This is a genomic window from Microbacterium sp. NPDC056569, assembly GCF_042793475.1.
In the GTDB taxonomy this organism is placed as follows: domain Bacteria; phylum Actinomycetota; class Actinomycetes; order Actinomycetales; family Microbacteriaceae; genus Microbacterium.
The window spans coordinates 68,099-123,469 of the sequence record NZ_JBHTUV010000011.1; the positions used below are offsets into that span (position 1 = coordinate 68,099).

Genomic DNA, 55,371 nt, shown 5'->3' on the forward strand with positions numbered 1-55,371 from the left:
AAGACGTACCGCGACCTCGAGCCCGCCTTCCTCGGCCGCGTCGAGGAGCTCATCGACTTCGTGACCGCTCCCTCCTGACCTCGCGCCGTCCCGCGCGCCAGGGTCCTCCGTCCGCGAGAGTGCACCTCGTGGACGAGAGGGAGGGAAGCACCCCGCATCTCGTCCACCAGCTGCACTCTCGCGGGAATCGAGCGGCGCCCTGGGTAGCCTGGAGGGGTGACGAACCCTGCCACGCCCGCGCACGAGCCCCGCACCTTCCGTGAGAAGCCGGTGTCGTTCGTCCGGCGCAGCGGCAGGATGTCGGACGCCCAGGAGCGCGCCTGGAGCGAGCTCGCCCCGCGGTACGTGATCGACGTGCCGCGCGATCGTGCGGCCACGAGCATCCTCCCCGACTCCGAGATCGACCCCGCGGCGGTGTGGGGGCGCGACGCGCCGCTCGTCGTCGAGATCGGCTCCGGACAAGGGCACGCGATCGTGCACGCCGCGACCTCGCGGCCAGACACGGACTTCCTGGCGATCGAGGTCTTCCGTGCCGGGCTCGCGCGCACCATGCTCGACGCCGACCGGGCGGGCGCGCGCAACCTGCGCCTCGTCGAGGCGAACGCGCCGGAGGTGCTGCAGCATCTGCTGCCCGCAGCATCCGTCGATGAGCTGTGGGTGTTCTTCCCCGACCCGTGGCACAAGAAGAAGCACACCAAGCGGCGCCTCGTCGCCGAGGGCTTCGGTGCGATCGCCGCCAGGGCGTTGAAGGACGGTGGGATGCTGCGGCTCGCGACCGACTGGGAGGACTACGCGCTGCAGATGCGCGAGGTCATGTCGTCGGCGCCGGACTTCGAGGCGACCTTCGAGGGGGAGTGGGCGCCGCGCTTCGACGGCCGCGTGCTGACCGCCTTCGAGCGCAAGGGCGCGCGTGTGGGACGCGACATCCGCGATCTGTCGTACCGCCGCGTCGCGAGGTCATGAGCGGACCCACCGGCCCCCTCACCGGTCCGGTCCCGGTGCCGGGACCGACGCCCGACTCCGCGCGCGAGCCGGAGCCGAGGTCCGCTCCCGGTGAGGTGCCGAGGTCGAGCCGCGACCCGTGGCGGTTCGTGCGGCCGCTCGGCCACCGCGACTTCCGGATGCTGTTCGGCGCGGTCGTGCTGTCGATCTTCGGCGCCGGCATGTGGGCCGTCGTCATGGTGTACACCGTCATCGGGGCGGGCGGCGGACCCGTCGAGCTCTCGGCCGTGGCGGCGGCGAACGCGGTCGGCCTGCTGGCGTGCGCGATCCCGGGCGGCATCGCCGCCGACCGTGTGCCGCGACGGCTCCTGCTGCGCCTCGTGGAGCTCGTGAACCTGCTCGCGATCACGTCGGTCGCCGTCGCGGGCGTGTTCGGCGCCGTGACGATCCCGCACCTCGCGGTCGTCGCGTTCGTGATGGGCGCCGGCGCGGGATTCTTCTTCCCGGCGTACAGCGCGATCCTCCCGCGCATCCTTCCGCCCGCGCAGCTGCTCGCGGCCAACGGGCTCGAGGGCGCGATCCGGCCCGCCCTCCAGCAGGCCGCGGGCCCGGCGGCAGCGGGTGTCATCGTCGCCGCGGTGCTCGCGCCCGCGCATGCCGCCTGGGGGGTCGTCGCCGCGCACGCGCTCGCGTTCGTGCTGCTGCTGTTCGTGCGGCCGGAGCCGCTCGCCGCGCCGGGGGAGCAGCACGAGGCGCCCGAGGGCGTGCGCGGCGTGCTCCACGACCTTCGCGAGGCCGTGGGCTTCACCGTCCGCACGCCGTGGCTGCTGTGGACGCTCCTGTTCGCGACCGGGTGGGTGCTCGTGTTCGTCGGCCCCGAAGAGGTGCTGCTGCCCTTCGTCACCCGCGAGCGCGTCGGCGAGGATCCGCGCTTGTTCGGGTTCCTCCTCGCGATCTACGGCATCGGCGGCGTGCTCGGCTCGATCGTGGTCTCGTCCATGAAGCTGCCCCGCCGCTATCTCAGCGTGATGATGGGCGTGTGGGGCGTCAGCACGCTGCCCTTCGCGATCGTCGGCGTCACCCACCAGTACTGGCTGATGGCGCTGTGCCTGTTCGTGGTGGGCTTCGGCTTCAGCTACGGCAACGTGATCTGGGGCACGCTCCTGCAGCGCCGCGTGCCGCGTCACATGCTCGGACGCATCTCGAGCCTCGACTTCTTCGTGTCGCTCGCCCTCATGCCGCTGTCGATGGCGCTTGCCGGACCGCTCGCCGAGGTCGTGCCGATCGAGGCGATCTTCATCGCGGCAGGTGTGATCCCGCTCATCCTCGGCGCGCTCGCCTACGTCGTCGCGCGCATGGCGAAGGATGAGATCGACCACCCCCTCGACCACTGACCCGACCCCGACCGGAGCCGCCCCGCATGCCCGCACATCCCGACGCCCCGCCCGTGCCGGTCGTCCGCACCTGGTCGTGGGGGCTCGCGCCCGCGCTGCTCGTGTGCCTCGCTGCCCCAGCGTTCTTCGTCGTGCGGGTGCCGTGGCTCGGCTGGGTGCTGCTGGCGGCGGGCCTCGCGATGGCGCTCGTGACGGAGCGGACGGATGCTGCCGCCCGGCCCTCGTCGCCGGTCACGCCGGCCGTGGGTGAGGTGCGGGCGCGCACCAGGCTCGAGACGGCGGCGGCCGTCGGCATCCGTCCCCCGTCGCTCCTGCGCGATCTCACGCTGATCGCCGCAGGGCTCCTCATCGTGAGCGCGATCCCGCTGAAGGCCGAACTCGACGACCTCGCGATCCTGCGCTTCGCGATCGCCCTGGGCGGGGCGGTCGCCGTGCCCTACGCGATCTCGCGGTGGGTCTACCGGGATCGGGCGATCCGGTTCCCGTGGCGCGGCGGCGGCCGGTGGACGAGGTTCCAGTGGACGTGGCTCATCGCCGTGCTGCTGCTGGGATGGCTGATCCTGCCGTTCTACTTCATCACGTCGGGTGTCTACCTCAACTGGCCCGTCGTCGACACGCCCGAGCTCATCGCGCGGCTGTTCGTCGGCGTCGGCGCGGTCGGCATCTGGGACGAGCTCTTCTTCATCTGCACGTGCTTCGCGCTGCTGCGGCGGCACTTCCCGTTCTGGCAGGCGAACATCCTGCAGTCGGTGGTGTTCGTGTCGTTCCTGTGGGAGCTCGGGTACCAGGCATGGGGACCGCTGCTCACCATCCCGTTCGCGCTGCTGCAGGGTTTCATCTTCATGAAGACGCGCTCGCTCGCCTACGTCGTCACGGTGCATCTGCTGTTCGACGCGGTCGTCTTCCTCGTGCTCGTCCACGCGCACAACCCGGGCATGCTCGACTGGCTCTTCTTCGTCTGACCCCCGCTGCCCAGGGGGTGCCCAGGGGGTGCCCAGGGGGAGCGGCTAGAGTGGCCAGCGGATCCCCGACCGGATCCCCGGACGACGGATCAGTACCCGGTACGCGACAAGACTGGCCAGGAGCACAGCCATGTCGTGGGTCATCCTCATCGTTTCCGGCATCCTCGAGGCCGTCTGGGCCACCGCGCTCGGCAAGACCGAGGGCTTCACCAAGCTCTGGCCGTCGGTCGTCTTCGGCGTCGCGCTCGTGGCCAGCATGGGCGGACTCGCCTGGGCGATGCGCGACATCTCCACCGGCACCGCGTACGCGGTGTGGGTCGGCATCGGCGCGTCGCTGACCGTCGCCTACGCGATGATCACCGGCGACGAGGCGTTCTCGTTCGTCAAGATGCTCCTCATCCTCGGCCTCGTCGGCTGCGTCGTGGGGCTGAAGCTCGTCGGCCACGAGTGATTCTCGGGACGGATCCCGCGACCCGGCGCAGTCGCCGGGGCGCAGCATCCGTCCCTGCCGGCCGTTTATGAGAGCTCGATGAAAATCCCGGGTCACGGTATGGAAGGCGCGGCGGGTGTATGTGAGCATCCCCGCAGGAAGCCGGCGCCAGAGGGGTCGCCGGCGGAGAGGCACGACCATGCCCATGAGAACCAGGCGCGCCTGGGCCATCGCCACCGCGGTCGCCCTGACGTCCACCGTCGCACTGGCCGGTCCCGCATACGCGGCGCCGAACAACAACTCGGTCAAGAAGATCGAGAAGGCCGTGACGCTCGAGGGGGTGATGTCACACCTCGAGGCGTTCCAGGCCATCGCCGACCAGTACGGCGATCGGGCGGCCGGACGGCCCGGATACCGGGCCTCGGTCGACTACGTCGTCGGCGAGCTCACCGCCGCCGGGTACACGCCCACCGTGCAGGAGTTCACGTTCCCGTACTTCGAGGAGAACTCGGAGCTCGCGCGGCTCAGTCCCAACGCGCACACTTTCGTCGAAGGCACCGACTTCCTGAGGTCTGCCTGGGACATCGGCGCCATTCCCGAGGGCACGGCGACCGGACAGCTCGTGCTCGTCGACCTCGTCCTTCCGCCGACGCCGGCTCCCAGTTCGACGAGCGGGTGCGAGCCCGCCGACTTCGCCGGGTTCCCGGCAGGTGGGATCGCCCTCATGCAGCGCGGCACCTGCGGGTTCAACGTGAAGGTGCTCAACGCACAGAATGCGGGGGCCTCCGCGGCCGTCATCATGAATGAGGGACAGCCGGGGCGCACCGGCCTGCTCAACATGATCGGCGACAGCGCGGGGATCACGATCCCCTCGGTGTTCACCACCTTCGATGCCGGCGTCGACCTGGCATCGACGCCCGGCGCCACCGTCACCGTCACCGTGGACTTCACCTCCGAGCCGCGGCTCGCGTGGAATGTGCTCGCCGAGACGGCCACGGGAAATGACGACAACACCGTCATGGCCGGCGCGCACCTCGACAGCGTGCAGGACGGCGCGGGCATCAACGACAACGGCTCGGGCAGCGCAGCGCTGCTGGAGACCGCGATCCAGATGCAGAAGACCAAGCCGAACAACACCGTGCGCTTCGCGTGGTGGGGCGCCGAGGAGGAGGGCCTGCTCGGCTCCGAGCACTACGTCGAGAACCTGTCGGACGAGGAGGTCGCGGACATCGCGCTCTACCTGAACTTCGACATGATCGCATCGCCGAACTACACCTTCGGCATCTACGACGGTGACGAGTCCGACTTCGTTGCCCCCGTGGATGTGCCCGAGGGGTCGGCGCAGATCGAGGACGTCTTCGAGGCGTTCTACGACGGCCGGGGCGAGCCGTACAAGGGCACCGAGTTCTCGGGACGTTCGGACTACGGCCCGTTCATCGCGGTCGGAATCCCGGCCGGCGGCCTGTTCACCGGCGCCGAGGTGCCGAAGACGGCGGACGAGGCTGCCCTGTGGGGCGGTGTCCCGGGAGCGCAGCTGGACCCGTGCTACCACGAGTTCTGCGACAACCTGGCAGGCGAAGGTCAGGACGCGGCGCTCTACGCCGCGCTCAGCGAGGACTACGACCTCGTCGGCAACATCAACACGTTCGCGCTCGACGTGAACGCGGATGCCGTCGCCGCGGCCGTGATGACGTTCGCGTTCGACACGTCGACCGTGAACGCCGTCAGCTCCCCGGGCAAGTCGCACGGCGCGGGCAAGAGCATGGACGCGTTCAAGGAGCGCTTCGCGCAGTGATCGGACGGATGCTGCGCCCCGGCGATCGCGCAGGGGCGCAGCATCCCTCATCCTCAACCTCACGTCGAGATGACTTCCTCGTGAGCTCTTGACGACGGGGCTTCTGAGGAGGACATTCGATCTTGCGAAGAGAAAACAGAGACGTAGGACCCGAAAGGGACCCGGAACACGGAAACCACTTCGCATTGACGATCCCCCCGGCGCTTCGGCACCGAGGGGATCATCCTGTTGCGCCCGGCGTCGCCGGGGCTCTCGTCCGAAGCCGGAGCCCCGGCGAGGCGTGCTCCACGCCGGCGCTCGGGCGTGGTCGCCGCCTTACGTCGGGCCTCGCGCGGCGCGGGTGGCCGGCGACGGTCACGAGCGAGGCGGTCGTCCCGCCGCTCGTGCCCGTCGATCCCGTCTGACGCCGCATAATCGTGCCAAGGTGGAGACGACTGTGTCCCCACGCATCCAGGAGCAGGAATGCAGCGACCCCTCGCAGGCCTGACCAGGCGCAACCTCGCCACGGAGCTCACGGCCGGCGTCACGCTCCTCGCCATCGCCATCCCGCTCAACATCGGATACGCCCAGATCGCCGGGCTGCCCGCCGCCGCAGGGCTCTACGCGCTCATCGTGCCGACGATCGTGTACGCGCTCGTGGTGTCGTCCCGCCAGGTCGTGGCGTCGCCGGATGCCGCGGCCGCCGCCCTCGTCGCCTCCTCGATCGGCGGGCTCGCGGCCGCCGGCAGCGCGGACTACTCGACACTGGCGCTCGCGCAGGCGATCATCTGCGGGGTCATGTTCGTCCTGATGGCGGTGTTCAAACTCGGCTTCCTCGCGAACTTCCTCTCCAAGCCGATCCTGATCGGGTTCGTCGGCGGACTGGCCCTCGACATCCTGGTCAGCCAGATCGCGAAGATGCTCGGGATCACGATCGACTCGGGCGGCGAATTCGTCGACAAGGTCTTCGGGCTCGTGTCGAACCTGGAGACGACCAACGCGTGGTCGCTGGCCATCGCGGCGGTCTCGGTCGCGATCCTGCTGCTCGGCAAGAGATTCCTGAGGGCCGTGCCGTGGGCGCTCGTGGTGCTCATCCTGTCCACGCTGCTCGTGGTGCTCACCGGGCTCGACCAGCGCGGCGTCGACGTGCTCGGGGAAGTGCCGGCGGGGCCGCCCACGCTGACGTGGCCCGTCATCGACTGGCAGATGTGGATGGCGCTGATCCCGTCGGCGATCGCGCTCACCCTCGTCACGACGGCCGAAGGCCTCCTCGTCTCGCGGTCGTACGGGGAGAAGCACGGCTACCCGTTCCACGCGAACCGAGACCTGCTCGCCTTCGGCCTCGGCAACATCGCCGCCGGCGCGCAGGGGAGCTTCTCGATGGGCTCGTCGACGTCGCGCACCGCCGCGATGGACCAGGCGGGCTCGCGCACCCAGCTTCCGTCGCTCGTGCTCGCGGTCGGGACGCTGCTGCTCCTGCTGTTCGGCACGGCCCTGCTCGCCGACATTCCGTCGCCCGCGATCGGCGCCGTCGTCGGCGTGGCGATCCTGCCTCTGCTCGGCATCCGCGAGTTCCGCCGGCTGTGGCGACAGGACCGCTTCGAGTTCGCCATCGGCGCGGTGTGCTTCCTCGTGACGCTGTTCGTGGGCGCGATCCCCGGCATCGTCGTGGCGTTCGTGCTCGCCCTCATCAACCTCGCCAAGCGCGCGGCGAACCCCGCCATCGACGTGCTCGCTGCGGACGACGACGCGAAGCAGTCGCTGCTCGAGGAGGCCGCCGCCGGCACGACCACCGCGCCGGGCGTCGTGGTGGTGCGGATGGCGGCGCCGCTCTTCTTCGCGAACGGCACCGTCTTCGCCGCGGCGGTGAAGCGAGCGGTGACCGGCGCCGATGAGCCCGTGAAGCACGTGGTCATCGACATGGAGGCGGTGACCGACATCGACGTGACGGGCGCCGAGGCGTTCGCGGCGCTCGAGGAGTGGCTCGACAGTCAGGACGTGAGCCTCGCATTCAGCCGCGTCCGGATCCCGACCAGGGCCCGGCTGGAGGAACTCGGCCTGTTGTCCGGTCAGGCGTTCTTCGCCACGAACCGCGACGCCGTCGCGGCACTGGTCACCGGAGGCTCCGCACCGCAAGACTGAGCATTCCGGCCGCCGGGGCCGGATCGGAAGGGAAGATCACCATGCGACAGCGCGATCCAGAGGCGTCGATCCGCGAAGCCCATGCGAAGGCACTCGCCTCGCTCCCGTTCGCCGACACCGACGACTTCGCCGCGGCGGATCGCGGGTTCATCGGCACGGTCGACGATCCGAAGATCCGCAACGAAAAGGGCGACGTGGTGTGGGATGCCTCGAGCTACGACTTCGTGCAGGGCGACGCGCCCGATTCGGTGAACCCGAGCCTGTGGCGGCAGTCGCAGCTCGCGGCGAAGCACGGGCTCTACGAGGTCGTGCCGGGTCTCTACCAGGTGCGCGGGCTCGACCTCTCGGTGATGTCGGTGATCGAGGGCGACACCGGCGTGATCGTCGTCGACCCGTTGATCTCGGTGGAGACGGCCGCGGCGGCGATGGCGCTGTACCGCACGCACCGCGGGGACCGCCCCGTTCACGCGGTGATCCACTCGCACAGCCACATCGATCACTTCGGCGGCGTCCTGGGCATCGTCAGTCAGGACGACGTCGACTCCGGACGGGTGCAGATCGTGGCGCCCGAGGGATTCCTCGAGCACTCGGTCGCAGAGAACGTGTATGCCGGCACCGCCATGGCACGCAGGGCCGGCTACATGTACGGCGCGGCGCTCGAGCGCGGCCCGCGGGGCCAGGTCGGCGCAGGGCTCGGCCAGACCACGTCCACCGGCAACCCGACGATCCTTCCCCCCACCCTCGAGGTCACGACGACGGGCGAGACGCACACCATCGACGGCGTCGAGTTCGAGTTCCAGATGGCGCCGGGCACCGAGGCGCCCTCCGAGATGCATTTCTACCTGCCGCGCTACCGCGCGCTGTGCATGGCCGAGAACGCGACCCACACGCTCCACAACCTCCTGACGCTCCGTGGTGCGCTGGTGCGCGACCCGCACGTCTGGTCGCAGTACCTCACCGAGGCCCTCGAACGATACGGCGACGAGGTCGAGGTCGTCTTCGCCTCGCACCATTGGCCGACGTGGGGCAACACGGAGATCCGCGAGTTCCTCGCGATCCAGCGCGACCTCTACGGCTACCTGCACGACCAGACGCTGCGGCTGCTCAACCAGGGCTACAACGGCGCCGAGATCGCCGAGCTGATCGAGCTGCCGCCGGCGCTGGAAGCGTCGTGGAGCACCCACGGCTACTACGGCTCGGTCAGCCACAACGTGAAGGCGATCTACCAGCGCTATATGGGCTGGTTCGACGGCAATCCCGCGCGGCTCTGGCCGCACCCGCCGCAGGCGATCGCCGAGCGCTACGTCGCGGCGATCGGCGGCATCGACCGGGTGGTCGAGCTCGCGCAGGGGGCGTTCGACGGGGGCGACTACCGCTGGGCCGCGACGCTGCTGGATCACGCGATCTTCACCGATGCCGACCACCGGGGGGCGCGCGTCCTGTACGCCGACACGCTCGAGCAGCTGGCCTACGGGGCCGAGAACGGCACATGGCGCAACTTCTTCCTGTCCGGTGCCACCGAGTTGCGCGAGGGCAGCTTCGGCACGCCCACGCAGACGGCGGCGCCGCTGATCATCGCCCAGCTCACGCCGGAACAGCTCCTCGACGCCGTGGCCATCCGGGTGAACGGACCGAAGGCCTGGGACCTGGACCTCGCCCTCGACGTCACCCTCACCGACCTCGGCCGCAGCTTCCACGTGACGCTGCGCCACGGGGTGCTCATCTACATCGAGCGCGAGCCCGACCCCGCGACGCCGCTGCAGCTCACGCTCTCGAAGCCGCGCCTGATCCGGCTCGCCGGCGGCGACACGGATTCCGAGGGCATCGAGGTGCGCGGCGACGCCGGGGTGCTGCGGCAGATCCTCGGTGTGCTCGACCAGGGCGACCCGGACTTCGAGATCGTCCTGCCGTAATCGCGTCCCGGCCCTCGCCGGCGCCGCCACCCGCGGCGCCGGCGAACGGCCGGGAGGGGCGCATGCGCTAGCAGTCGGATCCGGGAGGGTCAAGGCGGTCCCGACCACCGTCTCCCGGCCTGAGACTCGGGGCATGAGCCGGTGGCGACGCGTGTGGAGCGTCCCCCTGCTGGCGCTGACGCTGTGCGCCGCGGGTTGCGGCATCACGGTGCCGAGCGATCCGCAGGGCACGCTCGACCGAGTGCGCGGCGGTGAGCTGAGAGCCGGCGCGTCGGCCTCCGGCGAGCTCGTGACCATCGATGGGCCCGAGGTGGGCGGGTCGCTCGCCGGGATCGTGGAGGGGTTCGCCGACTCAATCGACGCGAGAGTGACGTGGACCGTCGGCAGCGAGGAGGACCTCGTCGACGGGCTCGAGGCAGGGGAACTCGACCTCGCGATCGGGGGCATGACCGACGCGACGCCGTGGTCCGACCGGGTGGCGGTCACCCGGCCTTACGAGGCGATCCCGGGCGCCCGCGGCCCGGTCGTGCTGCTCGTGCCCCTGGGCGAGAACGCCTGGCAGGCCGCCCTCGAGGGCTACCTCGACGAGGAGGTGGCGCGATGAAGACGATGGGGCGCACCGACCTGCCGGCCGCCCAGCAGAAGGCCCTTCGCAGCGCCATCCGCTGGGAGTGGTTCACGATCGGCTACACGGTGGTGACGATCGGGCTTCTCGCGCTCGTCGTCGGCGGCTCGCAGGCGATGAGGACCGCGTGGATCGAGGACATGCTGTCGCTGATCCCGCAGATCTCCTTCCTGATCGCGCTGCTGTTCATCCGGCGCCCGCCGACGCGCGCCTTTCCTTTCGGGCACCACCGCGTGATGGGCGTGGGCCATCTCGTGGCCGGTGTCGCGCTGCTCGCGGTGGGGGGAAACCTCGCGTACGAGGCGGTCAGCGGACTGGTGCGGGCGGAGCACCCGTCGATCGGCACGGTGTACCTGTTCGGCCAGACCATCTGGCTCGGCTGGTTCATGGTCGCGGTGATGAGCGTGATCGTGATCGGGCCGTTCTTCTACGGGCATGCCAAGGCGAAGCTGGCCCCGAAGCTGCACAACAAGGTGCTGTACGCGGATGCCGACATGGCCAAGGCCGACTGGACCTCGACGGCGGCCGCGATCGTCGGCGTGCTCGGCGTCGGGGTCGGGCTGTGGTGGCTCGACGGCGCCGCCGCGCTGTTCATCTCGGGCGGGATCGTGTGGGACGGCTGGCGCAACAGCCGTGCGGCCATCCGTGACCTCATCGACCAGCGGGCCCGGACCGAGGACGACGCTCGACCTCATCCCCTCATCACCCGGATCGCGAACCGGGTGGAGGAGTTCCCCTGGGTGCGCGAGGCCGCCGTGCGGATGCGCGACATGGGTCAGGTGTTCCACGTCGAGGTGTTCGTCGTGCCGGTTCACGGCGACGTCCGCCTCGACGAGATCGAAAGGGCGCGGGCCGCGGTCGCCTCGCTCGACTGGAAGGTGCAGGACGTCGTCGTCATCCCGACCCCGACGCTGCCCGACGAGGCGGAACCCGCGGGCGCTCGCCGATCGCACCGCGACGCCTGAACGGCCGGTTCGTGCGGGCCGCAGCATCCGTTCCGGTGATCAGCCGACGAACGGCGGGCCTCCGCCGGACCAGATCACCTCCGGACTGGGCACGGGCAGCTCGTCGGGGATCGGGATGATCGCGAGAGGAACGCCCGGCATCAGCAGCAGATGGGCGACGCGCATCTCGCCCTCGCCGTCATTGACCTCGAGCCAGTACGGGCCTCCGGCGAGGCCGGTCTCGATCTCGTCGCGAAGATCCTCGAAGCGGCGCCCTCCGATGCTGTAGTGGTCCCCGCCGTAGTAGATGTCGATCCTCTTCATCACCGCTCCCATCCGCCTGTCAGCCTGCGAGGTCGTGCTCCTCGGTGTCTTGGGCATGCGGCATCGCCGGTTCGGGCACCAGATACAGCCCCGTGGGGGAGTTCGCCGTGTATGCCAGCGCGTCGATCCATGCCGGATTCAACTGGGGTTTGCGGCTGCCGTAGAACTTGTACACCAGCGAGCATCTCGGATGGATCCATACTGTCGTCCGGCCGTCGCCGATGCTGGCGTCGTCGCGCCAGGTGAAGTGGAAGGGCTCGCCGCGCCGCAGCTTCGTGCCGATCACCAGTTGAAGATGTGCCAGGGTCCTGTCATCGAAATCGACCTTCACGGTCCCTTCGTAGATCAACTTGCCCATGATGGGCCTCCGTGGGGAGATGTCGACGTCCGAAGCGCTGGGGGCCGCAAAAAGGAGGACATCGATCCGCTCCCGCTACCCATGGTCCTCTGCTCGGAGGACGCCGGCCAGCCCTTGACAGTCTCCGCGCATCCCGTATGGTGTCCGGATCTGCGACGTCACTCGCCAGACACCGAAGACTCATGGTGTGGCGCTCCGACCGGCTTGGACTCGCTCGATCCGCGCTGCCGCAGGAAGATCGACAGCGCGATCATCGCGCCGACTGCGAGGAACTCGGACTGCCAGTTCTGAAGTGTCCGGTTCCAGAAGTCGGGGGTGACCAGGTACGCGGCCCAAGTGATCGCGGGTTGGCCGTGTTCGGCGTTCTCGGCGTTCATCACGACGGTGCCGGCGAGCGACTGCGCGAGCCACGAGAGCACGAAGACGCCTCCCATCACCAGCAGCAGCGAGTTCGAGAAGACCGTCAGACGGATGCCGCGCACCCGCGCCCATGCGGGGGAGTCGGGTCGGGCGTGCTCGGCGACGAGCTGGTCCTCGTCGCTGCCAGGGCCCTCATCGCCCGGCTTCTTCGACTCGGGGGAGCCGCGCTGCACCAGCCAGATCGTCGCAGCGATGAAAAGGGTGAACTGCAGGAACTCGGACTGCCAGTTCTCGGCGACGTCGACGACGAAGTCCGACGACGTCAGGAACGCGCCGAATCCCAGCGCCGGAAGGCCGTGCTCCTGGAGCCGCTCGTTGTTCTCGAAGAAGCCGGCGATCGACTGGCCGGCGAGAGCGAGGATGAAGAGCAGGCCGAACGCCAGGCTCAGGGCGTTGTCGCGGATCGAGCGCATGATCATCGACCCATCAGTGGAACGGCGATCATGTACCCGAGACCGCCGGCCAGCACAGCGATCCAGCACCAGAACACGACGGCCTCGCCTCGACGGGGACCCTCTTCCTCGGGCGTGGAATCCACCATCTCCTGCTCCTCTCGTGCGGACGAGCATCACGTGATGGGTCACAGACTGCGCCGGTGTCCCATGCGGGGGAACGGGGTTGACAGCCGGGCCACCCGTACGCGTGAGTGTCGGGCGACGTGAACGGCGACATGGTCGGGGTTCCGTCGTCCCAGCTCGCGGTGTTCCCTGGCACGAGCCACTTCTTCGGGCTCGCGCGCACCGACCTGGTGCGTGATGTGGTCATCGGGTTCCTCGACGCGGCCTCGCCCCGCGGATTCGGCGCGACAGCGACGTGATCCGCGTCAGCGCGCCACCCGGGTCATGACGCGAGCTGGTCGCGGCGGCGGGTGAGATACGCCCGCTCGGCGGGGTTGCCGGCGAGGTGGATGGCTCGGTCGTACGCCGTCCGCGATTCGTCGCTTCTTCCGACCCGCCGGAGGAGCTCCGCGCGCGCGGCGTGGTACGCGTGGTAGCCGTCGAGCGTCCCGCCGAGGCGGTCGATCTCGGCCAGCGCCACGTCGGGACCGTCCAGCTCGGCGACCGCGATCGCGCGGTTGAGTCGCACGATCGGGGAGGGATCGACCCCCACCAGGCGGTCGTAGAGGGCGACGATCTGGGACCAGTCGGTGTCGCGTGAGGACGAGGCATCCGTGTGCACCGCGTTGATCGCGGCAAGAAGCTGATACCGCCCGGGAGGCTCCGCGCCGGCGGCGACCGCGGCGATCCGCTCGCGCACCAGGGCGTGACCCTCGATGATCAGCGTCCGGTTCCACGCGCCCCGGTCCTGCTCATCGAGCGTCACCAGTTCACCGGTGCGGGACACGCGCGCGGTTCGTCGCGCATCGGTGAGGAGCATCAGGGCGAGGAGGCCGGCCACCTCGCCCTCATCGGGAAGGAGCGCTCTCAGGAGGCGCCCCAGGCGGATCGCCTCGTCGGTCAGGTCGGCGCGCAGCGGGTCGTCGCCGGCGGTGGCCAGATAGCCCTCGTTGAAGATCAGGTAGATCACCGCGAGCACACCGGCGAGTCGTTCGTGGATGTCGGTCGCCGACGGCACCCGGTACGGAACGTGCGTGGCCTTGATCTTCGCTTTCGCTCGAGTGATCCGTCGCGCCATCGCGGTCTCGGGCACCAGGAACGCGCGGGCGATCTCTGCGACGGTCAGCCCGCCGAGCATGCGCAATGTCAGCGCGACCCGGGCCTCCATCGCGAGAGCAGGATGGCAGCACGTGAAGACCAGCCGGAGCCGGTCGTCCTCCACCGGCCCGGTCGGATCGGGCGGAGTGTCGTCGGACAGCATCTGGGCCGCCAGGTGTTTCTCGTCACGCCGGGACTCGCGACGCAGCCGGTCGATCGCCTTGCGCGTCGCGGTCGTGGTGAGCCACGCGCCGGGGTTCGGTGGTACGCCGTCGCGCGGCCAGCGCTCCACCGCGGCCACGTACGCCTCGGCTGCGGCGTCCTCGGCGAGGTCGAGATCACCGAAGCGCCGGGTGAGACCGGCCACCACCCGCGCCCACTCGTGTCGGTGGGCGCGGGCGATCGCCTTCTGGAGGGGCGATTCGGTCACGACTCCAGCGGAGCCCCGCCGGATGTCGACCCGAACGCGGACATCAGGGAGCGAACCACGTCACACGGTCTCGGACGCGTGCCGATCGACGATCTCGGCGAGATCCGAGGGGAATCGGTGCACTTCCTGGGGCCAGTCCAGTGCGACGGCCAGTCGTCCGGCCCAATAGCGAGCGGCAGCATCGTCCGCCACGTCCACGACGGTGAACCCGCCGAGGTGTTCCTTCGTCTCGACGAACGGTCCATCGGTGAAGACCGGCTGGCCGTCCCTGCTCACCACGCTGCAGATCGCGGTCGAGGCATCGATGCCCCCATCCGCGTAGAGGAAGACGCCGGCCGCCCTCATGTCGTCGAGCACGGCCTGCGAGGCCTCGCTCTTGCTGCGCAGTTCGTCGGCGGTGTGCTCCGGCACCCATTCGTCGTTGAACGCGATCAGATATTTCGGCATTGTCGTCTCCTCTCGTCAGGACGAGGGCCATGTCGTGGCTCCTCAGCGACCCGATGGGGTCGCTCACCTCATCCACGAACGGCGACGCTCGAATACGACACTATCTCCGAGATCCTTTCACAGCACCGGCGCGCGCTCGGTGGCGCGCCGACCGCCGGATCATGGCTTGCCGCCGCCGGCAACCCCCTTCACGGATCCCGGGCAGCGGACGGACGCTCGCTGTATGAGCCATCCAGACGACATCAAGCAGCCCCTGGACCACCTCCCGCCGCTGGAGGATCGCGACAAGGCGATCGAGATCGAAGAACCGCACTATCCCGGCACGGATGGACCCGACCGTTCCTCCGCGGTCGGTCCCGCGACGGCAGCGGAGCCCGAGCGACCCGGGCGACACGGCCTCGACAAGCCGCCGACAAGCGGGGCCTGACCCGCCACCGGCACTACGGCCTCGACGCCGGACGGTCGACGACGACGTCGCGCTGCGGGCCGTAGCTCAATGGCGAGGCAACGAACGAGGGTGCCGGCGAAGCAGAGGACCGCGAGTCGGGATGACTCGCGGTCCTCTACACGGATGGTGCCCCCGACAGGAATCGAACCTGCGACCTTTGGTACCGGAAACCTCATTCGGGCCGCGCGAGCCGCATCGCACTCGCCGAAATCCGCGGAATTCCGGGGAAGTTGGACCTGGCTCGATCAGCCGAATCCACCCCGTTCTTCGCCAGATGTTGTCAGAATGTTGTCACGGTGCGGCGCCACTCGGGTGTGCTTGCCCCTGAGGCTGCTCGACGCGATGGATCGGGTCGATCGCCTGCTTCCGTCTTCGTGCAGATTCGGACGGGACCCTGGGTGTACCTTGCGGACGTGATGTCCATCCGAGTGGGTATCGTGGCCGATCCGGCCGCCCCGACGGAAGTCGCGCGGCGGATGACCGACCTCGTCGCGCCCGACGGCGAGGATCGGATCGCGTGGGACATCGAGCTGTTGAGCGAGCCCTTCACCGTCGGTTCAGAGGACGTCGACGTCGCGCTGGCGCGACTGCAGGCTCATGCCGCCGTTCACGAGTGGGACCTCGTCGTCGGGGTGACCGAGCTCCCGCTGCGCGACGATGACGGCCGCTACCTGATGGCCGCTTTTGACCCGCAGCGGCACGCGGCAGTGCTCTCGCTCCCCGCTCTCGGCGGGTTCCGTGTTCGCTCGCGTGCCCGTCGCGCCGTGAGCGGGCTCGTCAGCGGCATGGCGGAACCCGCCTCGCCCGAGGAACAGCGCCTGCCGATGCCCGGTCTCATCGCCCGCTGGCGGGTGCTCGTTGGCATGGTTCTCGCGAATCGGCCGTGGCTCCTCGCGACCGGGCTCAAGTCCGCACTCGTCGCGGCACTGGCGACCGGCGCGGTGGCCACGGTCGACTCGACGGTCTGGCTGCTCGCCGCCTCCCTCTCAGGGTGGCGACTCGGCGTCGCGACCATCGCCTCCATCGCGATCGTCGTCGCCTGGATCGTCATCGACGGCGAACTGTGGGACCGTCCCGAAGACGGTTCCTCGCGGGCTCGCGAGAGGTCCCGGCTCTACAACACCTCCACTCTGCTGACGCTGGCGATCGGGGTGGTCATCGGCTACGTGACACTGTTCGTCGTGAACCTGGCGTGGGCACTGTTCGTCCTCGACCCCGCGCTGATGGGCGAGTCGGTCGGCATCCCGCTCGACTACGGCGATCTGTTCGTGCTCACGTGGTTCGTGGCGTCGGCAGCGACGATCGGGGGTGCGCTCGGCACGGGACTGGAGTCGGACGAGGCGATTCGCGCGGCCGCGTACTCGAAGCGGGAAGAGGAGCGCCGCGCCCGGCTGGCGAGAGAGCGGGACGAGACCTAGAGCGCCTGGGCGCGTCGTCAGCGCCCGCATCCGCGCGACCTACTCCTCCACCCCGCACAAGGCAACCCCCGTGACCAGCGTGGTGCAACGCCCGCAGGCTCAGCGCATGGCGCGACTCGCGGCAGTGCCCGATGAGTGATCTGCTCATGGGGATCCCCGGCATCGGCGAGGTCTACCCCGGGGTGCATGTCTGCGCCCTCTTCTCGGGACCCATCGAGCGGGACCGCCTGCTGGTGAGGTTCCTGCAAGAGGGCCTCCGGCACGGCGACCACTGCGTCTGCTTCATCGACGAGATCGAACCCGCCGGCGTGCGGCAACGGGTGTACCGAGGAGCGGGTGTCGCGGACGACCGCCGGCCGGGCGGGCTCGACATGCACTCAGCGCCCGACGCCTATCTTCACTCCGGAGGCCTGGCGCCGCAGCAGCGCATCGTGAACCTCGTCTCGCACCCGGTGTCATCCGAGGACGAGCGACGTCCGCTGCTGCGCGCTGCCGGCCAGACACCCGCACACGCCTCGGGGGAGACGGGAGCGAGCGAGATCTTCGACTATGAGTCGGCCGTCATCCGGATCCTGGCCGAGTTGCCCACCATCTTCCTGTGCCTCTACGACGTGCGACTTTTCGGGATGGGGGTGATCGCGGACGTGCTGAGGGTCCACTCCAGGACCGTGCTCGATGGAATGGTGCTTTACAACCCGCATGGCGTCGCCCCGATCGCCCCGACGGGTCGCGCGCACGACCCGGATCCCTGGCGGTCGCTCACCGGCACCGAGGTTCGAGTCGCCGGGCTCATAGGTACAGGGATGACGAACCGAGCGACGGCGGAGGAGCTGATCGTGTCGCCCCACACCGTGGACGCGCACCTCAAGCACATCTACCTGAAGCTCGGCATCCACTCCCGGGCCGAGCTCGCCGTCCTCTCATTCCGCCACGGCCCGCCGGACGTGCACCGCCCGCCGGGGGAGGGTGGTCGCTGAGAGCCCCGCGTTCCGCAAGCTCCCCCGTTCACGGGATGCCCCGGGTCAGGTGCCGGAGCGACCATGGCCAGGGAAGCCCCCCGAGCGAACGGAGCATCTCATGGGCAGGAGTGTCGGTATCGACCTGGGAACGACGAACTCGGTGATCGCGGTGATGGAGGGCGGCCAGCCGCAGATCATCCCCAACACCGAGGGAAACAGGACGACGCCCTCCGTCGTCGCGTTCCTCGAGAACGGTGAACGTCTCGTGGGCCAGATGGCCCGGCGACAGGCGATCATGAATCCCAAGGGGACGATCTACTCGGCGAAGCGATTCGTCGGGCGAAAGTACGACGAGGTGCAGTCCGAGATCCATACCGTCTCGTACGACGTGGTGTCCGGGCCGGACGGCGCGGTGAGGTTCTCGGTGCACGGCAAGCTCTACGCCCCGGAGGAGATCTCGGCGCAGGTCCTGCGGAAACTGGCGGAGGACGCGGGCAAAGCGCTCGGCGAGCGGGTCACCGAAGCAGTGATCACCGTGCCTGCGCACTTCAATGACGCCCAGCGACAGGCCACGAAGGACGCAGGCAAGATCGCCGGCCTCGAGGTGCTCCGCATCATCAACGAACCGACTGCTGCGGCCTTGGCATACGGAATGCAGAAGCTCGAGAACGAGACCATCCTCGTGTTCGATCTCGGCGGCGGAACGTTCGATGTCAGCCTGCTCACCGTCGGAGAAGGGGTGGTCGAGGTGCGGTCCACGGCCGGAGACACCCACCTCGGTGGGGACGACTTCGACCGGCGCATCGTCGACTACCTCGCAGAGCAGTTCAAGAAGGATGTCGGCGTCGATCTGCGGGAGGATCCGCAAGCTCTGCAGCGCCTGTTCGAAGCGGCCGAGAAGGCCAAAGTCGAGCTGTCGGCGGTGACGCAGACGGCGGTCAACCTTCCTTTCGTGACGGCGGATGCTTCGGGACCGAAGCATCTGAACGTCAACCTCATGCGCTCGACCTTCGAGCAGCTCACCGCGGACCTCGTCGAGCGCTGCATGGGCCCGGTGAAGCAGGCTCTGGATGACGCGAAAGTCACCGCCGATGACATCGATGAGGTGATCCTCGTCGGCGGTTCCACTCGCATCCCCGCGGTGCAGGCGCTGGTTCGTCGGATGACGGGCGGCAAAGAGCCCAACATGACCGTCAACCCCGACGAGGTCGTCGCGCTGGGCGCGGCGGTCCAGGCCGCGATCATCAAGGGCGATGTCGAGGATGTCCTGCTGCTCGACGTCACGCCGCTTTCGCTGGGGCTCGAGACGCAGGGTGGCGTGATGACCAAGGTCATCGAACGCAACACCACGATCCCGGCACGTCGAACCGAGCTGTTCAGCACCGCCGAAGACAACCAGCAGGCGGTCGACGTGGTCGTCCTTCAGGGGGAGCGTGAGCGCGCCAGCGACAACCGGGTGCTCGCGCGGTTCCGCCTGGAGAACATCCGGCCGGCCCCGCGAGGCGAGCCTCAGATCGAGGTCACCTTCGACATCGACGCCAACGGCATCCTGCACGTCTCCGCGAAAGACAAAGACACCGGAGCCGAGCAGCAGGTCACCATCAGCGAGACGTCGACGCTGACTCCCGAGGATGTCGAGCGCATGCTCTCGGACGCCGAGGCGCACCGCAGCGAGGACGCGCAGCTGCGCGAGTTCGTGGACGCTCGAAACGAGCTCGACTCCGTGACCTATCAGGTGGAGCGGGCACTGAAGGAAGCGGGCGACGATGTCGCAGAGCACGACCGTGCCCGGGCAGAGATGCTGGTGAGTGATGCGCGTGCGGCTCTGGACGCGGAGACGCCGATCGATCGCCTGCGCTCGCTGGCGGGAGAGCTGCACCAGATGGCGCAGGCGCTGCGTACATCCGTCGGCAGCCAGCCCGGCGCCGGTCCCGCGGGTGCATCGCCCGGCGAGGCCGGGGCGGGCGACGACGCCGACGACGTGATCGACGCAGAGTTCACCGCGCACTGAGAGTCGCCATCATGTCCGAACGCGAGGAGCCCGAGGATGAGGTCGTCGGGGCGGCGGAGGCCGGCGGTGAGGATGAGGCCGCCCAGCAGATCGCCGAACTGCAGGACTCGTGGCGTCGCACAGCTGCAGAGCTCGACAACTTCCGCAAACGCAGCGTGAGAGACGTGGTCCGTGCGCGCGAACAGGAGCGGGCGTCGGTGGCGTCCCGCTGGCTCCCGGTTGTCGACAACCTCGAGCGCGCCCTGGACCACGCCTCCTCCGACTCCGATGTGATCGCCGAAGGGGTGCGCGCCGTGCACCAGCAGGCTCTCGCCGTGCTCGCCGACCTCGGGTTCCCTCGGCGCGACGATGAGACCGGGAAGCCGTTCAACCCCGCTCACCACGATGCCGTCGGCACCGTCGCGGATCCGGACCTCATCCCCGGCACCGTCGCGCACGTCATCCTGCCCGGCTACGGTGCCGATGCCGAGATCCTCCGGCCGGCGTCGGTCATCGTTGCGACCAGGAGCGAGTAATGGCTCGAGACGCCTATGAGGTCCTCGGCGTCTCCCGCGATGCCGATCAGTCCGAGATCCAACGGGCCTATCGCAGCCGCGCCCGCAAGCTCCATCCCGATATCAACAAGGATCCCGGGGCGGAAGACGAGTTCAAGGAGCTCTCCGAGGCGTATGACGTGCTCTCCGACCCCGATCAGCGCAAGCGATACGACGCGTTCGGACCGGACTTCCGCCGCGTCGGCGCAGATGTCGACCCCGACGCCTACCGGCGGTCACGCGCCTATGCGGGCGCGGGCTTCGGCGGAGAGAGTGCGAGGGGGCGCCCCGGTAACGGTGCCCCAGGCGGATTCGGGTATTCCGGATCGGTCGGCGATATCGACCTGGAGGACCTGCTGGGCGGCATGTTCGGCTCACGGGGACGCGGCCGGGGCGGGTGGGGTCGAGTCGACGGCTCCGATCAGGAGACGGAGGTCGAGGTGACTGTCGAAGAGGCGTACACCGGAACCCGGCGCACCCTGTCGATCAGTGGTGCCGATGGCCAGCGCACCATCGACGTCGACATCCCCGCCGGTGTCGTGGACGGTCAGAGGATCCGGCTGCGCGGGCAGGGCGGCCAGGGGGCGGGGGGCGGAGCGCCGGGCGACTTGTACCTCATCGTGCGCATCGCGCCCCACCCCCGGTACCGGACGGACGGCCGGGATGTGCATGTGATGCTGCCCATCGCGCCGTGGGAGGCGGCGCTGGGCGCCTCAATGCCGATCGAGACGCCGGGAGGTCGGGCCACCGTCAAAGTACCCGCCGGCACCTCCAGTCACCGGCGACTGCGTCTGAAGGGCCGTGGGCTGCCGAACAGTCGCGGAGAGCCGGGCGACCTCTACGCCGAAGCGCAGATCAAACTCCCCAAGGCGCTGTCACAACAGGAACGCCGACTGTTCGAGCAGCTCGGCAGGGAGTCGACGTTCGACCCGCGGAGCGCACCATGACCGACCTGACCGCAGGCACGCAGTGGCCCCTGGCACGTCCTTACCGGCTGAGCCTCGACAGCTATGCCCGGATCACCGGGGTGCACCCCGACCTCATCCGCAGGCTGATCGCGCTGGGCCTGCTCGAGATCACGCGGGACGCCGAGGGGAACCTCTGGTTCGACCCTTCCCAGGTTCGGGAGATGGCCAAGATCCAGCGGCTGCACCTGCGCCTGAACATCACCTACGCGTCGCTCGGCCTCGTGATGGATCTGCTTGACCGGATCTCCGATCTCGAGAGAACTCAACGGCGCCCGCACCCAGAGAGGGGACGTCGATGGACCTGAACAGACTCACGCAGAAGTCGCAGGAGGCACTGCACGACGCGCAGACGAAGGCGTTGCGGTTCGGACATCAGGAAGTGGATGGCGAGCACCTCCTGCTCGCCCTGTTGGAGCAGAGCGACGGACTGGTGCTGCCTCTGCTCGCTCGGGCCGGTGCCGACGTCGACCGGTTGAGGGAGGATCTGACGGCGGAGCTCGAGAAGCGACCGCGGGTCACGGGGTCGGGTGTCGAGCCCGGCAAGGTGTTCGTCACCCAGAGGCTCAACCGCATCCTCGATGCTGCCGATCGGGAGGCCCGCCGGCTCAAGGACGATTACGTCTCCGTCGAGCACTTGGTCGTCGCGCTCCTCGACGAAGGGTCCAGCTCGGCTGCAGGGCGGGTGCTCGCGCAGCACGGCGTGACGCGCGACTCGTTTCTCGAGACCCTGACCGAAGTGAGGGGGTCGCAGCGGGTCACATCCGCGACTCCGGAGGGAACCTACGAGGCCCTCGGGAAGTATGGCCGCGACCTCGTCGCCGATGCCGCCGCAGGGCGGCTGGAGCCCGTGATCGGCAGGGATGCGGAGATCCGCCGCACCGTCCAGATCCTCTCCCGCAAGAGCAAGAACAACCCGGTGCTGATCGGTGAGCCCGGGGTGGGCAAGACGGCCATCGTCGAGGGACTGGCCCAACGCATCCACCACGGCGACGTGCCCGAGGGTCTGCGCGGGAAGAGCGTGTTCGCACTGGATCTCGCCTCCCTCGTCGCCGGTGCGAAGTACCGCGGCGAGTTCGAGGAGCGACTCAAGGCCGTCCTCAACGAGGTGCTGGCAGGCGAGGGGAACATCCTGCTGTTCATCGATGAGCTTCACACGGTGGTCGGGGCCGGCGCGACGGAAGGCGCGATGGACGCGGGCCAGATCCTCAAGCCCATGCTCGCCCGCGGTGAGCTGCACATGATCGGGGCGACGACGCTCGATGAGTACCGCACCCACATCGAGAAGGATGCGGCGCTCGAGCGTCGGTTCCAGCCCGTGCTGGTCGACGAGCCGAGTGTCGAGGACGCGCTCTCGATCCTGCGGGGGCTGCGCGAGCGGTTCGAAGTGTTCCACGGCGTCAAGATCCACGACGGTGCATTGGTGGCGGCCGTGAGCTTGAGCCACCGCTACATCTCGGAGCGATTCCTGCCCGACAAGGCCATAGACCTCGTCGATGAGGCCTGCGCGATGCTGCGCACCGAGATCGACTCGATGCCGTCGGAACTGGACGAGCTCACCCGTCGTGTGACCCGCCTCGAGATCGAGGAGGCCGCGCTCGCTCAAGAGACGGATGCCGCGAGCCTGCGTCGCCTCGAGGAGTTGCGCAAAGAACTGGCCGATCTCAGGGCTGAATCCGACGCAATGCGCGCGCAGTGGGAAGCGGAGCGTCAGGCGCTGCGTGAAGTGCAGGCGCTGCGGCGTGAGATCGAGCAAGTGCGACTGGAGAGCGAACGAGCCGAACGCGAGTACGACCTCAACAGGGCCGCGAGCCTGCGGCATGGCAAGCTCCCCGAACTCGAACGTCGCCTCAAGGCAAGCGAAGAGCGACTCGAGGCCAAGCAGGGCATGAGACGTCTGCTGCGCGAGGTCGTCACCGCCGACGAGATCGCCTCGATCGTCGCCCAGTGGACGGGTATCCCGGTGAGTCGACTCCAGGAGGGCGAGCGCGCGAAGATCCTCCGCCTCGACGAGCTGCTCCACGAGCGGGTGATCGGCCAGGACGAGGCCGTGCAGCTGGTGACGGATGCTGTCATCCGGGCGCGCTCCGGCATCAAGAGCCCGACCCGCCCGATCGGCTCCTTCGTCTTCCTCGGTCCGACGGGCGTCGGCAAGACGGAGTTGGCGAAAGCGCTCGCGGAGGCGCTGTTCGACAGCGAGGAGAACATCATCCGCATCGACATGAGCGAGTACCAGGAACGGCACACCGTGAGCCGGCTCGTGGGGGCGCCGCCGGGATACGTGGGATTCGAGGAGGGCGGTCAGCTCACCGAGGCGGTTCGCCGCAAGCACTATTCCGTGCTGCTGCTCGACGAGATCGAGAAGGCACACGTCGACGTCTTCAACATCCTGCTGCAGGTGCTCGACGACGGTCGGCTCACCGACTCCCACGGGCGCACCGTCGACTTCCGCAACACCGTCATCATCATGACCTCGAACCTCGGCTCGGAGTTCCTGCTCGAGGGGGTCACACGAGACGGCGAGGTGCAGCCGGAGGCCCGCACGCGGGTGATGAGCGCGCTCCGATCGCACTTCCGGCCGGAGTTCCTGAACCGGATCGACGAGATCGTGCTGTTCAAGCCGCTCACGTTCGCTGAGATCGAGCGCATCGTCGACCTCCAGCTCGACGAGCTGCGGCAACGGCTGGCGGAGCAGCGGATCACCATCGAGGCCACCGAGCGGGCGCGGCGGTTCTTGGCGGAGGAGGGATTCGACCCGGCGTACGGGGCACGCCCGTTGCGGCGTTTCATCTCCCGTGAAGTCGAGACGCGCGTTGCACGTGCGCTCGTGCGAGGCGATCTGTCGGATGACTCCACCATCGTGATCGACGTGGTCGACGGCGAACTCACCGTCGCGCCGGGGCGACCTCAAGATCATGCGGCAGCAGCATGAGCACTCAGCAGAAGGGGTCGACCAGGATCGTCGTCTGCCCGCATTGCAGCACGAAGAACCGGGTGCCCGCCGTCGCGGCAGGGGCACCCCGATGCGGAAACTGCCACCGGCCGCTGCCCTGGGTGGTCGACACGTCCGGCCCAGACTTCACTGCTGTGGTCGACGAGTCCACGTTGCCCGTGCTCGTCGATGTATGGGCACCCTGGTGCGGGCCCTGCCGGATGGTCAGCCCGGCGCTGGAGCAGTTGGCGACCGAGCTGGCAGGACGGCTGAAGCTCGTGAAGGTCAACGCGGACGAGGCGCCGGAGGTGAGTCGCCGCTTCGATATCCAGGCGATCCCGACGCTGCTGCTCATGCGCGGGGGACAGGTGGTCGCCAAGCAGGTCGGCGCCGCACCCGCACACGTCCTGCGTACCTGGCTGACGCAGCACCTGCCCGGTGGTGGAGCGGAGCCGGCGGCGACGAGTGATTCGAACGGCGGGGACCGGCGATGATCGCGGGCGCCGGGCGGGTCACGCAAGACGCGCACCTGGTGCTCGTGCGACCGGTGGGGCCGCCCCGAGCGCGGGGGTGCGAGGAATGCCTCCGCCTCGGCACCCCCTGGGTGCACCTGCGGCAATGCCTCACCTGCGGAGAGATCTGCTGCTGCGACTCGTCGCCTATGCGGCATGCGCGCGCACACGCCGCCACGACGGGCCACGTCATCGTGCGTTCCATCGAACCGGGGGAGAGCTGGAGGTGGTGCTATGCCGACGAGCAGTTCGTCTGATTCCGACCTGGACGACCTGCCCGAGACCCCTGATGCGAGCGGAGCCTACCCTCGGCTCTCGGACGAGCAGATCATGCTGCTCCGTCCCTACGGCGACGCCAAGCGGCTGGCTAGAGGCGCGATGCTGTTCTGCGCCGGCGACCGCGACTGCGGTCTGTTCGTCGTCTTGGACGGGAAGGTCCGCGTCGTTCAGGAGGACGACCTGGACGGCCCCCCGCGAGTGATCGCCGTCCACGGGCGGGGGCGCTTCGTCGGGGATCTGTCGATGCTGACGGGCCAGGCGGTCTACGTCACTGCCATCGCCCAGACCGATGTCGAGGTTCTGGAGATCGCATACGACCGCGTCAAGGAGGCCGTCACCCGGAACCAAGCGCTGGGCGACCTCATCCTCCGGGCTTTCATCCTTCGGCGCAGCATTCACACGGATCTCGGCGTCGGGCTGCGGATCATCGGGTCACGGTTCTCTGCCGACACCCGCCGGCTGAGGGATTTCGCCAGCCGCAATCGCGTGCCCTACCGCTGGGAGGATCTCGAGGAGGACCCCGAGGCGGAGAGCACTCTGCGGGCGTTCGACATTCCGCCCGACCAGACGCCGATCGTCCTGTGGAAGGGGCGCACGGTCCTGCGCAATCCCAGCAACACCGAGCTTGCGGAGCTGCTGGGGCTTCGCGAGAACGCACCTCCGCGCGACGCTGTTGACATCGCGGTGGTCGGGGCGGGGCCGGCGGGCCTTGCCGCCGCGGTCGCGGCGGCGTCGGAAGGACTGTCCACGGTCGTGCTCGACGCGATCGCGACGGGCGGTCAAGCGGGGACGTCGTCGCAGATCGAGAACTATCTCGGGTTCCCTGCTGGTATCTCGGGAGCTGAGCTCGCGGACCGAGCGGTGGTCCAGGCCCGCAAATTCGGTGCCACCTTCATGATCCCCGGCGAGGCGGAATCACTCGGCCGCCTCGACGGCCATTTCGCCATACGGCTGACCGACGGGGCTCGACTCGAGGCTCACACCGTGGTGGTCGCGACCGGGGTGCGATTCCGCCGTCTCAGCGTGCCCGGCATGGACCGGTTCGAGGGCCCCCACGTCTACTACGCCGCCACGGAGTTCGAGGCTCGGATGTGCCGGGCCAATCCGGTCGTCATCGTCGGGGGCGGCAACTCCGCCGGGCAGGCGGCCACGTTCCTGGCGCGCACCGCGACAGATGTCCACCTCGTCATTCGTCACCACGACCTGAGCCGCGACATGTCCCGCTATCTGGCGGAACGGATCAGCGCGATCCCCCAGGTGCACGTATGGAACGACTGCGAGGTCTCCGAGCTGCGTGGCGATGCACGCCTGGAAGAGGTCGTCGTCCGCGACGTGAGAACCGACGAGCGCCGATCTCTCAGCTCCACGGCCCTCTTCGTGCTGATCGGGTCGGAGCCGCACACCCGATGGCTCGAAGGCGCGGTCGAACTCGACGAACGAGGGTTCGTCGTGACGGGCGTAGGCCCGGGAGGCGCCACGATGTTCCAGACCTCGAGCGACGGCGTGTTCGCCATAGGGGACGTGCGCAGCGGGTCGGTGAAGCGGGTCGCGTCGGCCGTCGGCGACGGCGCAGTGGCCGTGCGCCTCGTTTACGAGCATCTCGTCCGAGCGGGAAGAAGGTGATTGCCTCTGAGGTACGGGAGGAGCGTTAGATCGGACGCGATCGCCGCGGTGGTCCGCCATCATTGGCCGAGGCCCCCCACTCATCAGCAGGCCCGGCACCGGGGAGAGCCCCCGCGGGCGGACCCCAGTCGTGCGGTGGCCTTCAGTGATGCCATCATCGCGATCGTCATCACTCTCCTCGTGCTCGATCTACACGGGCCACTCGTTCAGCAGCCCTGACCGGCCACAATCACTTGCGCCTCTTCTGCTCGCGAGCGGCGTCTCGCGCATCCACAACGATGTCCCGCCGTCCCCCGTCGAAGCGAGCGGACCCGAAGGTGGAGGAGCAGGACGCCGCCTCCCAGCGGGAGGCGGAGAAGCAGGCAGCGGCCGAGCAGGGAGCCGCGCGACAAGGCGGCACGGGCGCCCCGACACACCGAGGACTGGCCGCGTCTGTGATCAGACCGAGATTCCCGACGTGGGGGAGACCGACGCGACGTGGCCTTGCGGCTGGGTTGCCGCATTACGCGCAGCGCGTCGGAGTTCGGCGGCTACAGCTCGCACAGAGTCGTTCATCGTGACTTCTGTGCTCCCGCGGAGCATGGTGGCGGCGAGGTGCTCGCGCGCGGCGGCATCCGTTCTCCCGAGCGCGATCGCCTCGTTGTGGTGGCGTCCGCGCGTCAACCCGACGTACAGACCGGCCGCGTCGACGTCGGGACCGACGACGGCGGCGTCGGTGGTTTCGCCTTGGATTCCGTGCACGGTGGATGCGTAGGCGAGCATGACGTGGTCGAGGGCGTAGTCGCGGGTGATGCGGCGGCGCTCGCCGCTGTCGGTGGGGGAGACCAAGTCGATGGTGTCGGGATCGATGCGCGCGATGATCCATTGCGCGCGGTTCTCGACGCCGGTCCGCGGATCGTTGCGTCGCGTCTGCACGGAGTCGCCGACGAGGAGTCGTTGCTCATCTCGGCCGCAGGCGAGGACGGTGGGGCTCAGTTCGCCGGCGTCGACGCGACGCTGCTGGATCTGCGCGTTAATGGCGTCGGCTTCGCTGTTGGATCCGCACATCAGCGCGACCCGCCGGCCGTGACCGGTCTCGTCGATGTAGGCGCTCACCATCGCGGCTCGCGCTTGCTCGGTGCTGTCCACGCGTCGCACGTGACCGCGGGCTGAGAGATCGGCCGCGATCTGGAGCGCGTGATGGTGGTCGCGCGGGTCGCGCAACTGCAGCGTCAGTGCCGCGTAATCTGCGTCCGCGAAACGGTGCACCGTGTCCATCTCGATGGCTGCCGAGGCATGGCGGATCGCGGACGCCATGGCTCCGGCGTGCCCGACGGGGAGGGCCTGATGCGTGTCGCCGACCATGGCCATTCCGGCGCCGGTCTCCAGCGCGACCTCGGTGAGAGCGTCCGCGGTGTGCAGGTCCACCATCCCTGCCTCGTCGACGACGATGCGGTCGCATGCGTCGAGAGGGAACCGTTGCGGCCCACGATATGTCTGCCCGGTGTCGGGGTCGATGTCGCCGGGCGCGAGTCGTTGCCAGACCTGAGCGCCGGTCTGATGCCGCGACCACCTGTAGCCGTGGTCGTGCAGCAGCGCGTGGAGACTCGACGCTTCCGCGCCGGTCTCCCGACCAGCCACGGACGCCGCCTTGCGGGTCGGAGCGACCACAAGCATGCGGCGCCGCTGCCGAACGAGCGCAGCGTGGGCTGCGCGCAGCATCGTGGTCTTGCCGGCGCCGGCTGGTCCGGTCACCGCGACCAGTCCATGCGTCCCGGCGATCGCGCACGCCGCCGCTGACTGCGCCGCGTCCAGCTTCTCGAAACCTTCAACGGATGCCGCCCCGCGCCGCAGCTCTTCGGGGAGGAGTGATCGGCCGGGCGCGGCGATGGCTTCGAAGCGTCGCCCGACGCGCATCTTCAGCCGCATCGTGTCGGTCGCCATGAACGCCTTGATGTGGCCCGGTATGTCGGGCTCGGACGAGAGCCTGACGTAGAGCGAGCGTGCTCGCGCGGCGATGGTCTCGACGATGGTTTCGAGCGACTCACGCTCCGCGATGACTCCGGTGTGGGCGAGTGCGCGGATCGCGCCGGCGCGAAGATCGAACTGGCTGAATCGACCGCTCGCCGCGCGTGACCGGTCATCGGCTTCCACCACCGCAGCATGTGCAAGCAGGTCGAGATCGAGATCCTCGGCGGGCAGGTGCGGTGGCTGGCATTGCGCACGCTCCTCGGTGAGGAGGGGGTCGATGGCGGCGAGCTCGTCACGAGCCGCCGCCTCCCACGCCAGTTCATCCAGCAGCGCCGGCTTGTTCGGGCGTGACATCGCCCACGCTCGTCGATCGATCTGCTGCAGCACCTCGACGCTCGGCCGTACTCCACCGTGTGCGCGCGTCCACTCTGCGATCAGCTGAACGCGGTTGGCTTCTATCTGCGCCGACCGGCGGGAGAACGGGGCGACGGCGCGGGAGAGTTCGGCAATCTCGCCGTCCTCGCCGATCGTGTATCCGTGCCGGGCGAGCGCGGCGATCCACTGTGGGTCGGTGCGCGCCGCCAGCTCGCCTTCCGCGTTGACGACCGTGTGGAATTTCATCGCGACGCGTGAGTCGACGTTCGACCACTTTCCGTCGTCGCCGCGGACCTTGATGTTCAGCCAGAGGTGTCGGTGGATGTGCGGGTCGAGTGCGCGTGAGCGGCGGTGCTGCAGCTCCACCACCTCGAGTTGAGCGATCGATTCACGGATGCTGCCGCCATGACCGCGACGAGCGTTCAGCTCGCGCTGCCACAGCGTGATGACTCGGTCGCGGATCCGGTCCTGCAACGCCTCGAACTCGGTGGCCAACTCCGGATGCAGCAACGCCGCGATGCTGTACGACTTCGGGTGGTTCAGCGTCCCGTCCAGCAGCAGGTCTGAGTCGGAGCGCAACAACGTCTTGCCGCGATCTTCGCCGGTGACCGGGTCATGTCCGCTCAGCCAGACCCGCAGCGCGCCGGCCGAAAGTTCGTCGGATCGGATCGCTCCATGCTCGACGATGAAGCTCGTCACTGAAGCGTCAGCGGTGCTGCTGTACTCCTCGAGCGCATCCACGCCGGGGGAGTGGACGACGTGGGCGTCGCAGACTCCTTTGAGCGCGTAGCCGATCGCTTGTCGAACGCCGCGGGACTCCACGCCCCGCTTCCACCGCTCGAGTCCGCCTCGCATGGCGCCAACGGTACGCTCCTTCTTGCCTAATCGCTACCGATTTACACATTGGTGCCTGCGTGCATCGCTGGTTCTCCTTCTCTCTCTCTTCTTGGCCCGGTTCTCCGTTCTCCCTCCGTGGCTCGGTTCGTCTTGGGTCTTGGGTCTTGGGTCTTGGGTCTTGGGTCTGTGTGATCTCGGTGCGTCGCTGTGGTTCTGTCGGCTGCCGGGAGCTTGTCCGGCCATGGCGCCGCTATCGCGCATAGCATCGACCCGGTTATTCGAACCGGCACCCCCTCATGCCGCCCAGTCGTCAGAATCGGCACTGGATCCGTGCGCTGATCAACCCTCTTCGCGCGCACTCCGGATAGTCGCGACGCATGCGAACCGCCCGTGCCGGCGGCTTACGCTGGCCCCGGTAACGTCGCCGGCTCGCGAACAGGCGGGCACAGTGGATCTGCTCACGGCAGGCGTTGAAGATTGGGCCGTGCGACACTGCCAGAGTGCGTCGGGACATCTTCCGCCAACCTCCGGTCGTTGCGCTGAGCCCTCGCGACGGCCAAGTCGCCGCCGACCGCGGCCGCTGGCCGGCCGCCATTCCCGCGGTCGCGCAGCTACTCGAGGAAGGGCTAACCCTCGACCCCGGAGTCACGTTCCTCGTGGGCGAGAACGGCTCGGGCAAGTCCACCATCGTCGAGGCGGTCGCGATGGCTTATGGATTCTCGGCGGAGGGCGGCTCGACTTCCGCGCGCCACAGCACGCGGCCCAGCGAGTCGGACCTGTCGGAACGGCTGCGCCTGCAACGCGGCGTCGGCGGTCCCAGATGGGGCTACTTCCTGCGCGCCGAGACGATGCACTCGTTCTACACGTACCTCGAGGAGAACCCCTCGGACCGTCCCGAGCCGATATTTCATGAGATGAGCCATGGCGAGTCCTTCCTCGCCATCCTCGACACGCGGTTCGACTCTCCCGGCTTCTACTGTCTAGACGAGCCCGAAGCGGCCCTCTCGTTCGGCTCGACGCTGACTCTCATCGCTACGCTGCACCGCATCGCGTCGGAGGGCGGCCAGGTGCTGTGTGCCACACACTCGCCAATCCTCGCTTCCCTTCCTGGTGCCAAGATCATCGAAGTCGGCGAGTGGGGAATGCGGCCCTCACACTGGGGAGACCTGGAACTGGTCGCGCAGTGGCGGTCGTACCTCGCGGCGCCGGAGCGATACCTCCGGCACCTGCTCGACTGAGCACAGCCAAAGCGCCCGCTGGACGACCGCGTTACGCGCTACGGGAGCCGCGTGCCATGTCCGCCGGGCCATACTCCGGTAGAGCGGACTGAGCCTTGTCGTCAGTGAGCGGAATGCTTGCGTTGTGCGGCACGCCCGGCCGGGGTATCCAACAGGCGGATCAATCCGGGTGACCAGGCGGGATTGATCCATATGGGGCCAAGTCCCGAGAGCGCCTTGGCGTGAGCGCGCATGTCGTTGATGATGTGTTCGCGTGCTTCGTTGTCGGCTAGTTCCCACGCGAGGAGGGCGGACTCGAACCATTCCTGGATCTTTCCGTCTGCGGTGTGCACGTTGAGGGCTCGCTTCAGCGAATGGATCGCACGAATCGTGCGACGCGAATCGCGCGCTTTCGAGATCGAGATGAGCAACGCGCGCGTTCTGGGACTCAACAGTTCCGGGCTCAGCGGAACCCGCCAGCTCGCGGTCTGGCTAAGCATGGAGATCACCCATGCGGCGGCGCTGTCCGACTCGGCTTGGGTGGGGCGGTGGCGGGAATCGGCGGCCTGCTGGTCCTGGCCGCCGAACAAGGTGCTTCGCACGGTTGCGTCGATGTCGGCGGGACATTCCGACACCCGCACGCCGGACATGAAACTCGCAAGGTCCAATGTGAGTTGGTCGAAGTATGCGCATGGAGACAGATATCGAGACGGGGAGAACTCGAGAATCTCCCACGCCTGCGGTTCAGCGGCTTCTGCTGTCTCGTATTGCTGGACGGGGTGGAGGAAGCTTTCCGCGAGCGGACCGCGGTGGATGTAAATGATCCTCCCCGATGAAGGCCACTGTTCGCCCATTTGGTGCTCTCTTCGTGGGCCGGGTTGAGCGCCTAGCCGCCGGGAGTGGCCAAGGTGCGTCCGGCCAAGGGTAACGGCCGGGCTCGTTGATCTGACGATACTGGCTGCAGAGGTTGCCATATGTCATCCGTTGCTCGCGGCCGGGTGAGAGGACGCGAGGAGCGGCGGCCTTCGCTACGGTCAATGCATGGCGCAGACGACAGTGGAGTTGGAGCAGTTGGGATGGCACACCCCCGCTCGCGACATCATCCCGGCGTCACACCGGGATCTGCCGATGCTCCGCGTCTATCTGCCCTTCATCGACCGCGCCGGGAACTACGTGCGGTGGTCTCGGTACGTCGACGTCGACAAGCATCCGGCATCGCTGAACTGGTTCGAAGCGACACAGCACCTTGCCGCGACCCAGCCCAACGTCCGGGAACTGGTCTCGTGCATGGGCGCCCTCGACAGCTCGACCGCTGAAGCGCTGCGCGATGCCATCGGCGACCTGACGCTTCGATGCCTCCGCTGGGTGGGATACGGCGAAGTGCCCACCGACTCGCCCGTCCGCGTGCACAGCGAGGACTACTTCGCAGCTGACCTGAATGCCGCTGACGTGGAAGCCGGGCGTCGGGTGCCCGAGTTCGCCTGGGACGCCGAGAATAGGTTGGCATGGGGCGGCCGGCTGTATCCGGATTCGCTCATCATGGCCGCGGAGCTACCGATCTTCCGGCAGCTACGCAATGACCCTCGACTGGACTCGGCGTCGGTTCGGGCGGATGACGTCCTGCCTGGGAGCGTCGGAGACTGAGCCCGCGACACGAAAGCCGCTACTCCCGTGCGACGCCCGCTGATGGACCGGCTCGCGGGCGGTGCTGGCCCCGCGACAACAGCCAACCCGAGAGGTGCTTGGCGGATCGAGTTGCCGGCAGGTCACGCCGGGACCGGACGTGCTGTCGGACAAATGGGCGGGCGGCCTTGCCTGGGCGCTCAGCCGGACTGATCGGAGGAGTTCGCGCGATCGCGGACGGGCGCAGGAGTTAGTCGCGCCAATGAACGGCGGATGCCCGCGCGGAGTCGCGCTGGCATCCCTTGATGGTTCTTGAGCGCCCCCAGTGCGCGCAGGGTTGAGGACTCGATCTCACCAGACACGATGGCGTCGACGAGTATGTCGTTGGCTTCGCCAAACTTCTGCATTGACCGTGCAACGAATCCGAAGAACAAGAAGATGATCGCAAAGACCGCCAATGGAATGATCAGTGCGCTGACCCATGATTCGAGCTCGCCAAATTGTACGTAGGTGAGGCATGCGGCGAGGATCGCGCAGAGCGGGAGCGCTATGGATATCCGGAACTCGGCTTCGGCCTGGAGCCGGTCGAACTCGTCGTAGTCCTCGGCGCTCGCTTTTCGAAGCGATCGCGCGTTCTGTTCGAAGTCCGATACAACGTCGCGACTGACCAGTTGGAGGGAATGGGGCTCGCCAATCCATTCCCAGAACGAAGCAGCCGAGGAATCTTCGATGCCCCGCCTCTGGCGATGAATGTCCCAGCTGACCGCGAGTGCAGGTGCGATCTCGATAACCTGATCGGGCATGACGCCACGTCGGGCAAGTTCGTTGAGTTCCGCTCTCACCTTCGCCTCGAGTGCGCTCCCGCTTGAAGGGCTTAGGGCGACGCCGACTCGCTTCCACATCTCGGGGAAGTGTTGCCGAGCGCCCGGCACCAGTCGATCCAGAATCTCTTTGGGATAGAGGGCCAGCACGGTGGGCCAGATATACCCCGAAGCGCGGAAGAGGCTGCGGGCGCGAAAAGTGGTCATCACTCCGATGATGTAAGCGATAAAGGATGCTGCGGCAATCAGCGCTGCGGAACCCAACACGAGAAATGCTCGGTTGAGTTCATGGAGAAGGCCGGTCGCCGAAGACGGATCCGGAATGTACCGCGCGAGCGCCAGCCACAGAAATGTCAACCAGAGGAATCCAGTCGCCAGCGGAACTCGTACGTCGCGCAATCCCGGCAGAATCGTCGCCAACATCGTGGTCCCTCCCACCTTCCCCAGGCTGCTCTGCGCAGTTACGGATCCCGCTGGTGAGAATGTATCTGGCTCATTTGGACCAAGTCCACAGGTGCGGGACCCGCCTGCTTGCGGCGGCGGCCTCGGGGATCCACGGATTCCTGGAGGAACTGCCTCCAACAGCTCAGACCGGCACCGATACTTCCGCGAGCCAACTTCCCGTGCACGCCGAAGGACCGGGAAACGTGCCCCGTAATCAGTCTTGCGCTGTGGCGCTATCGATGGCTGTCGCGGCCGTCCGTAGGCGTTGGACCCCGAGCCAGTCGTTCAAGGCGAACGCCTGTCTACGAGCGGTCGAGCGCCAGGTCACGGTGCCTCCTAGGGTTATCGAGCGGTCATCAACCGTTGAAAGCCGAAGGTGGCCAGGCTCCAAAGCGCCGCCGGCGACCGGCCAGCCCGCCACGTAGAGCCACCCCGTGTATGAGTCCGCGTTCCACCTGCTCATGTCGACCTTGTTCAATCGCCGGGTGCGCCACCAAGACCGCACAATGACGCCGTCATCTCCCACGTAAACGCCGATCCACGGGAACCTCACCCATGCCCACGCGTAGACCAAGAGCAGCGGCGCGGCCGCCATGATCCACGCAACGCTGTTCTCCTGTAGTCCGAGAAGCAGAAGCGCGACGGCCCCCGTGCCGCAGATAGCCGTGGACGCCGCCAGGATTAAAGCACGACCAGCGCGACCCGTCGGCGGGACCACGGAATACCCGGAGCCGCGCGTCGGACGCACGACCGCGCGGTCCGCGCGTGCGAGGCGGGGGAACGCATCAGGGGTTGGCACGAATACATCTTCCCCTGCTGGCATCGGGGCTGCCTCTCCCCGAGTACCCATAGCGCCCGAGCCCGCCCGCTGGTCGACCGACTTGCGGGCGCTGATTGCCCCGCCCACGACGCTCCGCTATCGCATACTTGTCGAATGAGCCTCCGTCGCGGCGATGACTCCCGCGCTACGCGCCGCCGGAAGCGCCAGCGCCGTGAACAGTGGGCGCAGGTCAAGCCGAGATCCTGGGACGACTACCGGTGGCTCGGCTGGGTTGGAGCCATTTCACTGGGTGTTCCTCGTCGTGTTCTACGGTGTTGGCCTTCTCCTCGGTGGCACGTTCGAGTGGCGCTGAGCCATCGCGACGTCTGGTTGGAATCCGCTCGTTGGCCGGCGACATCGTCTCCTGAACGACCCGCAACCGCACGCACGCCGACCGGCACGCCACGTACCCGAACGCGCGTCATCCTCGCGCGGACCGGTGATCGCGCGGTAGGGCTGCGGCTGCGTTCATACTTGATCAATGACCCCGCGGCGAGACAGCGCCCCTCGCGCACAAGCCGGCGCTCGTCGAGGTCCGGCTGAGGCGGTCCTCGCGCGGACTCATGAGGGAATGGCCGTCACGGTGCCAGGCTCACGGACGATCTTTCGGACCAGGGCGATCGCTGTGGGCTTTGCGTTGTGGGTGTGCTGGTCAGCGGTTCTCTACTGGGTACTCGCTCTGTGGGGCGGGCCCGTCGCCGTGGCGATCGCGGCCGTGTTGGCGTGCTGGAATGTGCTGATGGTCTACCTCGCCGTGCGTTCGTTCTTCGTTCGTCTTGAGATCACCGATGATCATCTCCTGGTCCATGGTTGGTTCCGGAATCGCAGCTTCGCGCGCGAACAGGTGCGCCGCGTTGACCACGTGCGTGGCCCGATCCCGTTGGCAGTCGCGGTGAGTATGGGGGTTCGAGCGATCCCGCAGAGTTGGTTCCTTGTCTTGACCACGTCCGGTGATCCATCGCTCGCACTCGACTCCACTCTCGCGAGGTACTCGGACTCCAACCGTCAGATCAATGCTCTGCGTTCATGGCTCACCCGCGAGGGCCGCGGCGCCCAATGATCGCCCTCGTCGTCGGTACCTGGCGAATCAAGTGTCGAACGGGCGAGGACGGCCAGACAGACAGGATCGGAGCGCGCCGGGAGGCGCCTCAGCGCGCGTAGCGGCGAACCGCGCGTCTTGACCGGACGAGAGAACCACTTCACGCACATTGGTGCCGCGTGCGTTGATTAGGGTCAGCTCGAGGGAGGGCGCATGGGTCGACGATCGGAACTCGCCGATGCTGGTGATGGCATAACGGGACATTTCATGCTCAACGGTTCGTGGAATACCGAATGGCAGTTCGCGCATGTCGGCCGAGCTCTGCGAGCGGGAGACGGGAGCACCTTCACCATCGATCTGCTAGACGCCACGGTTTCGCCTCCGTCCTCACACCTCGCCCCACTCGCCACCGAGCTGCAGCGCGATCTCCAACGCCACCTCGCCGCGCGTTCCATCCCAACCGACTGGGTCGCCGCGGCAACTTTCGGGGTCACCCATCGGTGATTGGACCGCCGGACGGGATGGTCTCGTTCGATCCAGAGTCGTGACCCCCGACGATCGCGGCGGCGAGCACACCTCCGCCCGCCGAGGTGGACTGTACGTCCCGCGCGATGGACTTCTCGGCCGTCTGCTCAAGCGGATCCGCCGCTAGACGATCGCTGAGAGCGAGCTGCGCATGATCAGCGACCGTAACTGAACGCAGTCTGGCCGGCCCGCCACGTACCTCCAGCGCGCGTCGCCCTGGTGCGGACCCGCCACCGGTCGACTCCGCCGGAATCGAGGAGTGCCGCTACGCGGCCGAATTCAGCGCGCTCGACGACCCTGTGAGGTCATACATGTTGGAGGCGTACCGTCCGGGGATGAACCGACAATCATCCTCACAGGAGCCCCACGCCGAGCAGATCGCGCAGCATCACGATGCCGGGCCTCCGGCAGATGAGTCGACGCAAGGTCACGTTCAACGGGGCCGTTCTCTCAAACCCCGACACATCGCATCTCGGCAGCCGTCACGCTGACACCGGGCCGTCACACGTGGTCGACGCGAGCGCGGCACATTCTGTGCCCTTCGACCGACCGGCCATCTAACGCCTGCCACGGTTGACGGTAGCTTCGAGGCTTTCACGTCAACGCTAGGGTTTGGGCCATGAGCACGAGTGCCGCGCAGGCCGCCGCCTTCTTCACGGAACTCGGTGCCGACGGTTCAGTCTGGACAATCGAGGACGATGCGGGCATTCCGGCCCCAGTTGGAGCGACTGGCGAGCGCGCCATGCCGTTCTGGTCTCGGAAGAGCCGAGCGCTTAGCGTCATCGCGACTGCTCCGGCGTATGCAGGTTTTCGTCCCCGACAGATTTCACGCGCGGAGTTCGAATCCAGGTGGTTGCCGGGTCTCGCCGAAGACGGACTGCTGATCGGTGTCAACTGGGCCGGAGAGCGGGCTACCGGCTACGAGCTCTCCGTGGACGACTTCCTCGCACGGCTGCCCGCCTGAGGACCCGGTTGCGGGCGCAGGATCGGGTAGCGCGTCATGTGACACTTGTGCGTGGCCATTTCTGACCAGGCGCCGGCCGAGACGCCTCCCACGCGCCGATCCCGTCGATCGCGCCGCTCTGACCAGGGGCAACGCTGGTCGACGTTGCGTTATGTGGGTCTCTGGGCATCGCGCCGCACCGTCGCGGCGGTGTGGCCGGGAATCACATTCGTTTTGACCATGGCGTTGATCGTTGTCGGGCTAGTGATGGGTGAGCAGCCTCCGGGGATCATCTGGATCGCGGGAGTGTCGGGCCTGCTGGTCCTCGCGTTCTGGGGTGCGGCGTTCGTCGCCTCGCTCCGCCTGCACCGGCTGTGGGGACTTCTCGATTCGTATGTGGCACAGCACGGCGGCCGGGTGCAGACGTTGAGATACTCCTCGCAGCCGTCCGAGATTCTCTCCGCCCGAGGAGAAGGCGGGCTCTCCCGCACCACCCTCACCCTCCTCTCCGGCACCAGGATCGGCGACTGGGAATACGTCAGAGAGTGGAATGGGCGACACACTCGATCCGCCTACGTGTGGGGATACGTCGCCATCCCCCTAACCAACAGCGTGCCCCACATCGTTCTCGACTCGCGGCGAAACCAGCGCGTCACCGCCATCGGCGCGGGCGTGACTCTCACCCGGTCCCAGGTCCTGTCGCTCGAAGGCGACTTCGACCGGCACTTCACCGTGTACTGCCCCGACGGGTACGGCGCAGACGCCCTCTACTTCCTCACCCCCGACGTGATGGCCGACCTCGTCGACACCGCACATGAGTGGGATGTGGAGTTCATCGACGACCAGGTCGTCTTCTTCCGACCCGGCCCCATCCTGCACGCCACCGACACCGCCATTGACGAACTCGTCGCCCTGGCACGCTCCTGGGAACTGCGAGCACGCAACTGGTCGCGTTGGCGAGACCAGCGCCTGGGCTCCGCGCCCGCGGTCGACTCCACGGGCCAGCTGATAAGCGCCCCCTCCGGCGTACACGAATCCGGGGTCCGCCTAAATGACACCCGACTCCTGACAATTGGAGCGATTGCGTTCATCCTGCTCATTGCCGGGTTGTACGCATACACCGTCCTCGACATGATCCAGCGCTGAAAGCTATGCGGCCGCCAACGCACCGCCAAACAGCGCGCTCAGGGACCGCTCAGCGATCGCCGCGGGGCGGCAGTTTGGGCCCCCGCGTGGGCACCTTCCCGAGAGTTCCAACTCGTCGTACGGTGAACTGTCGAACGCTGATCCCAGGCGTTGCTCGGAGCCGGGGCCGCGCGCTCGGGAAGGACGACGCCATGCGACTCGAGCCTTTGTATCGGCTCCGCTTCGACTACCCCGATGCGTGGAGTGCCGAACTGGAGGGCGGCTGGCAGCAGCACTACTTCCTCGCCGAGGGGACCTGCCACGGCACGATGTCCGGACGATTTCGCGGCTCGAACTACCCCTTACGGCGCACTCCTGATGGCCCATTCCAACCCGACATGCGAGGGGTCATCGAGACGGACGACGCTGCCACGATCATGCTCGAGTGCCACGGCTACGGTCGCGCCTACCCGATCGGGCGGCGGCAGATCGTCGGCACCATCCTGCACCTGAGCGACGCGCCGCAGTACCGCCGCCTGAACGACGCGGTCTGCGTGTGCGTCGGCGAAGTGCGCACTCTTGCTGATGGACCTGATCCGCGCACTGAGCTCGTACTCGAGGTCGCCGAACTCACCTGGGAACCGATCGACTAGCTTCCACAGCTCCGCACGATCAGCGGTCGGCCATCACAGTACGACGAGTTTCGTCGATCTTGGGGGCTGTTGATTTCCGCCACTACCAACTTGCGCGTGCGACCCGCGGGGCTAGCCGGTGCCTCCCTGCGCGCTGGCGCTGGGCAGCACAGAAAATCCAGTGGGAAGGCGTTCAGGCAAATGCGGCGAGCTGTGTGCCGCGCACCATGCTGAACGCGAGCGCGACGACGTCGTCGAGATCGGCGTTCCGGCCGTCTACCCGCCCTGCTTGGAACTGGGCTGCGTCCGAACCACCTCGTATTTCTTGGAGCGTCTTCGTATGGAATGTGTAGCGCCGGTTCCAGAACAACGCCTTGCGTACGCGCAACGCCTCCGCGGCACCGAAGAAGCGTCCTGCTGTTTCTGCATCGCCTTCCCGGGCTGAGGTGGCGAAGAAGCCCTCGAGGGAGAGCGCGATACCCTCCTCCGTTCCGATGTCGGTGGTGACGCGCAGTTGCTCGCCAAACCGATACTTCGCCTGTCCGAGGTTGCCCGTCTGCACATCTATCCAGCCCAGGTGGTAATGGGCAACGCTCTCAAGAAACAGGTCGTCGATCTCGCGGCAACGAACTATGACTTGCTCAAACCGTCCGCGGGCGCCCGCAAAGTCGCGGCGAAGGAGCGCGAGGAACCCGAGCGTTGTCTCGGACATGTTCTGACCGAATGGGTCGCCGATCTGTTCCATCAGTGCGTAGGACTTCCGTGCATCGCGGACGGCACCGATGTAGTCGGGAATGCGTTTCGTCAGCCGGGCCGTCGCAAGCGTGAGGAGGACCAGGGCTTGTCCAAATCGGTCGCCTTCACGCCGAAATGTCTTGGCCGCCCGTGCTATTGGCCGCAACATGCGAACGGGTTCGAGCGATTGCCATGACGCAAGCGCGTGGCTGCACAGGGTGGCGATGGCGTTTGAGCGTGGGGATAAAGACTCTTTTGCTGCGAGCATCTCCGTGCCCCACGCGCGGGCCTCGATTAGTTGGCTTCCCATGAACCAGAACCAAAGCAGTGGCCAGAGGATTTCCGCCGCTTCGTCGAGTCGACGCGACTGAAGGAGATACTCGATGGCGGCTCGCAATTCATCGCGCTCGTCAACGAGCCTGGGCATCCAGAGCCGCTGTTCGGGCGTCACCAGTGCTGGGCCGGCCCGACTGGCGAGTTGAACGTAAAACCGAGCGTGAAGGTCTCGGGCTTCGTCGAGTTCGCCTCTGCCCTCCAGTTGCTCGCGAACGTACTCGCGGATCGGAACAGGCATCGTGTACCACGCGCGCTGTCCGTGATCTCGTTCTCGGATCAGGCTGCCCTCCACCAGCGCACTGACAGCGTCGAGCGCAGTCGTCTCGTCACCCTGCGCCATCCAAACCGCTGCCTCGAGCGCGAACCCTGTCGGAAAGACACCGAGTCGTAGCAGCAGTCGTCGTGCGTCGTCGCTGAGCAGACGGACACTCCACTCGATCGTCGCGCGGATCGTTCGTTGTCGTTCGGGGAGGTCGCGACCGCCGCCCGCCAGCAACGGGAGTGCATGGTCGAGCCGTTCCACCAGCGCACCGGGAGTCATGACTCTAAGGCGGGCGGCGGCGAGTTCCAGTGCCAACGGGACGCCGTCGAGAGCGGCGATGACCGCAGTGAGAGCCTCGGCGTTCCCGCTTGTCCGTTGGAAGTCCGGTTTACCCGCCCGCGCGCGCTCGACGAAGACTTGTTCCGCGGCCGCCGGCGCGAGCGGACCAAGTTCCATGAGGACCTCGCCGTCCACTCGCAAGGGAATCCGACTCGTGGCCAGGACCGAGGCAGCCGAATCATCAATGAGCGCACAGAGCTCGGGGGCCGCATCCACGACATGCTCGACGTTGTCGAGGAGTACGAGCATGCGGCGCTGGCCGAGCGACATCCGAACCGCCTCATTCAGCGAGTGGCCAGTGTCGCGAATCCCCAGCGCGTTCGCCACGGCTCCCATCGCGCGCCTGGCCTCACCCACCCGAGTCAGGTCGACGAACGCAATCCCGTCAGGAAATGACGTCTCGGCTGCCCGCGCAGCGGCTACCGCCAAACGGCTCTTACCGATCCCACCAGGACCGGTGACTGTGACCAGCCGTTCTCCCTCCGTCAGGACACGAGTGAGCCGATCCAGATCCCGTTCTCGCCCTCGCAACGTCGTTCGCGGCGACGGCAAGCCGATGAGCTCGGTCGATGCGACGTCCACCTCCGCTGCGGCCAGAGCCGGCCGCCGGAGGTCAGTGGTGTCGAAGCGTTCGGCCAGCAACGTGGCGAGGTCAGCCGTGACGAGGCCGGTGAGCTCCGCCCCATCAGTGAAGGCCATATACGACGCGCTATCGTCGTCGCGTATGCGGTCGAGCAAGCCGTCGAGGCGTCCGTCTCGGTGCTCGCTTGCCTTCAGGTAGATCAGCTTCGGAATGGCCGGGGCCAGGTTCCATTCGTCTTCGAGACCGGACACGACTTCGCCGGGAGCGACCCACCCATATTGCTCCCAGTAGATCCCGACGAAGATGTCGCTCTGCTCGAGGTACGCCCGATACAACGCCCGGGGCGGATGCGGGCGAGCCCCGAGCTCGAACATCACCGGGGCCATCGCCAGCCGCTCGATCGCTGCCCGTACCGCACGGCGTTCGGGCGCCAGTTCCTTCAGCGTCGAGCTGACGAAGACTCGGAGGCGTTGATCCGGAGTCCTAATGACGCCGGCAACCCGGCCCATGCTCATAGTTTCCGCCGCCGCCTCGTCGTCCAGCAAGTCCCCGACCTTACCGAGGAGCGGCCCCCTGCGAGACCATCGTGCACATTCCCGCGAACAGCGTCAGTGAAGGGCCGGTAACCGCACGCGCTCCGGCCCGTTCACAACAGGCCTCAACCGCGCAGCGACCGCAAGCGGACCGCTAAGCGAACACCGGCGAGAGGAACCGGCGCTCGTAGCGGCGGATACACCCGGTCCGTCGTGCAAGCTCGAATGCCTTCTGACACCCCGGGTCCGTCTTCGAGGTGTTCCGGTAGGCCTCATACTCGGCCAGCGACGGAAAGGTGAACAGCGCGAACGCTTCGTCGCTGTCGCCCTCGCTGGGCATGAAGTAGCCGTGGTGGGTTCCGCCGAGCTTGTTGACGAGGTGGATCCAGGCGCGGCCGTATTCGGTGAAGTCGTCGAGCTTGTCGGGGTCGATCTCATAGCGAAGATGAACAGTGATCATCGAGGGTCCTTTGCAATCAGGCGCTTCCGCGAGTCTTGTCGATGAGGAGGCTGCGCGACGACGATCGCGGTCCGTGTGCGAAGAGTGGCAGCGAGAGCGCGGAAAGTTGGCAGGCGAAGCGCGCTGTGCGACCCGCCACCGGTCGACTCCGTCGGAGGCTCCGAGTCCCGCTGCTCAGCCACGCACGGCCCGACAGACGACCCTAAACCGACAGCAGCGACCGGCATGAGAGCGGCCAAAGAGCTCGGCCGCTTCACTGTCGGGGATTGGCGCTAGCGTCGGTTCGTGATCGAGATTGCCCGAACCTGCCGCACGTCTCGTGCCTCGGCCTCGTTGTTCTTCGAGCGCTGGTGCGCTATCGAAACGCACCCCGAGTGGGCGCCGAGTATGGAGTACTTCAGGCTGTCAGAGCCCTTCGGCGTGGGGGCCCGCGGAGTACTGAAAGCGGTCGGTGGTCAAGAGTCGCCGTTCCGCATCACGACGGTGGGGCCGGGCTTTGTCTATGCCGACACCACCGAACTCGATGGGGCGGAGTTGACCGTGCACCACGAGGCCGTTGAAGGTCTCGACGGCACCGAGGTCACACTGTCTGCATGGCTCGACGGGCCAGGCGAAGCGCAACTGGCAAGCGGAATGTCTGCCGAGGTTCAGCACAGCCTTGAGCACGACCTGGCCGCGCTCGCAGCGCTGCTCGAGGGCTAGCATCCGTCGGCGAGCCACGCGATGGTACCCGCGGACGCGCAGACACGATTGCACGAGCGCTGCTGGTTCCTGAGCGCCCAGGAGACCGTCTCGGGTCGCCCATTCACGGACCGGCCCGCGGGCACGGGACATCCTCGGTCGCGACGCCTCTTATTTGCACGCCGGTCGTGATGAGCACTTGGCCAGCGTTGGAAACCGCACCGATGTAGCGGCGCGGGTCAATGTACGAAGCGACCACCCGATGCTCGGGGTCATAGATCGTGTCGGCACCCTCGGCGACCATGTCAGCAGCAATCCCCGCCGTAAAACTCGCCCCGGGTTGTCGGTCGGTACACGTCGACGACCCCGTCGTGGAGGATGAATCGGACGTTTTCCGTCAGCTCACCGGATGGCGGGATGGGGAGCAGGTTGGGGCCGAGGATGTAATCGGCGATGGTGTCGACAGAAGGCGCCGTGCACTCGAACACCGAGATGTGATTGTCCCCGACCACGGCGATGCAGCGCTTATTCTCCAGCTTGGTCGTGCTCCATATTTGCAGCGGCCCGTACGCGCCGTACGAGACGAAGTCCGCGACCGTCAAGTCATACCGCACAGGGACGTTGTCGTTGGCAGGGATGGACGCGCTCCCGGGTTGGCCCTGCGGTGTGAGTTGTGCGACCGGTTCGGGCTGGTTCGGCTCATCAACGACGAAGAAGCTGACGCCGATGGCTGCCGCCAGCACCAATACCGGGGTCATGGCCCAGAGCAGCATGCGGCGGCGGCGCCACCACGGTGCCGAGAGGGCTCCGTGGATGCGTTCGGAACCGGCGACCGGCACCCCGGCGGAGTCCTGCTCGATGACCGACCCTCCGTCACGCTCATGCTCGGTGGCGGCCCCGTCGACAGGCTGCGGCATCGATCTCCAAGCGGGGCGCGAGCCTTCGGGAGGCTCAGGGGCGGGGACGCTTTGCGAGACAGGGCCTCGGGGCGCTGCGGCCTCATCGACGACGGGTGCCCGCTCTCGACGTTGGACGGCCTCTAGTTCGGAAAGTCGAGCCTGAGCCGCCGCATCCCCCGCGATGTCGGCATTCGGTCCGTACGCGCGTCGTCGCAGGCGCTGCAACTCGTCCGATTCCTCGAAGTTGGCCGACCCTCGCGGCACACCCATGCCTGATTATCCGCCCCGGCACAATACCGGGAAAGGGGGCACCTGGGGAAGCGTGACGCTACCAAAGCGGGACTCGCCTGACGGCTTGAGCGCGGCGATCGAGCGCTCAACGACCCGCTCGCCACAGACTTGCCTTTGCTGCCGGCGACGTTGGCCGTCAGCGTTGCGCCCGGGAACTCTCACCGATCGTTAGGAATGTGCGCAGCAGTGAGATTGCTTCAACAGGTGTGGACAACGACGTCACCACCGCCCTGCACCGAAGTCAGCTCGTCGACCTGACAACGACCGGTCGCCGTAGCGGGCTACCTCGCCGCATCGAGATCTTCCTGCACGAGGAGGACGGCGTGCTGTTCATCACCGGGATGCCGCGTCGAGACCGCACCAGGGACTGGATCCACAACATCACCGCCGACCCCAACGTCATCGTGCACTTGAAGCAGGGCATCGAGGCCGACGTTCCTGCCATGGCGCGGGTCGTCACCGATCCTCACGAAGCTCGGCCGCTGATCGAGGCTGCCGCACGCCGGTGGCGCAGAGACGATGTCGACGAGATGATCGCGCACAGTCCCCTTATCGTGCTGACTCCGGCTACCGCGCCCGCCGCCTGGCCGCATAGCATCTGCCCCAGCATCCCCAGCGACGCTGAGCGACGGTGATGCGTGAGCTCCAGGACGCTAATCCGCGCCGGGGACTCATGGCCGACTTCCTTGCAGACGCCGCAGGCGCCGATCCGGAGCACAAGTGCCCCGTTGACGCGATCATCCGACTCGGGCCAGCCTGTGAACGAGCCATGCTCGTCATCACCCATTCGGATGGAGCTATTGCCGTGTCAATATCACAGCACGAGTCATTGATCCGGGACTACATCGAGGCCGTATTCAACCGGCATGAGCTGGATGATCTAGGAAAATACTGGGTAGAAGACCTTTCGTCTCATTGGATGGGTCAGGAGAGCCTGCACGGACTCCCCGCGTGGCGGGACGCGATGGCCGCCTTCTTCACTGCGTTTCCCGGCATCACATACACGCTGGAAGACCTGTTCGTCGCCGGCGACCGCAGCGTGTGGCGAGGCCACTGGCGCGGTACCCAGCGTGGCAACTGGGCAGGAATCGCCGCGTCTGGCAAGACGGCGGAGTGGAGCGCCATCATCATCGGCCGCTTCGCCGATGACAAGCTCAAGGAGGACTGGGTCGAGTACGACCGTCTCGGACTTTACCGACAACTAGGCGCCATCCCGCTCATCGGTTGACGGATAGCCGACCGCTCGCTGACCATCGGTTGCTCGCAACCGGGACAGCTACGCCTTCGCATACTCCTCGCCTGTGATCCGTGCGCTGAGTCGAGTCGCGTTCGCTTACGCTGAGTCGCTCACCGTAGCGTGGGTCGATGATCACTTACGTCGAAGGCGGCCCCGTCGATGATGTCGAGTTGAGTCGACTGCATGATCTCGCCTTCACCGGAATCCTCTCCGGCGACGTCAGGCCATGGTCTACGCGTCTGCGCACTTATAGCGTCGGCTGGGTCTGCGCCTACGCCGGCGGCGAGCTTTGCGGCTTTGTACACGCATGCTGGGACGGCGGCAGCCACACGTTCGTTCTGGACACGGCGGTCCTCCCTGACTTTCAGCGCCGAGGCATCGGAGGCGAATTGCTTCGCCGGCTCAGCACGCTCGCGCGACAAGCCGGCTGCGAATGGCTTCACGTCGACTACGAGTCACGCCTTGACGGCTTCTATGAGTCCGCGGGCTTCACCCCCACCCTCGCGCGCCTCCACCGACTCGCCTAGCGGAGCTGCATTCAACATCCCGCCACCCGAGGCGTCGAGCCCACCGGGCGACTGCCATCCGCCCGGTAGCCGACCGCCCTGCGCGCCGTCGCTCACTTGCGACAGCGTCTGCGCACGTGGCCTGATGCGCGCACACCGTCGTCGAGGAGGAGCCGCGTGACGAAGGCCGCGCCATGATCTTCGACTAGACCGTCGTCGTCATGACGAGAGCGCTGTGATCGCTTCTGTCACGACGTTCGCTGCGTGCTGCGGCGTCGTCGTGATGACGCACTGATGTGCGAGCGACGCCTCCCAGTCACGCTCGCTTGGCACTTCGGTGAAGGAGATTCTCGAGAGGGTCGTGTGTTGGCCGTAGCGGCAATAGAGCTCCGCGGCAGCCTCGTTGATCCAGCCCCTCTCGGCCAGAGCCCATAGGTCGTACAGGTCGCGTGGTGCGTGCCGGTCCTCCCAAGCGGTGAGCTTGGACGCGACGAACGCCGGCGGAGTGAGCACTTGGAGCCTCGCGGGCGGGGCGTCGCCGTACCGCTGCTCGAGGTCGACGAGCTGCCGCGGCCACGGCGGGTAACCCTCCGAGGTCAGCAGCTGCACCTGGATGCGCGTGCCATTCACGTCAAGGGTCGACGGCTGCGAGTGCGGCGCTTCACCGAGGGACGGGATGAACGTCACAGCGCCCAGGGTGCGCCGGAACCGGCGATGGATCTCCGCCTGGATCCGCGCGCCAATCTCACGCCGGTTGCCGAGTGCGATCAGGCCGATGTCCTCAGACAGCCGCAGCCCCGGCAGCAGCGTTCGAGCGAGTGCCGTCCCGCCGAAGAAGACGACGTCGCCCTGCGCGGCCGCTGCGATCGCTGCCAGCCCATGCGAGATGACGTGGTCGCGGACGACCTGCCGGGCGCCGACTCCGAACTGCTCCTCGACCGCGCGCCGCTCCTGCGGGTCGAGAACGCCGGGGATCGTCCGGTCAGGCAACGACGAGTCCATTCCTGAGGTCGCGGACCATGCCTCGCACGGCGTCGTTAGCCCGGCCGTGCCACTCGCAGATCTCTGCGAGATCATCGCCGCTTACCTGCCCGCGGAAATTCTGCGCGGCGTCACGAGCCGCCTCCGGCAGCTTGCCCTGGTTAGGCCTCATCAGCAGGTCGTACATCGTCTGGCGCGGCGTGGTGACCAGGCCCTCGCCGAGCTCGGTGTCCTCGAGCTGCGCCTCCACGCGGTCGAGGTCGCGAGGGATCATGTGCACGATGCCTCCGCCGTCGAGCTTCACCGGCTGTCGGAGCTCCGGCACCGCAACGGTCGTGACCGCGATCGCGCGCGGGATCGCCGTCCAGTGGCGCGCAGCGCCGAGGCCCATGAGGATGGCGTTGCGCTCTCCGAACCGAGCGGTTGCGACCGCCAGGCCGGCCGCCTCGATCGTCGGCTTCCAGGTGCGACCGTCCTCACCGGCCGGCGGCACCGTGTACACGCCCTTGGTGATCCGGGCGACTGCTCCCTGCTCGGCGAGCCGGTCGAGGGCGCGCCAGATGTTGCTGCCGAGCTCCTCGAGGTCCGCATAGCGCGCGGTCCGCATCGGAGCGCGCTCCACTCTGCGGAGCAGTTCCACGTCGGTCAGCATTCCACCACCTACTTTGTTTATCCCAGTATACGCACACGGTATACCTGGATAAAGTAAGTCACGACGTTGTCGGTGCAAGATCACGGGTTGCGACCGCTACGCCGTGCGGCGGGGCGCGGAACTGCGTACGGAGTCAACCGGGCCTGCTCAATCCCCATCGACGCTCGCCGCCGAGGCTGCGAGCCATTCCTCGAGCTCGTCGAGCGCGTAGACGACCTTGCGGCCGAGCTTGTAGTACTTGGGGCCTTTGTGTTCGTAGCGCCACATCGCGAGCGTGCCCTTGGTCACGACCGGTAGGAGCGCCGCGACCTGGTCGGGGCTCAGCAGCTGGTGGCTGAGTCTGGCCGAGTCGTCGCTGGCAAGAGTCGTCATGATTCACCGCACTTGCGTAATACCGAATGTGTTTGACATCAGAACACGCCTCAGCGAGACTGCTGGTCAAGAGGAACTGTGAAATAGCGCACCCAACATGCAAGATGGTGGGGTGGTGACGAAGGTGACGACGCTCGACGGCTCCAAAATGACCGAAGCCGCGATGACGGAGCGGATCGGCGATTCATTGCGGATCGCTCCCGCGTTCGCCGCCTCAGCGGTCAACGATGCGACTGGCATCGAGACGGCGCTCGAGGCCCATTACCGACGTGATGAGGGTCGCTACGTCGTGACGACCATCATCAACAAAGCGGTGCGGGACGACTTCGATCCCGAGGCGCTGCGGCGCACCGCAGTCTCCCCGATCCTGCAGACCGCCGTCCCCTGGTGCATGGCGATAGACCTCGAGCAGTGGGTCACCGTCGGTGACCTGACCGAGGGCGAAGGGCGCGTCATCCCGGACTTCATGGCACGAGAAGTCCTCAAGCGCGGAGCGGGAGATGCACGCATGGAAGTGATCCAGATCATCTACGGCGCGGCGGCCCTCGCCGGTCTCCCGCCGGTCAAGGCGGTACAGCACGAACTCCAGGTGCCACACCGCACCGCCTCGGACTGGATCATGAAGGCACGAAAGGGCGGCTGGCTCGAGGGCCTGAACTACGCAGTCGGCCGGCAGGCCGAGAGCTGATGCTGCACGATGGGCAGCGTCCACCCGTACGAGACCGCGAGCGGCGCGAAGCGCTACCGCATCTCATACCGGCGTCCGGACCACTCGCAGACCTCGGAGCGGGGATTCAAGACCAATCGGGACGCCGAGTTGCGGCTCGCGGAGCTGGAACTCTCCAAGTCTCGCGGCGAATACGTCAACCCGACGCACGCCCGCGTCACGGTCCGCGACCTCGGTCGCGAGTGGCTCAAGCAGAGAGAAGGCGTGCTGAAGCCGTCGTCGGTGAGACCGTTGCAATCGGCGTGGAAGAAGCACGTCGAGCCGCAATGGGGGAGCAGGACGCTCGCCAGCATTCGGCACTCGGAAGTGCAGGCCTGGGTGTCGAGCATCGCCGGGGGCTCCACCACCGTCCGGCGCGCACACGGGATCCTCGCCGGCATCCTCGACGCTGCCGTCAGCGACCGGCGAATCGGCCGTAACGTCGCTCGCGACGTCAAGCTGCCGTCGAAGTCCCGCGCCGCCGCTCGGCACTATCTGACTCATCCGCAGGTGCAGCTGCTCGCGGACAAGGCCCGACACCCGACCTTGGTGCTCTTCCTCGCCTACACGGGTCTGCGATGGGGCGAGGCGACCGCGCTTCGGGTGCGCCATCTCGATCCGGCCCGGCGCCGGGTGAAGGTCGAAGAGAACGCTGTGCTCGTCTCGTTCGAGGTGCATGTGGGTACGCCGAAGACGCACCGGTCGCGGTCCGTCCCGTATCCCGAGTTTCTGGCGACGCCACTCGACGTACTAGCCGCACGCAAAGCGTCTGAGGAGCTTCTGTTCGGCGATGGGCATCGGCACGTCAAACTGCCGGCCTCCCGAAATGGCTGGTTCACGCAAGCGGTGCGCGCAGCGCAAGCAGAGGACCCGACCTTCCCCCGCATCACGCCGCACGACCTCCGTCATACCGCTGCGTCGCTTGCCGTCAGCAGCGGTGCACATGTCAAAGCGGTGCAGCGGATGCGCGGACACGCCTCCGCTGCAATGACGCTCGACGTCTACGCGGACCTCTTCGACGACGATCTGGACGCCGTTGCGGCTGCTCTCGATCGCGCCAAGCGCGCCACAGATGTTGTCAAAGTGTTGTCACGAGAAAGGGATCGAGAGTCTTGATGACTCTCGATCCCTTGTCCCGACTGGTGCCCCCGACAGGAATCGAACCTGCGACCTTTGGTACCGGAAACCAACGCTCTATCCCCTGAGCTACGGAGGCGTGCCGATCGAGACTACCATCCGGGCGCGGCGAGCCCCGCCACGTCAGGGTGCGGGGGGAGTGTCGTCGAGGGGCGCGTCCGCGACGATCGCGGGCTGCTGCTCCATGCGCTCGATCGCCGTCGCGACGCGGTCGGCGAGATATGCGTGACCGTCGGTCGATGGGTGGTCGCGGCCGATCGGGCCGGTGTCGATCACGTCGAGGTAGTTGGCGTCGGTGATCCAGTCCTCGGCGATGGGGGAGATGTACCACCAGCCGCGCGCACCGGCGAGCTCGCCGAGGTCGGCGTCGATCCTGCGCGTCGCGTCCTGCACGGGCAGCACCTGGGGGGACGGGCCGAGGATCACGATCTCGGCGTCGGGGTAGCGCGCCTGGAGGGCATCCCAGGCGGCGGTGACAGCATCCCGATATCCCGTCGGATAGAGCCTGCGGTCGTTGATCGACCCTTCGACGATGACGACGTCGGGGTCGAGTGCCGGGTCGAGCGCGCCGATGCGCTCGCCGTAGGCGGGGCCGTCGATGCCGGGCTTGAGGTAGCCGCTGCCGCGCACCCCGTCGACGACGGTCTCGACGCCGAGCTCGTCGGCGAGCAGGTAGGCGAAGCCGAGGGTGGGCACGGTCGCCGCCGAGCCGTACACCCACGAGTCGCCGAACACGAGCACGCGCGCATCGTCGCCGAGCACGAGTGGCGCGGGAGGGACGGATGCTGCGACCGCCGCTTCTCCTTCGGCCACGGCCGCCGGGGCGACCGGCTCGGGTGCGCCCCATGGGCGCAGCACCGCCACCGCGCACACCGCGGCGACGGCCAGTGCGGCGCCCGTCAGGGGAAGCCACAGCCGCTGTGCTCGGGTGCGGCCGGGCGCGTGCATGGAAAGAGGGTAAGTCATGCCTGCGCGCAGGCGGCGCCCGAGCCGTCAACTGGGGAAAACAGGTGCCTGATCCTGAGCCTCGGGACCGCTTCCAGCACTCTCACGGCGGCCGTTGTGGAAGCCCGCACGAACGGGCCTCCGCGGCGTGCGAGGATACTTCGGTGCAACGCGTCGTGACCGCCCAGATGGACCTCGAATTGGGGGCATCCGTCGACCTCATCTTCCAGATCGCAGCCGCTCAGGCGGTGCCGATCTCGACTGAGCAGCTGACGTTCACACAGGGCGATCGCGTGTACACGCCGACGGAGATCGTCGACCAGTCGGGGAGCCGTCTGCACCGCCTCACGGGCGAGCCCGGACGCCTCGAGATCCGCTACGAGGCGACGGTCGACGGGCAGGCCGCGACCAGCCGCACGAGCGACCTCGAGGCCATCACCTACCTGCGCCCGAGCCGCTACGCCCAGTCCGACGAGGTGTTCCAGCAGGCGCGCCGCCAGTTCAAGGGGCTGTCGGGCCACGACCTCATCGCGGCCGTCTCGGAGTTCGTCTCGACGAGCACGACGTACACCCCGGGGCTCAGCCAGGGCACCGACAGCGCTGTGACGACGCTCATGACCGGCCAGGGCGTGTGCCGCGACTACGCGCACGTCGTGATCGCGCTGCTGCGCGCGATGGACATGCCCGCCCGCTACGCCGCCTGCTACGCGCCGGGACTCCGCCCGATGGACTTCCACGCCGTGGCCGAGGCCTACCTCGACGGCGCCTGGTACGTCATCGACGCGACGCGCCTCGCGAACCGCGCGTCGCTCGTGCGCATCGCGACCGGGCGCGACGCGGCCGACTGCGCGTTCCTCAGCTACCACGGCGGCTACGTCGGGCTGAAGCGGCTGCACGTCGACGCGTGGGTGGTGCCCGAAGCAGCGACCCTCGACGGGCTCGACACGCTGCCCGAGGTGCTGCCCGCAGCATCCGATCCCGCCGCCGACGACTTCGGCGCCCTGGTGCAGATCTCCTGACCCGGCAGGGGCGCGGCACCCCGCGCCCGTAGACTTGACGGGCTATGAACCCCGAAGCCCTCTCCGCCGCCCTGCTCGCCGTCGTCGCCCCGCTCGCGGAGGCACGACGACCCGGTGCGGCCGAGGGGCTCACCGCCTCGGACCTGCCGCTCGAGCGGCCGAAGAACCGCGACCACGGCGACTGGGCCTCCAACGCGGCGCTCAAGCTCGCGAAGGTCGTCGGCGCGAACCCTCGTGAGTTCGCCGCCGACATCGCGGCCGGCCTCGCGCAGGTCGACGGCGTCGCCGACGTCGAGGTCGCCGGACCCGGCTTCATCAACATCCGATTGGATGCCGCGGCCGCGGGCGCGCTCGCGAAGACCATCGTCGACGCGGGCGCAGCCTTCGGGACGAACGAGTCGCAGCGCGGCAACACGATCAACCTCGAGTTCGTGAGCGCCAACCCCACCGGTCCGATGCACATCGGCCACACCCGCTGGGCGGCCCTCGGCGACTCGATGGCGCGACTGCTGCTGGCCAGCGGAGCGACCCTCGTGCGCGAGTTCTACGTCAACGACGCCGGTGCGCAGATGGACCGGTTCGGCCGCTCCGTGCTCGCCGCGGCGAAGGGCGAGCCGACGCCCGAGGACGGCTACCCGGGTTCGTACATCGACGACCTCGCGCAGCGCGTCGCCTTCGCGGTGCCCGAGCTGCTCTCTCTTCCCGAGGACGAGCAGGTGCTGGTCGCGCGGGACCGGGCCTACCAGCTCCAGCTCGGCGACCTGCAGTCCTCCCTCGAGAAGTTCAACGTGCACTTCGACGTGTTCTTCAGCGAGCGGACGCTTCACGCGCAGGGCTCGAACGGCGAGCCGAGCCTCGTGGACGAGGCCGTCGACCGCCTGCGCGAGCAGGGCCACGTGTTCGACGAGGACGGCGCCGTGTGGGTGCGCACCACCGACTTCGGTGACGACAAGGATCGCGTCATCCGCCGCTCCAACGGCGAGTACACCTACTTCGCGGCCGATGCCGCGTACTACCTCAACAAGGGCGACCGCGGCTTCGCGCACAAGATCTATCTGCTCGGCGCCGACCACCACGGCTACGTGCACCGTCTCAAGGCGCTCGCGGGCGCGGCGGGCGACGACCCCGAGAAGGACATCGAGGTGCTCATCGGGCAGCTCGTATCGGTCAACGGCGCGCGGCTGTCGAAGCGCGCCGGCAACATCATCGAGCTCGACGACCTGCGCGACTGGATCGGCACCGATGCGCTGCGCTACTCGCTCGCCCGCTACCCCGCGGACTCGCCGCTCACGCTGGACCCCGAGATCCTCCGCAAGCGCACCAACGACAACCCCGTGTTCTACGTGCAGTACGCCCACGCGCGCACGCACAACGTCGCGCGCAACGCCGCAGCATCCGGTGTCGACCGCTCCGCGTTCGCCCCCGAGCTCCTCACGCACGAGACCGAGTCCGCGCTGCTGGGCGCCCTCCAGGAGTTCCCGCGCATCGTCGCGTTCGCGGCCGAGGTGCGCGAGCCCCACCGCGTCGCCCGCTACCTCGAGGAGCTCGCGGGGCTCTACCACCGCTGGTACGACAACTGCCGCGTGATCCCGCTGGGCGACGAGCCCGTCGAGCCGGTGCACCGCACCCGTCTGTGGCTGAACGACGCCACCGGCCAGGTGCTGCGCAACGGGCTCGATCTGCTGGGCGTCACCGCACCGGAACGGATGTAGACATGGCCAGAGGCGACACGCAGGTGACCGAACCGCTTCCCGAGGGCATGGTGCCGACGGCGCCGGAGCGGTCTCGCCGCGTGTGGCCCTGGATCGTCGGGTTCGCGATCGTGGCCGCGCTGGCGGTCGTCGCGTGGTTCGCCGCCGAGGCCCTCGCACGCCAGATCGTGACCGGCGTGGTCCGCGAGCAGGTGCGCACGCAGCTGTCGCTGCCGGCCGACCAGCAGATCGACGTCGAGATCGGCGGCACCGTGATCCCGCAGCTCATCTCGGGCACCATCGACGACCTGACGATCGCGTCCGACGACGTCGCGTTCGGCGGGGTGGCGGGCGATGTCACTGTCACCGCGCACGACGTCGCCGTGCGGGGCACGGGCGAGATGAGCGGTGCGACGGCGGCGGTGTCGCTCGACGAGGCGCAGCTGCGCACGCTGCTGTCGTCGGTCGACGGCTTCCCGGCCGACACGGTCGGACTCGCCGCGCCGGACGTGACGATGTCGATGGACCTGCAGCTGTTCGGCGCCGCCATCCCGGTGGGGGTCGCGCTGACGCCGTCCGTCGCCGAGGGCGACATCGTCCTTTCGCCGGCCTCGCTCCAGCTCGGCCAGTCGGAGGTCACGGCCGACGCGCTGCGCGATCAGTTCGGCGGCCTCGCCGACACGGTGCTGCGCGACTGGAACGTCTGCATCGCGCAGTACCTGCCGGCAGGCGTGACGCTCACCGGCGTCGAGGTGGCGGGCGACGTGCTGGTGGCGGACTTCGATGTCGACGGGGCCATCGCCACCGATCCGGCGCTGCAGCAGAACGGCACCTGCGCCTGAGGCGCCGCCGGGCGTCACACGGCGCGGGGCCCGGGAGCGGTGTGCCCTAGACTGCTACCACTGCCAGAGACCGGCTTCCCGCCGGGGCGTGACCCTTCCCGCCTGGCACAGCCGCACCCGGACTCCCGGACGGCCAGCGTCGAAGCTCCCACCGATTGGTCCACCGTGTCCGCCGACCCGCACACCCGTTCCGTCGCTCCGGCGTGGCTCGAACGCCCTGCCGACGCGAACGGGCTCGCCCCGGTCGTGTGGCCGGCCGCAGCGACGCGCGACGCCGACGGCGTGCTCGAGCTCGGCGGCATCCCCGCGACGTCGTTGCGGGAACGCTTCGGGACGCCCCTCTATGTGATCGACGAGGACGAGGTGCGCGCGACCGCCCGCCGCACCCTCGACGCCTTCCGCGCTGCCGCGGCCCTGCACGGCGTGCAGGCGCGCGTCTACTACGCCGGCAAGGCGTTCCTCAGCACCGAGGTCGTGCGCTGGGTCACCGAAGAGGGCCTCGCCGTCGACGTCTGCAGCGGCGGCGAACTCGCTGTCGCGCTCGCTGCGGGGGCCGACCCGGCGCGGCTGGGCTTCCACGGCAACAACAAGTCGGTCGCCGAGCTCGAGCGCGCCGTCGAGGTGGGCATCGGCTCCATCGTCATCGACAGCCTCATCGAGATCGAGCGGCTCGCGGCGATCGTCGAGCGCCGCGGTGCGACGCAGGCGGTGCTGCTGCGCGTCAACAGCGGCGTGCACGCCGAGACGCACGACTTCCTCGCGACGGCCCACGAGGACCAGAAGTTCGGTTTCACACTGACGGATGCCGCAGCCGCCGCCGCCCGCATCCGCGAGCTCCCCGGGCTCGAGTTCGTGGGCCTGCACTGCCACATCGGCTCGCAGATCTTCGGCACCGCCGGGTTCGAGGAATCCGCCGCCCGCATCGTCGAGCTCCACGCCGAGCTCCGCGAGGGCGGCGAGCTGCCCGTTCTGAACCTCGGCGGCGGCTTCGGCATCGCCTACACGTCGGCCGATGACCCGACGCCGATCGAGGCGCTCGCCCTGGGCATCGCCGAGGCCGTCGCGCGGCAGTGCGAGGTGCGCGGCATCCCGGTTCCGAACCTCGCGTTCGAGCCCGGCCGCGCGATCGTCGGCCGAGCCGGCGTGACGCTGTACGAAGTCGGCACCACCAAGCCCGTCGCGCTCGAGGGCGGCGACACGCGGCTGTACGTGAGCGTCGACGGCGGCATGAGCGACAACGCGCGGCCGGCGCTCTACGGTGCGCAGTACTCGGCGCGGATCGCGTCGCGCACGAGCGACGCCCGGCCTGCGCTCGTGCGCGTCGTCGGCAAGCACTGCGAGTCGGGCGACATCGTGGTGGATGCCGAGTATCT

56 protein-coding genes, 1 tRNA gene and 1 riboswitch (2 of these 58 only partly in view) are annotated in these 55,371 nt (G+C 67.9%); of the genes, 39 read left to right on the plus strand and 18 right to left on the minus strand.

Going from position 1 to position 55,371, the window contains the following annotated elements:
• The 10 genes from ACFQ7C_RS13880 to ACFQ7C_RS13925 form a co-directional block, all read left to right on the plus strand.
• A protein-coding gene (locus ACFQ7C_RS13880) for a DUF3097 family protein (RefSeq protein WP_378902067.1) crosses the window boundary here: on the plus strand, positions 1–78 show its 3' portion. The gene continues 765 nt to the left of window position 1, outside the view; only the last 78 of its 843 coding nucleotides appear in the window; the start codon falls outside the window, past its left edge; its stop codon occupies positions 76–78.
• Positions 79–297: 219 nt separating this feature from the next.
• Complete coding sequence (gene trmB / locus ACFQ7C_RS13885; RefSeq protein WP_378902449.1) at positions 298–963, plus strand: tRNA (guanosine(46)-N7)-methyltransferase TrmB; 666 nt, start codon at positions 298–300, stop codon at positions 961–963.
• 158 nt (positions 964–1,121) lie between these two features.
• On the plus strand, positions 1,122–2,336 hold the full coding sequence (locus tag ACFQ7C_RS13890; RefSeq protein ID WP_378902452.1) for an MFS transporter: 1,215 nt from the start codon (positions 1,122–1,124) through the stop codon (positions 2,334–2,336).
• Positions 2,337–2,362: 26 nt separating this feature from the next.
• A complete protein-coding gene (locus tag ACFQ7C_RS13895) occupies positions 2,363–3,298 on the plus strand; it encodes a type II CAAX prenyl endopeptidase Rce1 family protein (RefSeq protein ID WP_378902070.1) in 936 nt (311 codons plus the stop codon).
• Between the two features lie 56 nt (positions 3,299–3,354).
• Positions 3,355–3,419: riboswitch (guanidine-III (ykkC-III) riboswitch) on the plus strand.
• A gap of 9 nt (positions 3,420–3,428) precedes the next feature.
• Positions 3,429–3,749 (plus strand): DMT family transporter, encoded by a 321-nt coding sequence (locus ACFQ7C_RS13900; protein ID WP_378902073.1) that lies wholly within the window; start codon positions 3,429–3,431, stop codon positions 3,747–3,749.
• A 178-nt stretch (positions 3,750–3,927) separates the two neighbouring features.
• Complete coding sequence (locus ACFQ7C_RS13905) at positions 3,928–5,523, plus strand: M20/M25/M40 family metallo-hydrolase (protein ID WP_378902076.1); 1,596 nt, start codon at positions 3,928–3,930, stop codon at positions 5,521–5,523.
• A 462-nt stretch (positions 5,524–5,985) separates the two neighbouring features.
• Positions 5,986–7,644, plus strand: coding sequence for a SulP family inorganic anion transporter (locus ACFQ7C_RS13910; RefSeq protein WP_378902080.1), 1,659 nt, complete (start codon positions 5,986–5,988; stop codon positions 7,642–7,644).
• Positions 7,645–7,685: 41 nt separating this feature from the next.
• Positions 7,686–9,557 (plus strand): alkyl/aryl-sulfatase, encoded by a 1,872-nt coding sequence (locus ACFQ7C_RS13915; RefSeq protein WP_378902083.1) that lies wholly within the window; start codon positions 7,686–7,688, stop codon positions 9,555–9,557.
• A 133-nt stretch (positions 9,558–9,690) separates the two neighbouring features.
• A complete protein-coding gene (locus ACFQ7C_RS13920) occupies positions 9,691–10,161 on the plus strand; it encodes a hypothetical protein (RefSeq protein ID WP_378902086.1) in 471 nt (156 codons plus the stop codon).
• A complete protein-coding gene (locus ACFQ7C_RS13925; protein ID WP_378902089.1) occupies positions 10,158–11,147 on the plus strand; it encodes a cation diffusion facilitator family transporter in 990 nt (329 codons plus the stop codon). Before ACFQ7C_RS13920 ends, ACFQ7C_RS13925 begins: the two co-directional genes overlap by 4 nt.
• A gap of 39 nt (positions 11,148–11,186) precedes the next feature.
• Here ACFQ7C_RS13925 and ACFQ7C_RS13930 read toward each other — a convergent pair whose 3' ends face one another.
• From ACFQ7C_RS13930 to ACFQ7C_RS13945, 4 genes are all read right to left on the minus strand, one after another.
• The gene (locus ACFQ7C_RS13930; protein ID WP_378902092.1) at positions 11,187–11,450 is read right to left on the minus strand and encodes a hypothetical protein; all 264 of its coding nucleotides are present in this window, start codon (positions 11,448–11,450) and stop codon (positions 11,187–11,189) included.
• A 19-nt stretch (positions 11,451–11,469) separates the two neighbouring features.
• Positions 11,470–11,808, minus strand: coding sequence for an ATP-dependent DNA ligase (locus ACFQ7C_RS13935; RefSeq protein WP_378902095.1), 339 nt, complete (start codon positions 11,806–11,808; stop codon positions 11,470–11,472).
• Between the two features lie 158 nt (positions 11,809–11,966).
• On the minus strand, positions 11,967–12,641 hold the full coding sequence (locus tag ACFQ7C_RS13940; protein ID WP_378902455.1) for a DUF6766 family protein: 675 nt from the start codon (positions 12,639–12,641) through the stop codon (positions 11,967–11,969).
• A gap of 2 nt (positions 12,642–12,643) precedes the next feature.
• Positions 12,644–12,769: a hypothetical protein gene (locus tag ACFQ7C_RS13945; RefSeq protein ID WP_378902098.1), complete on the minus strand. Its 126-nt coding sequence runs from the start codon at positions 12,767–12,769 to the stop codon at positions 12,644–12,646.
• 117 nt (positions 12,770–12,886) lie between these two features.
• Here ACFQ7C_RS13945 and ACFQ7C_RS13950 point away from each other — a divergent pair, with 117 nt between their 5' ends.
• On the plus strand, positions 12,887–13,045 hold the full coding sequence (locus tag ACFQ7C_RS13950) for a hypothetical protein (RefSeq protein WP_378902101.1): 159 nt from the start codon (positions 12,887–12,889) through the stop codon (positions 13,043–13,045).
• A gap of 23 nt (positions 13,046–13,068) precedes the next feature.
• On the opposite strand, the gene ACFQ7C_RS13955 is transcribed toward ACFQ7C_RS13950, so the two are convergent.
• Positions 13,069–14,313 (minus strand): RNA polymerase sigma factor, encoded by a 1,245-nt coding sequence (locus ACFQ7C_RS13955; protein ID WP_378902104.1) that lies wholly within the window; start codon positions 14,311–14,313, stop codon positions 13,069–13,071.
• Between the two features lie 60 nt (positions 14,314–14,373).
• The gene (locus ACFQ7C_RS13960; RefSeq protein WP_378902107.1) at positions 14,374–14,760 is read right to left on the minus strand and encodes a YciI family protein; all 387 of its coding nucleotides are present in this window, start codon (positions 14,758–14,760) and stop codon (positions 14,374–14,376) included.
• 223 nt (positions 14,761–14,983) lie between these two features.
• Here ACFQ7C_RS13960 and ACFQ7C_RS13965 point away from each other — a divergent pair, with 223 nt between their 5' ends.
• From ACFQ7C_RS13965 to ACFQ7C_RS14020, 12 genes are all read left to right on the plus strand, one after another.
• Positions 14,984–15,187, plus strand: coding sequence for a hypothetical protein (locus tag ACFQ7C_RS13965; RefSeq protein ID WP_378902110.1), 204 nt, complete (start codon positions 14,984–14,986; stop codon positions 15,185–15,187).
• A gap of 437 nt (positions 15,188–15,624) precedes the next feature.
• Complete coding sequence (locus ACFQ7C_RS13970) at positions 15,625–16,626, plus strand: hypothetical protein (RefSeq protein WP_378902458.1); 1,002 nt, start codon at positions 15,625–15,627, stop codon at positions 16,624–16,626.
• Between the two features lie 131 nt (positions 16,627–16,757).
• Positions 16,758–17,603, plus strand: coding sequence for an MEDS domain-containing protein (locus tag ACFQ7C_RS13975; protein WP_378902113.1), 846 nt, complete (start codon positions 16,758–16,760; stop codon positions 17,601–17,603).
• A gap of 100 nt (positions 17,604–17,703) precedes the next feature.
• Positions 17,704–19,596: a molecular chaperone DnaK gene (gene dnaK / locus ACFQ7C_RS13980; protein WP_378902116.1), complete on the plus strand. Its 1,893-nt coding sequence runs from the start codon at positions 17,704–17,706 to the stop codon at positions 19,594–19,596.
• Positions 19,597–19,607: 11 nt separating this feature from the next.
• Positions 19,608–20,111 carry a nucleotide exchange factor GrpE gene (locus ACFQ7C_RS13985; protein WP_378902119.1) on the plus strand — a complete coding sequence of 168 codons (504 nt, stop codon included), beginning with the start codon at positions 19,608–19,610 and terminating at the stop codon, positions 20,109–20,111.
• Positions 20,111–21,076 carry a DnaJ C-terminal domain-containing protein gene (locus ACFQ7C_RS13990; protein WP_378902122.1) on the plus strand — a complete coding sequence of 322 codons (966 nt, stop codon included), beginning with the start codon at positions 20,111–20,113 and terminating at the stop codon, positions 21,074–21,076. Before ACFQ7C_RS13985 ends, ACFQ7C_RS13990 begins: the two co-directional genes overlap by 1 nt.
• Positions 21,073–21,402, plus strand: a complete 330-nt coding sequence (locus ACFQ7C_RS13995; RefSeq protein ID WP_378902125.1) for a chaperone modulator CbpM — start codon at positions 21,073–21,075, stop codon at positions 21,400–21,402. Before ACFQ7C_RS13990 ends, ACFQ7C_RS13995 begins: the two co-directional genes overlap by 4 nt.
• Positions 21,393–24,026, plus strand: a complete 2,634-nt coding sequence (gene clpB / locus ACFQ7C_RS14000) for an ATP-dependent chaperone ClpB (RefSeq protein WP_378902128.1) — start codon at positions 21,393–21,395, stop codon at positions 24,024–24,026. Before ACFQ7C_RS13995 ends, clpB begins: the two co-directional genes overlap by 10 nt.
• Positions 24,023–24,520, plus strand: coding sequence for a thioredoxin (gene trxA, locus ACFQ7C_RS14005; RefSeq protein ID WP_378902131.1), 498 nt, complete (start codon positions 24,023–24,025; stop codon positions 24,518–24,520). The genes clpB and trxA overlap by 4 nt, the downstream gene beginning before the upstream one ends.
• A complete protein-coding gene (locus ACFQ7C_RS14010) occupies positions 24,517–24,795 on the plus strand; it encodes a UBP-type zinc finger domain-containing protein (RefSeq protein ID WP_378902133.1) in 279 nt (92 codons plus the stop codon). Before trxA ends, ACFQ7C_RS14010 begins: the two co-directional genes overlap by 4 nt.
• Positions 24,773–26,440, plus strand: coding sequence for an FAD-dependent oxidoreductase (locus ACFQ7C_RS14015; protein WP_378902135.1), 1,668 nt, complete (start codon positions 24,773–24,775; stop codon positions 26,438–26,440). The genes ACFQ7C_RS14010 and ACFQ7C_RS14015 overlap by 23 nt, the downstream gene beginning before the upstream one ends.
• Positions 26,441–26,575: 135 nt before the next feature.
• A complete protein-coding gene (locus tag ACFQ7C_RS14020; protein ID WP_378902461.1) occupies positions 26,576–26,659 on the plus strand; it encodes a TMEM175 family protein in 84 nt (27 codons plus the stop codon).
• A 219-nt stretch (positions 26,660–26,878) separates the two neighbouring features.
• On the opposite strand, the gene ACFQ7C_RS14025 is transcribed toward ACFQ7C_RS14020, so the two are convergent.
• Positions 26,879–29,620, minus strand: a complete 2,742-nt coding sequence (locus ACFQ7C_RS14025) for an AAA family ATPase (protein WP_378902138.1) — start codon at positions 29,618–29,620, stop codon at positions 26,879–26,881.
• A gap of 482 nt (positions 29,621–30,102) precedes the next feature.
• On the opposite strand from ACFQ7C_RS14025, the gene ACFQ7C_RS14030 reads away from it, so the two are divergent.
• Positions 30,103–30,840: an AAA family ATPase gene (locus ACFQ7C_RS14030; RefSeq protein WP_378902141.1), complete on the plus strand. Its 738-nt coding sequence runs from the start codon at positions 30,103–30,105 to the stop codon at positions 30,838–30,840.
• 101 nt (positions 30,841–30,941) lie between these two features.
• Here the strand turns inward: ACFQ7C_RS14030 and ACFQ7C_RS14035 are convergent, their stop codons facing one another.
• Positions 30,942–31,673, minus strand: coding sequence for a hypothetical protein (locus ACFQ7C_RS14035; protein ID WP_378902144.1), 732 nt, complete (start codon positions 31,671–31,673; stop codon positions 30,942–30,944).
• A gap of 187 nt (positions 31,674–31,860) precedes the next feature.
• Between ACFQ7C_RS14035 and ACFQ7C_RS14040 the strand changes: the two genes are divergently transcribed.
• The gene (locus tag ACFQ7C_RS14040; RefSeq protein ID WP_378902146.1) at positions 31,861–32,463 is read left to right on the plus strand and encodes a hypothetical protein; all 603 of its coding nucleotides are present in this window, start codon (positions 31,861–31,863) and stop codon (positions 32,461–32,463) included.
• 179 nt (positions 32,464–32,642) lie between these two features.
• On the opposite strand, the gene ACFQ7C_RS14045 is transcribed toward ACFQ7C_RS14040, so the two are convergent.
• Positions 32,643–33,686, minus strand: coding sequence for a hypothetical protein (locus tag ACFQ7C_RS14045; RefSeq protein ID WP_378902149.1), 1,044 nt, complete (start codon positions 33,684–33,686; stop codon positions 32,643–32,645).
• A 235-nt stretch (positions 33,687–33,921) separates the two neighbouring features.
• Positions 33,922–34,506, minus strand: coding sequence for a hypothetical protein (locus tag ACFQ7C_RS14050; protein WP_378902152.1), 585 nt, complete (start codon positions 34,504–34,506; stop codon positions 33,922–33,924).
• A 760-nt stretch (positions 34,507–35,266) separates the two neighbouring features.
• Between ACFQ7C_RS14050 and ACFQ7C_RS14055 the strand changes: the two genes are divergently transcribed.
• From ACFQ7C_RS14055 to ACFQ7C_RS14070, 4 genes are all read left to right on the plus strand, one after another.
• On the plus strand, positions 35,267–35,587 hold the full coding sequence (locus tag ACFQ7C_RS14055) for a hypothetical protein (protein ID WP_378902155.1): 321 nt from the start codon (positions 35,267–35,269) through the stop codon (positions 35,585–35,587).
• A 1,123-nt stretch (positions 35,588–36,710) separates the two neighbouring features.
• Entirely contained in the window at positions 36,711–37,055 is a 345-nt protein-coding gene (locus ACFQ7C_RS14060) for a DUF2750 domain-containing protein (RefSeq protein WP_378902158.1), read from the plus strand.
• A gap of 51 nt (positions 37,056–37,106) precedes the next feature.
• Positions 37,107–38,180 (plus strand): hypothetical protein, encoded by a 1,074-nt coding sequence (locus ACFQ7C_RS14065; RefSeq protein WP_378902161.1) that lies wholly within the window; start codon positions 37,107–37,109, stop codon positions 38,178–38,180.
• Positions 38,181–38,371: 191 nt separating this feature from the next.
• A complete protein-coding gene (locus ACFQ7C_RS14070) occupies positions 38,372–38,812 on the plus strand; it encodes a hypothetical protein (protein WP_378902164.1) in 441 nt (146 codons plus the stop codon).
• 172 nt (positions 38,813–38,984) lie between these two features.
• Here the strand turns inward: ACFQ7C_RS14070 and ACFQ7C_RS14075 are convergent, their stop codons facing one another.
• Positions 38,985–41,591 (minus strand): DUF4062 domain-containing protein, encoded by a 2,607-nt coding sequence (locus ACFQ7C_RS14075; RefSeq protein ID WP_378902167.1) that lies wholly within the window; start codon positions 41,589–41,591, stop codon positions 38,985–38,987.
• A gap of 142 nt (positions 41,592–41,733) precedes the next feature.
• Positions 41,734–42,039 carry an NIPSNAP family protein gene (locus ACFQ7C_RS14080; protein ID WP_378902170.1) on the minus strand — a complete coding sequence of 102 codons (306 nt, stop codon included), beginning with the start codon at positions 42,037–42,039 and terminating at the stop codon, positions 41,734–41,736.
• 285 nt (positions 42,040–42,324) lie between these two features.
• Here ACFQ7C_RS14080 and ACFQ7C_RS14085 point away from each other — a divergent pair, with 285 nt between their 5' ends.
• The gene (locus ACFQ7C_RS14085; RefSeq protein WP_378902173.1) at positions 42,325–42,741 is read left to right on the plus strand and encodes a hypothetical protein; all 417 of its coding nucleotides are present in this window, start codon (positions 42,325–42,327) and stop codon (positions 42,739–42,741) included.
• 284 nt (positions 42,742–43,025) lie between these two features.
• Here ACFQ7C_RS14085 and ACFQ7C_RS14090 read toward each other — a convergent pair whose 3' ends face one another.
• The gene (locus ACFQ7C_RS14090) at positions 43,026–43,637 is read right to left on the minus strand and encodes a hypothetical protein (RefSeq protein ID WP_378902176.1); all 612 of its coding nucleotides are present in this window, start codon (positions 43,635–43,637) and stop codon (positions 43,026–43,028) included.
• Between the two features lie 479 nt (positions 43,638–44,116).
• Here ACFQ7C_RS14090 and ACFQ7C_RS14095 point away from each other — a divergent pair, with 479 nt between their 5' ends.
• The 3 genes from ACFQ7C_RS14095 to ACFQ7C_RS14105 all read left to right on the plus strand — a co-directional run bounded on the left by ACFQ7C_RS14095 (position 44,117) and on the right by ACFQ7C_RS14105 (position 45,674).
• Positions 44,117–44,545, plus strand: a complete 429-nt coding sequence (locus tag ACFQ7C_RS14095) for a nitroreductase family deazaflavin-dependent oxidoreductase (RefSeq protein ID WP_378902179.1) — start codon at positions 44,117–44,119, stop codon at positions 44,543–44,545.
• Positions 44,545–45,138 carry an ester cyclase gene (locus tag ACFQ7C_RS14100; protein ID WP_378902464.1) on the plus strand — a complete coding sequence of 198 codons (594 nt, stop codon included), beginning with the start codon at positions 44,545–44,547 and terminating at the stop codon, positions 45,136–45,138. The genes ACFQ7C_RS14095 and ACFQ7C_RS14100 overlap by 1 nt, the downstream gene beginning before the upstream one ends.
• 137 nt (positions 45,139–45,275) lie before the next feature.
• Positions 45,276–45,674, plus strand: coding sequence for a GNAT family N-acetyltransferase (locus tag ACFQ7C_RS14105; protein WP_378902182.1), 399 nt, complete (start codon positions 45,276–45,278; stop codon positions 45,672–45,674).
• Positions 45,675–45,872: 198 nt separating this feature from the next.
• Here ACFQ7C_RS14105 and ACFQ7C_RS14110 read toward each other — a convergent pair whose 3' ends face one another.
• From ACFQ7C_RS14110 to ACFQ7C_RS14120, 3 genes are all read right to left on the minus strand, one after another.
• Positions 45,873–46,643, minus strand: coding sequence for a nucleotidyl transferase AbiEii/AbiGii toxin family protein (locus ACFQ7C_RS14110; RefSeq protein ID WP_378902185.1), 771 nt, complete (start codon positions 46,641–46,643; stop codon positions 45,873–45,875).
• Positions 46,636–47,286, minus strand: a complete 651-nt coding sequence (locus tag ACFQ7C_RS14115; protein ID WP_378902188.1) for a type IV toxin-antitoxin system AbiEi family antitoxin domain-containing protein — start codon at positions 47,284–47,286, stop codon at positions 46,636–46,638. The genes ACFQ7C_RS14110 and ACFQ7C_RS14115 overlap by 8 nt, the downstream gene beginning before the upstream one ends.
• A gap of 147 nt (positions 47,287–47,433) precedes the next feature.
• Positions 47,434–47,658: a helix-turn-helix transcriptional regulator gene (locus ACFQ7C_RS14120; RefSeq protein ID WP_378902191.1), complete on the minus strand. Its 225-nt coding sequence runs from the start codon at positions 47,656–47,658 to the stop codon at positions 47,434–47,436.
• 115 nt (positions 47,659–47,773) lie between these two features.
• Here ACFQ7C_RS14120 and ACFQ7C_RS14125 point away from each other — a divergent pair, with 115 nt between their 5' ends.
• On the plus strand, positions 47,774–48,346 hold the full coding sequence (locus tag ACFQ7C_RS14125) for a hypothetical protein (protein ID WP_378902194.1): 573 nt from the start codon (positions 47,774–47,776) through the stop codon (positions 48,344–48,346).
• 9 nt (positions 48,347–48,355) lie between these two features.
• Positions 48,356–49,480 carry a tyrosine-type recombinase/integrase gene (locus ACFQ7C_RS14130; RefSeq protein WP_378902197.1) on the plus strand — a complete coding sequence of 375 codons (1,125 nt, stop codon included), beginning with the start codon at positions 48,356–48,358 and terminating at the stop codon, positions 49,478–49,480.
• Positions 49,481–49,504: 24 nt separating this feature from the next.
• Here ACFQ7C_RS14130 and ACFQ7C_RS14135 read toward each other — a convergent pair.
• Positions 49,505–49,580, minus strand: a tRNA-Arg gene (locus ACFQ7C_RS14135).
• Positions 49,581–49,624: 44 nt separating this feature from the next.
• On the minus strand, positions 49,625–50,449 hold the full coding sequence (locus ACFQ7C_RS14140; protein WP_378902200.1) for an SGNH/GDSL hydrolase family protein: 825 nt from the start codon (positions 50,447–50,449) through the stop codon (positions 49,625–49,627).
• Positions 50,450–50,610: 161 nt separating this feature from the next.
• Between ACFQ7C_RS14140 and ACFQ7C_RS14145 the strand changes: the two genes are divergently transcribed.
• The 4 genes from ACFQ7C_RS14145 to lysA form a co-directional block, all read left to right on the plus strand.
• Complete coding sequence (locus ACFQ7C_RS14145) at positions 50,611–51,465, plus strand: transglutaminase family protein (protein ID WP_378902203.1); 855 nt, start codon at positions 50,611–50,613, stop codon at positions 51,463–51,465.
• A 44-nt stretch (positions 51,466–51,509) separates the two neighbouring features.
• Positions 51,510–53,177: an arginine--tRNA ligase gene (locus tag ACFQ7C_RS14150; protein ID WP_378902206.1), complete on the plus strand. Its 1,668-nt coding sequence runs from the start codon at positions 51,510–51,512 to the stop codon at positions 53,175–53,177.
• 2 nt (positions 53,178–53,179) lie between these two features.
• The gene (locus ACFQ7C_RS14155; protein WP_378902209.1) at positions 53,180–53,998 is read left to right on the plus strand and encodes a DUF2993 domain-containing protein; all 819 of its coding nucleotides are present in this window, start codon (positions 53,180–53,182) and stop codon (positions 53,996–53,998) included.
• Between the two features lie 165 nt (positions 53,999–54,163).
• Positions 54,164–55,371, plus strand: partial view of a diaminopimelate decarboxylase gene (lysA, locus tag ACFQ7C_RS14160; RefSeq protein WP_378902212.1) — the 5' portion only. 241 nt of this gene lie beyond the right edge of the window; 1,208 of the gene's 1,449 nt are visible here — the first part of the coding sequence; its start codon is at positions 54,164–54,166; its stop codon lies off the right edge, out of view.

What these genes read in the sequence shown, in the direction of transcription:
- ACFQ7C_RS14070 (WP_378902164.1), top strand. Translation starts at nt 38,372, where the DNA reads ATGCGACTCGAGCCTTTGTATCGGCTCCGCTTCGACTACCCCGATGCG.
- ACFQ7C_RS14060 (WP_378902158.1), top strand. Translation starts at nt 36,711, where the DNA reads ATGAGCACGAGTGCCGCGCAGGCCGCCGCCTTCTTCACGGAACTCGGT.
- ACFQ7C_RS13935 (WP_378902095.1), bottom strand. Translation starts at nt 11,808, where the DNA reads ATGGGCAAGTTGATCTACGAAGGGACCGTGAAGGTCGATTTCGATGAC.
- ACFQ7C_RS14040 (WP_378902146.1), top strand. Translation starts at nt 31,861, where the DNA reads ATGGCGCAGACGACAGTGGAGTTGGAGCAGTTGGGATGGCACACCCCC.
- ACFQ7C_RS13965 (WP_378902110.1), top strand. Translation starts at nt 14,984, where the DNA reads ATGAGCCATCCAGACGACATCAAGCAGCCCCTGGACCACCTCCCGCCG.
- ACFQ7C_RS14140 (WP_378902200.1), bottom strand. Translation starts at nt 50,449, where the DNA reads ATGCACGCGCCCGGCCGCACCCGAGCACAGCGGCTGTGGCTTCCCCTG.
- ACFQ7C_RS14155 (WP_378902209.1), top strand. Translation starts at nt 53,180, where the DNA reads ATGGCCAGAGGCGACACGCAGGTGACCGAACCGCTTCCCGAGGGCATG.
- ACFQ7C_RS13925 (WP_378902089.1), top strand. Translation starts at nt 10,158, where the DNA reads ATGAAGACGATGGGGCGCACCGACCTGCCGGCCGCCCAGCAGAAGGCC.
- ACFQ7C_RS13895 (WP_378902070.1), top strand. Translation starts at nt 2,363, where the DNA reads ATGCCCGCACATCCCGACGCCCCGCCCGTGCCGGTCGTCCGCACCTGG.
- ACFQ7C_RS14120 (WP_378902191.1), bottom strand. Translation starts at nt 47,658, where the DNA reads ATGACGACTCTTGCCAGCGACGACTCGGCCAGACTCAGCCACCAGCTG.
- ACFQ7C_RS13970 (WP_378902458.1), top strand. Translation starts at nt 15,625, where the DNA reads ATGTCCATCCGAGTGGGTATCGTGGCCGATCCGGCCGCCCCGACGGAA.
- ACFQ7C_RS14035 (WP_378902144.1), bottom strand. Translation starts at nt 31,673, where the DNA reads ATGGGCGAACAGTGGCCTTCATCGGGGAGGATCATTTACATCCACCGC.
- clpB (WP_378902128.1), top strand. Translation starts at nt 21,393, where the DNA reads ATGGACCTGAACAGACTCACGCAGAAGTCGCAGGAGGCACTGCACGAC.
- ACFQ7C_RS13960 (WP_378902107.1), bottom strand. Translation starts at nt 14,760, where the DNA reads ATGCCGAAATATCTGATCGCGTTCAACGACGAATGGGTGCCGGAGCAC.
- ACFQ7C_RS14010 (WP_378902133.1), top strand. Translation starts at nt 24,517, where the DNA reads ATGATCGCGGGCGCCGGGCGGGTCACGCAAGACGCGCACCTGGTGCTC.
- ACFQ7C_RS14100 (WP_378902464.1), top strand. Translation starts at nt 44,545, where the DNA reads ATGCGTGAGCTCCAGGACGCTAATCCGCGCCGGGGACTCATGGCCGAC.
- ACFQ7C_RS14045 (WP_378902149.1), bottom strand. Translation starts at nt 33,686, where the DNA reads ATGTTGGCGACGATTCTGCCGGGATTGCGCGACGTACGAGTTCCGCTG.
- ACFQ7C_RS13990 (WP_378902122.1), top strand. Translation starts at nt 20,111, where the DNA reads ATGGCTCGAGACGCCTATGAGGTCCTCGGCGTCTCCCGCGATGCCGAT.
- trxA (WP_378902131.1), top strand. Translation starts at nt 24,023, where the DNA reads ATGAGCACTCAGCAGAAGGGGTCGACCAGGATCGTCGTCTGCCCGCAT.
- trmB (WP_378902449.1), top strand. Translation starts at nt 298, where the DNA reads ATGTCGGACGCCCAGGAGCGCGCCTGGAGCGAGCTCGCCCCGCGGTAC.
- ACFQ7C_RS13975 (WP_378902113.1), top strand. Translation starts at nt 16,758, where the DNA reads ATGAGTGATCTGCTCATGGGGATCCCCGGCATCGGCGAGGTCTACCCC.
- ACFQ7C_RS14055 (WP_378902155.1), top strand. Translation starts at nt 35,267, where the DNA reads ATGGTCTACCTCGCCGTGCGTTCGTTCTTCGTTCGTCTTGAGATCACC.
- ACFQ7C_RS14105 (WP_378902182.1), top strand. Translation starts at nt 45,276, where the DNA reads ATGATCACTTACGTCGAAGGCGGCCCCGTCGATGATGTCGAGTTGAGT.
- ACFQ7C_RS13910 (WP_378902080.1), top strand. Translation starts at nt 5,986, where the DNA reads ATGCAGCGACCCCTCGCAGGCCTGACCAGGCGCAACCTCGCCACGGAG.
- ACFQ7C_RS14015 (WP_378902135.1), top strand. Translation starts at nt 24,773, where the DNA reads ATGCCGACGAGCAGTTCGTCTGATTCCGACCTGGACGACCTGCCCGAG.
- ACFQ7C_RS13915 (WP_378902083.1), top strand. Translation starts at nt 7,686, where the DNA reads ATGCGACAGCGCGATCCAGAGGCGTCGATCCGCGAAGCCCATGCGAAG.
- ACFQ7C_RS13900 (WP_378902073.1), top strand. Translation starts at nt 3,429, where the DNA reads ATGTCGTGGGTCATCCTCATCGTTTCCGGCATCCTCGAGGCCGTCTGG.
- ACFQ7C_RS14130 (WP_378902197.1), top strand. Translation starts at nt 48,356, where the DNA reads ATGGGCAGCGTCCACCCGTACGAGACCGCGAGCGGCGCGAAGCGCTAC.
- ACFQ7C_RS14080 (WP_378902170.1), bottom strand. Translation starts at nt 42,039, where the DNA reads ATGATCACTGTTCATCTTCGCTATGAGATCGACCCCGACAAGCTCGAC.
- ACFQ7C_RS13930 (WP_378902092.1), bottom strand. Translation starts at nt 11,450, where the DNA reads ATGAAGAGGATCGACATCTACTACGGCGGGGACCACTACAGCATCGGA.
- ACFQ7C_RS14090 (WP_378902176.1), bottom strand. Translation starts at nt 43,637, where the DNA reads ATGCCGCAGCCTGTCGACGGGGCCGCCACCGAGCATGAGCGTGACGGA.
- ACFQ7C_RS14150 (WP_378902206.1), top strand. Translation starts at nt 51,510, where the DNA reads ATGAACCCCGAAGCCCTCTCCGCCGCCCTGCTCGCCGTCGTCGCCCCG.
- ACFQ7C_RS14115 (WP_378902188.1), bottom strand. Translation starts at nt 47,286, where the DNA reads ATGCTGACCGACGTGGAACTGCTCCGCAGAGTGGAGCGCGCTCCGATG.
- ACFQ7C_RS13995 (WP_378902125.1), top strand. Translation starts at nt 21,073, where the DNA reads ATGACCGACCTGACCGCAGGCACGCAGTGGCCCCTGGCACGTCCTTAC.
- ACFQ7C_RS13905 (WP_378902076.1), top strand. Translation starts at nt 3,928, where the DNA reads ATGCCCATGAGAACCAGGCGCGCCTGGGCCATCGCCACCGCGGTCGCC.
- ACFQ7C_RS13945 (WP_378902098.1), bottom strand. Translation starts at nt 12,769, where the DNA reads ATGGTGGATTCCACGCCCGAGGAAGAGGGTCCCCGTCGAGGCGAGGCC.
- ACFQ7C_RS13985 (WP_378902119.1), top strand. Translation starts at nt 19,608, where the DNA reads ATGTCCGAACGCGAGGAGCCCGAGGATGAGGTCGTCGGGGCGGCGGAG.
- ACFQ7C_RS13940 (WP_378902455.1), bottom strand. Translation starts at nt 12,641, where the DNA reads ATGCGCTCGATCCGCGACAACGCCCTGAGCCTGGCGTTCGGCCTGCTC.
- ACFQ7C_RS13890 (WP_378902452.1), top strand. Translation starts at nt 1,122, where the DNA reads ATGCTGTTCGGCGCGGTCGTGCTGTCGATCTTCGGCGCCGGCATGTGG.
- ACFQ7C_RS13920 (WP_378902086.1), top strand. Translation starts at nt 9,691, where the DNA reads ATGAGCCGGTGGCGACGCGTGTGGAGCGTCCCCCTGCTGGCGCTGACG.
- ACFQ7C_RS14025 (WP_378902138.1), bottom strand. Translation starts at nt 29,620, where the DNA reads ATGCGAGGCGGACTCGAGCGGTGGAAGCGGGGCGTGGAGTCCCGCGGC.
- dnaK (WP_378902116.1), top strand. Translation starts at nt 17,704, where the DNA reads ATGGGCAGGAGTGTCGGTATCGACCTGGGAACGACGAACTCGGTGATC.